Origin of the sequence: Glycomyces buryatensis (genome assembly GCF_004912275.1) — a bacterium.
Taxonomy (GTDB): Bacteria; Actinomycetota; Actinomycetes; order Mycobacteriales; family Micromonosporaceae; genus Glycomyces; species Glycomyces buryatensis.
Map to the genome: position 1 here is coordinate 1 of NZ_STGY01000082.1, position 46,682 is coordinate 46,682.

At 69.1% G+C, this 46,682-nt stretch carries 31 protein-coding genes and 2 pseudogenes; 12 read left to right on the plus strand and 21 right to left on the minus strand.

Going from position 1 to position 46,682, the window contains the following annotated elements:
- Nucleotides 1-1,122: 1,122 nt before the first annotated feature.
- The 15 genes from FAB82_RS24615 to FAB82_RS24685 form a co-directional block, all read right to left on the minus strand.
- The gene (locus FAB82_RS24615) at nt 1,123-2,349 is read right to left on the minus strand and encodes an ROK family protein (RefSeq protein WP_211116835.1); all 1,227 of its coding nucleotides are present in this window, start codon (nt 2,347-2,349) and stop codon (nt 1,123-1,125) included.
- A gap of 30 nt (nt 2,350-2,379) precedes the next feature.
- Complete coding sequence (locus FAB82_RS24620) at nt 2,380-4,962, minus strand: beta-galactosidase (RefSeq protein ID WP_168801759.1); 2,583 nt, start codon at nt 4,960-4,962, stop codon at nt 2,380-2,382.
- Nucleotides 4,959-5,900 carry a carbohydrate ABC transporter permease gene (locus tag FAB82_RS24625; protein WP_136537217.1) on the minus strand — a complete coding sequence of 314 codons (942 nt, stop codon included), beginning with the start codon at nt 5,898-5,900 and terminating at the stop codon, nt 4,959-4,961. The genes FAB82_RS24620 and FAB82_RS24625 overlap by 4 nt, the downstream gene beginning before the upstream one ends.
- Nucleotides 5,900-6,874, minus strand: coding sequence for a carbohydrate ABC transporter permease (locus tag FAB82_RS24630; protein ID WP_136537218.1), 975 nt, complete (start codon nt 6,872-6,874; stop codon nt 5,900-5,902). The genes FAB82_RS24625 and FAB82_RS24630 overlap by 1 nt, the downstream gene beginning before the upstream one ends.
- Nucleotides 6,875-6,883: 9 nt before the next feature.
- Entirely contained in the window at nt 6,884-8,164 is a 1,281-nt protein-coding gene (locus FAB82_RS24635) for an ABC transporter substrate-binding protein (RefSeq protein ID WP_136537219.1), read from the minus strand.
- Between the two features lie 275 nt (nt 8,165-8,439).
- Complete coding sequence (locus FAB82_RS24640; RefSeq protein ID WP_136537220.1) at nt 8,440-9,399, minus strand: carbohydrate kinase family protein; 960 nt, start codon at nt 9,397-9,399, stop codon at nt 8,440-8,442.
- Nucleotides 9,396-10,664 (minus strand): AGE family epimerase/isomerase, encoded by a 1,269-nt coding sequence (locus FAB82_RS24645; protein WP_211116836.1) that lies wholly within the window; start codon nt 10,662-10,664, stop codon nt 9,396-9,398. The genes FAB82_RS24640 and FAB82_RS24645 overlap by 4 nt, the downstream gene beginning before the upstream one ends.
- Entirely contained in the window at nt 10,661-12,814 is a 2,154-nt protein-coding gene (locus tag FAB82_RS27675) for a glycoside hydrolase family 36 protein (RefSeq protein ID WP_136537222.1), read from the minus strand. Before FAB82_RS27675 ends, FAB82_RS24645 begins: the two co-directional genes overlap by 4 nt.
- Nucleotides 12,815-12,861: 47 nt before the next feature.
- Complete coding sequence (locus tag FAB82_RS24655) at nt 12,862-15,390, minus strand: glycoside hydrolase family 2 protein (protein WP_136537223.1); 2,529 nt, start codon at nt 15,388-15,390, stop codon at nt 12,862-12,864.
- Between the two features lie 63 nt (nt 15,391-15,453).
- Nucleotides 15,454-17,523 (minus strand): beta-galactosidase, encoded by a 2,070-nt coding sequence (locus tag FAB82_RS24660; RefSeq protein WP_136537224.1) that lies wholly within the window; start codon nt 17,521-17,523, stop codon nt 15,454-15,456.
- Complete coding sequence (locus FAB82_RS24665; RefSeq protein ID WP_136537225.1) at nt 17,520-18,428, minus strand: ABC transporter ATP-binding protein; 909 nt, start codon at nt 18,426-18,428, stop codon at nt 17,520-17,522. The genes FAB82_RS24660 and FAB82_RS24665 overlap by 4 nt, the downstream gene beginning before the upstream one ends.
- Nucleotides 18,425-19,351 (minus strand): ABC transporter ATP-binding protein, encoded by a 927-nt coding sequence (locus FAB82_RS24670; protein WP_136537226.1) that lies wholly within the window; start codon nt 19,349-19,351, stop codon nt 18,425-18,427. The genes FAB82_RS24665 and FAB82_RS24670 overlap by 4 nt, the downstream gene beginning before the upstream one ends.
- The gene (locus tag FAB82_RS24675) at nt 19,348-20,394 is read right to left on the minus strand and encodes an ABC transporter permease (protein WP_136537227.1); all 1,047 of its coding nucleotides are present in this window, start codon (nt 20,392-20,394) and stop codon (nt 19,348-19,350) included. Before FAB82_RS24675 ends, FAB82_RS24670 begins: the two co-directional genes overlap by 4 nt.
- 14 nt (nt 20,395-20,408) lie before the next feature.
- Nucleotides 20,409-21,398: an ABC transporter permease gene (locus FAB82_RS24680; protein ID WP_136537228.1), complete on the minus strand. Its 990-nt coding sequence runs from the start codon at nt 21,396-21,398 to the stop codon at nt 20,409-20,411.
- A 196-nt stretch (nt 21,399-21,594) separates the two neighbouring features.
- On the minus strand, nt 21,595-23,280 hold the full coding sequence (locus FAB82_RS24685; protein WP_136537229.1) for an ABC transporter substrate-binding protein: 1,686 nt from the start codon (nt 23,278-23,280) through the stop codon (nt 21,595-21,597).
- A 116-nt stretch (nt 23,281-23,396) separates the two neighbouring features.
- On the opposite strand from FAB82_RS24685, the gene FAB82_RS24690 reads away from it, so the two are divergent.
- From FAB82_RS24690 to FAB82_RS24700, 3 genes are all read left to right on the plus strand, one after another.
- On the plus strand, nt 23,397-24,680 hold the full coding sequence (locus FAB82_RS24690) for an ROK family transcriptional regulator (RefSeq protein WP_136537230.1): 1,284 nt from the start codon (nt 23,397-23,399) through the stop codon (nt 24,678-24,680).
- Entirely contained in the window at nt 24,677-26,812 is a 2,136-nt protein-coding gene (locus FAB82_RS24695; protein ID WP_136537231.1) for an alpha-galactosidase, read from the plus strand. The genes FAB82_RS24690 and FAB82_RS24695 overlap by 4 nt, the downstream gene beginning before the upstream one ends.
- Before the next feature lie 141 nt (nt 26,813-26,953).
- Nucleotides 26,954-28,162 (plus strand): ROK family transcriptional regulator, encoded by a 1,209-nt coding sequence (locus tag FAB82_RS24700; protein ID WP_168801760.1) that lies wholly within the window; start codon nt 26,954-26,956, stop codon nt 28,160-28,162.
- 76 nt (nt 28,163-28,238) lie between these two features.
- Here the strand turns inward: FAB82_RS24700 and FAB82_RS24705 are convergent, their stop codons facing one another.
- On the minus strand, nt 28,239-29,207 hold the full coding sequence (locus FAB82_RS24705) for a glycoside hydrolase family 11 protein (protein ID WP_136537233.1): 969 nt from the start codon (nt 29,205-29,207) through the stop codon (nt 28,239-28,241).
- A 481-nt stretch (nt 29,208-29,688) separates the two neighbouring features.
- On the opposite strand from FAB82_RS24705, the pseudogene FAB82_RS24710 reads away from it, so the two are divergent.
- Nucleotides 29,689-30,774: pseudogene (locus tag FAB82_RS24710) on the plus strand (silent information regulator protein Sir2); the annotation flags it as partial.
- Nucleotides 30,775-30,943: 169 nt separating this feature from the next.
- A complete protein-coding gene (locus FAB82_RS24715; RefSeq protein WP_136537235.1) occupies nt 30,944-31,933 on the plus strand; it encodes an extracellular catalytic domain type 1 short-chain-length polyhydroxyalkanoate depolymerase in 990 nt (329 codons plus the stop codon).
- 43 nt (nt 31,934-31,976) lie between these two features.
- Here the strand turns inward: FAB82_RS24715 and FAB82_RS24720 are convergent, their stop codons facing one another.
- From FAB82_RS24720 to FAB82_RS24735, 4 genes are all read right to left on the minus strand, one after another.
- Entirely contained in the window at nt 31,977-33,131 is a 1,155-nt protein-coding gene (locus tag FAB82_RS24720) for a hypothetical protein (RefSeq protein WP_136537236.1), read from the minus strand.
- Between the two features lie 136 nt (nt 33,132-33,267).
- Nucleotides 33,268-34,584: a pectate lyase family protein gene (locus FAB82_RS24725; RefSeq protein WP_136537237.1), complete on the minus strand. Its 1,317-nt coding sequence runs from the start codon at nt 34,582-34,584 to the stop codon at nt 33,268-33,270.
- A 147-nt stretch (nt 34,585-34,731) separates the two neighbouring features.
- A complete protein-coding gene (locus FAB82_RS24730; RefSeq protein ID WP_136537238.1) occupies nt 34,732-35,190 on the minus strand; it encodes a peroxiredoxin in 459 nt (152 codons plus the stop codon).
- A gap of 174 nt (nt 35,191-35,364) precedes the next feature.
- Complete coding sequence (locus tag FAB82_RS24735; RefSeq protein ID WP_246039814.1) at nt 35,365-35,781, minus strand: DUF3052 family protein; 417 nt, start codon at nt 35,779-35,781, stop codon at nt 35,365-35,367.
- Nucleotides 35,782-36,196: 415 nt separating this feature from the next.
- Here FAB82_RS24735 and aceE point away from each other — a divergent pair, with 415 nt between their 5' ends.
- Nucleotides 36,197-38,929, plus strand: coding sequence for a pyruvate dehydrogenase (acetyl-transferring), homodimeric type (aceE, locus tag FAB82_RS24740; protein ID WP_136537240.1), 2,733 nt, complete (start codon nt 36,197-36,199; stop codon nt 38,927-38,929).
- Nucleotides 38,930-39,237: 308 nt separating this feature from the next.
- The gene (locus tag FAB82_RS24745) at nt 39,238-40,956 is read left to right on the plus strand and encodes an AAA family ATPase (RefSeq protein ID WP_136537241.1); all 1,719 of its coding nucleotides are present in this window, start codon (nt 39,238-39,240) and stop codon (nt 40,954-40,956) included.
- 135 nt (nt 40,957-41,091) lie between these two features.
- Here the strand turns inward: FAB82_RS24745 and trxA are convergent, their stop codons facing one another.
- Nucleotides 41,092-41,475, minus strand: a complete 384-nt coding sequence (gene trxA / locus FAB82_RS24750) for a thioredoxin (RefSeq protein WP_136537242.1) — start codon at nt 41,473-41,475, stop codon at nt 41,092-41,094.
- Between the two features lie 120 nt (nt 41,476-41,595).
- Here trxA and FAB82_RS24755 point away from each other — a divergent pair, with 120 nt between their 5' ends.
- The 5 genes and pseudogenes from FAB82_RS24755 (at nt 41,596) to fabF (ending at nt 46,237) form a co-directional block, all read left to right on the plus strand.
- Nucleotides 41,596-42,765, plus strand: a complete 1,170-nt coding sequence (locus FAB82_RS24755) for a PucR family transcriptional regulator (RefSeq protein WP_136537243.1) — start codon at nt 41,596-41,598, stop codon at nt 42,763-42,765.
- A 93-nt stretch (nt 42,766-42,858) separates the two neighbouring features.
- Nucleotides 42,859-43,782, plus strand: a pseudogene (locus FAB82_RS24760) (ACP S-malonyltransferase); the annotation flags it as partial.
- A gap of 14 nt (nt 43,783-43,796) precedes the next feature.
- Nucleotides 43,797-44,750, plus strand: a complete 954-nt coding sequence (locus FAB82_RS24765) for a beta-ketoacyl-ACP synthase III (RefSeq protein ID WP_136537245.1) — start codon at nt 43,797-43,799, stop codon at nt 44,748-44,750.
- Between the two features lie 31 nt (nt 44,751-44,781).
- A complete protein-coding gene (locus FAB82_RS24770; protein WP_030159099.1) occupies nt 44,782-45,018 on the plus strand; it encodes an acyl carrier protein in 237 nt (78 codons plus the stop codon).
- A gap of 1 nt (nt 45,019) precedes the next feature.
- Complete coding sequence (gene fabF, locus FAB82_RS24775; RefSeq protein ID WP_136537246.1) at nt 45,020-46,237, plus strand: beta-ketoacyl-ACP synthase II; 1,218 nt, start codon at nt 45,020-45,022, stop codon at nt 46,235-46,237.
- Nucleotides 46,238-46,682 lie beyond the last annotated feature (445 nt).

Here is a 46,682-nt window from a genome sequence, read left to right on the forward strand (position 1 = left end):
TCCCGGACCGAACCCGCCTGCACACCAGACGGGACACGGGAGGGAAGCGACCAGGACACGGCCGGACCGGCCGGTCAGCACGCCCCGATAGCGGGGCAGCCTTCGACCGAACCGACCGGTCAGCGGGACGCTCGTTGAACGGCAACGTTCCACCGGAACGGAGCCGGTCAGCGGAACGGACCGGTGAACGGGAGCCCCGTCAGCGGGATGCTCCTGGGCGGGCTTGACGCGCTCCCGGGCGAACCGGCGAGCGAGAGGCGCCTCGGTGGGCTTCACCGGGCCGGAACGGACCGGTCCGAGACGCGAAGCCCCCCGGGGGAAGCGCACGACCGACAGGCACGAAGACCGAGGCCCGAGAGCCGAAGGCCGATGTGTGATGCACGAAGCGGGACACGGGAAGGGAAGGAGGCAAGGCGACCATGACGACCATGACGACCATGACGACCATGACGACCAAGACGGACCCGAGCTCGAGCTCGACGGCGCCTCGCGCCTGCCCCCGCCGACAGCCCCGCACGGACGGTCAGGCCGCGGAAGCCACCGGCCCCGCCCGGGTCGCCGCTCTGCCGAGCCTGGCCCCGGCGCAACGCATTCCGGTCCGACCTCGGCAACGCACCCAGGACCGACCTTCCACCACTCCATCGTTGAAGGCCCGAACCCCAACCAACGACCGGCCGGCCCCGGCGGCACACCGGCAACCGCATTGCCACCGCTTCATCGCTGACGGCTTGAACACCGACCAAAGACCGGCCCGACCTCGACAGCGCACCCGGGACCGGTTCCTTCACCACTCCTTCGTTGACCGCCTGAACCGCAAGGGAATCACTGCCGGGCCCTGCGACGCACCGACGACCGCACTGCCACCACTCCATCGCCGAGCGCCCGAACCCCAACCCACGACCGGCCCCGGCCCCGGCCCCGGCCCCGGCCCCGGCAGACTACCCAGCCCAAGCCCCCCGCCACTCCGTCGCTGAGAGCCTGAACGTCAACGGAAGAACCACCCGAGCCCGGCGACGCACCGCCCACCGCCCACCGCCACTCCATCGCCGCTTTCGGGGCCTCCTCGTTCGTGGTGATGAGACCGGCTCGCTCGACCGGGTCCGAGCCGCCCGGGCCGAGTAGCTATAGCGCCGTCGGGACCCTGGTGGTCAGCAGGCCCACGTCGCCGAGGAACCGTTCGAGGGCGATGGTGGCGATGCCGGTGGCGACCGATCCGCCTCGGACGGAGGAGACCGCGATGTCGAGGTCGGCCGCCGAGTCCCCAGGCGCCTCCTGGAGCACCCGGAGCCTGACGGCCGGGACCAGGTGGTCCCCCAGGGCCCAGGCCGTCCAGCCGGTCAGGGTGACCATCTCGGGGTTGACGATGGCGACGAGGTCGGCGATCGCGGAGCCGAGGTAGCGGGCGGTGCGCTCGATCGTCTCCGCCACGGCGGGGTCCGGCGGGACTTGTTCGAGCGCGGCGGGCAGGGCCTTGATGAACTCGCGCTGCATGGGCTCGGCGGCCAACGGGTGGCCCGGGTCGATCTCGGAGAGCGTCCGCTGAATGCCGGCGACGCCCACGTACGCCTCGACACAACCGTCACGCCCACAACGGCACCGGCGCCCTTCGAAGGAGAGGAGACTGTGGCCCCACTCCCCCGCAGTGTTCTGGGAACCGCGCAGGATCGTGCCTTCCAGGACAATCCCCGCGCCCACTCCGGTGCCCAGGTTCACGGTGACCATGCTGGATCGCCGCCGCCCCTCGCCGAACCACAGCTCGGCGGTCGCGATCGCCTTGAGCGGGTTGTCCACCACCATCGGCAGGCCGATGCGCTCGCGAAGGCGGTCGATGTGGTGCCAGGTCGCGTTCGGCACGACCACGGACACCTCCGCCCAGTGCTGCATCCCGCCCGGGAGCGAGATGCCCACGCCGAGCACGTCATCGCGCGTCGCGTCCGCCGCTTTGAGCGCGGTGTCGAGGGCGTTCACGATCGCGTCGATGACGTAGTCGGGTTCGTCGTGGTGCTCGTCCGTGGCGACCTCGGTCTGGGCCAGCTCGTCCAGGGCGGCGTCGAAGACCACCGCGCGGACGTACGTCTCGGCGACGTCGACGCCGACGATGCGGCCGCGGTTCCCGTTGAGCCGCAACGTCGTCGTCGGCCTGCCGACTCGTCCGCTGGTCAGCCGGACCTCGGTGACGATGCCTCCCGCGAGCAGGTCGCTGACGACGGTCGCGACCGTCGCCGCGCTCAGGCCCGTCGACCGCGCGAGCGCGCCCCGGTTCGTCTCACCCGCCGCGAGCAGCGCATGCATGACGTCGAGCCGCGACTCGCTGCGGATGTCACGCGAGGTTCGCCTGTTGCCGGCCACACGCTTCTCCTTGAAATGGTGCTAACTGGATCATTCTGGGGTGGCGGCGGCGGTCACGCGCTCAAGACACGGCTGGACACCGCCCGCGGTCCCGCGGACCAACAAGCGGACCGCACCCGTGTTCCATGATGCCGGAATCCAGAGTCGACCCGGATCCCCACCCGTGAACCGCGGCCGCGCCGCGTCCTCCAGCCAGACCCGTCCCAGCAGCTCGCCGCGCGCGAACGCGCTGACGCGCACCTGCGCGCCCTCGAACCGCAGCGAGAGCCCGCCCGCGGGAACCTCGACGTCGAGCCAGGTTTCCTCGCCCGGCTCGATCTCGAGCGGGAGCCGTGCGTCCTCGCCGTCGGACTGCTGCTCGGCGAGCGCGAGGATCGCCGTGTCGGGCTGCGCCTCGACCTGCCAGTCACGCACCGCTTCCAGGCGCAGCAGCGCCGCGCCTCCCTCGGAGCCGGGCCAGTGCGGCAGCGTGATCGCGACGTCGGCGCCCTCGCCGGGGGCCAGGTGCACCCACGGGTCTTCCGGGCTCACCATCCAGTCTGTGCCGTCAACACTGACCTCGCACGGGCGCGAGAGTCCGTCCAGGTGCAGCGCGTAGTGGCTGGTGCCGTCCACGGGCAGCGCGCGACGATAGGTCGCCGGACGCCCGATCCGGGTGCTGCTCCAGCCGCCGAGGGTGCGCAGCGGCGCCGGGTCGCCGGCCCACTGCTCACCGCCGTCGACGGTCCACAGTGCGGTGACGTCTTCGCTCGCGGCCACCGACCAGACGCGGCCGAGTCCGCGCAGCGACCCGATCGCGAGGCCGGGCAGGCGCGAGTCGTCGAAATTCGAGTGGCCCCAGGTCTCCACGGTCGCTTCGAAGGCGCCGGCCCCGTCGACCGGCACGCGGAACGTCGCCCCGAACCGCGCCACGGTCGGCAGCGCGAGCCCGTCGAGCGCGAGGTCGACAATGTCGCTCGCGCCCTCGATCAGGAGCTCGCCGACGCCCCGGACCGAGGCCGCGTAGTGCGTGCGTCCACGGTAGACGCCGACGGACTCGGAGGACGGGGCCAGTTCATACGACTTCGTTGCCCCCGAACGGGTCTCGGTGTCAAGCCGGGCCACGCCGGTGACGGCTTCCGGTTCCCCGACGGCCGCGGCCGCGGGGATCTGGACGTCGCCGGGTGCCGGCACGTCGTCGGGGTGGCGGACGACGAGGTCCCACCGGTCGGCGCCGGAACTCACCGTCGTCAGCACGGACGCGCCGGGCTGGGGAGCGCGCAGCTCGACCAGCTTGACGCCGTCCGCGCCTTCGAGCGCGATCACGCTCGGTGCGAGCGAGGCCAGCTCGATGCCGTCCGGGCCCGCGCCGACGAGGTCGGCCGAGGCCAGCCGCAGGGTGCCGGGCAGGCCGAAGCGCGCCAGCGGCAGGTCGCGGACGAGCAGCAGGCACGAGAACGGCGGCAGCTTTACCTCCACATCGGAGAGACCTGCGGCGTCGATGACGGCCGTGCCCCATTCGTCGCCGAGGTTGGGGATGCCGGTGACCGTGCCGCCGCCGTCGAGCGCGAGCTGCGACGGGGAGGCGCTGGTCGGAACGCTCACGCGCAGGGTGTCTGAGGCCTGCGTCACGGCCCGGGCGAGGGCCGGCCCGAGGGTGCGGACGAACGCCGCGAGGACCCGGGCCTCCGAAGTGGCGGAACGCGCCTCGCCCACCGGCGACAGGTATCCGCCGAAGTCGTAGTCGTGGGTCATGAACCCGCCCGGGTCACCCCAGTTGCCGACCGACGGCGTGTAGCCGAAGTCGTAGCCCGAGGCCTGAAGATACGGCGCCAGCAGCGTCGCGCCGCTCACCAGCAGGCGCCGCAGCGTCGCGTGGTGGCGGTTGGTCTCGGTCACCAGCAGCGGTTCCCCGCGCCCGGCGACCAGCTCCGCGTACCGGCGCACCTCGGGCTCCACGAAGGCCGAGCGGTCGTCCGGGTAGAAGTTGAACGCCGGGACCACGCCTTCGACCCCGCCGGTCGCGCCGACCAGGTCTCCCTGGCCCGCGCATGCGACGAGCGGCACGTCGATGCCGTGCTCGATCGCCATGTCGCGCAACGAGGTGATGTAGGCGTGACGGTCGTGCGTGTCGAAGAAGTCGAGCTCGTTCTCGAGCTGGACCGCGACGACGGAGCCGCCGCGCCCCCACTGGCGTTCCGCGATCAGCGGCATCACCCGGTCGAACCAGCTCCGGACCTGCGCGAGGAAGCGCGGTTCCGCCTGTCGCAACCGGAGCCCGTCTTCGAGCGCCAGCCAGGACGGCAGGGCGCCGCCGTCCCACTCCGAGCAGATGTACGGGCCGGGACGCGCGATGACGGCCAGTCCGGCCTCGTGGGCGAGGTCGAGGAACGCGCCGACGTCGCGGCGCCCCTCGAAGTCCCACTCCCCGGGGGCCGTCTCGTGGAAGTTCCACGGCAGGTAGACGTCGATCGCGCGGTAGCCGGTGGCCCGGACCTGCGCGAGCCGGGCCTCCCACACCTCGCGCGGGAGCCGGAAGTAGAACAGCGAGGCGCACAGCAGCGCCTCCTCGCGGCCGTCGAGCACGAGCCCGGAGGCCCCGAGTTCGACGGCCTCAGTGGACAGATCGGTCACTTCACACCCGCGCTTCCGCCCTGGAGGTTCATTTCGTAGAGGTATTTCTGGCCGAGGTAGTAGATGACGATCATCGGCAGCGTCAGGATGATCGAGCCCACCATGACGAGGTTCCACGGCGGCAGCTGCATGGCGTTGCTCGTGGACGTCATGTACTGGAGGCCCAGCGCCAGCGGCATCGCTTCCTCGGAGTTGAGGTAGATGAGCGGGCCCATGAAGTCGCCCCACGCGTGCGTGAGCGTGAAGATCCCGATGGCCGTGAGGATCGGCCACATCATCGGCAGGATGATCTTGCGGTAGACGCCGAAGTAGCCCAACCCGTCGACCTGTGCCGCCTCGTCCAGTTCATTGGAGATGCGGGAGACGAACTGCCGCACCAGGAACACGTTGAACGCGTTGGTGAAGAAGTTCGGCACGATGAGCGGCAGGTATGTGTTCACCCAGCCGAGCTCCTTGAAGATCAGGAACTGCGGGATCATGGTGATCTGCATCGGGATCATCATCGTGGAGAGCACGAGGATGAACATGATGCCCTTGCCGGGCGCGCGCAGCCGCGCGAAGGCGTAGCCGACGAGCGAGGACGAGATCACCTGGCCCACCGCGGACAGGGTCGCGATGATGACCGAGTTGGTGACGAAGCGCCCGACGGGCAGGCCCGTCGCGGTGAAGACGTCCGTGAAGTTCGTCCACGTGAACTCGGTCGGGATGATCGTGAAGGCGTTCTGCGCGCTGGTGTGGTCGCTCGCGAGCGAGATCGACACCATGAGCACGAACGGCACGAACAGCACCGCCGAGATGACGATGAGGACCGCGTAGGTCGCGGGCGAGGCCTTGAACGCCGTCAGCCGCGAGTGCTGGGCGTCGTCCTTCTTTCCCCCCTGGCCCGACTGCTCGGGTTCGACCCGGCTTTCGACTGCGGGAGTTTCCAACGCCGTCATCAGCGCACCTCCGACTCGTAGAAGACCCACTTGCGGGCCGTGCGGAACGCGATCAGCGTGAACAGCATGATGATGACGAACAGCAGCCACGCGATCGCCGAGGCGTAACCGAAGTGGTAGAAGGAGAACGCCTGGTCGAACAGCAGCGTCACCATCATCTGGCTGGCATTGTCCGGGCCGCCGACATTGCCGCCGGGGGCGAGGATGTAGACCTGCGAGAAGATCTGGAACGCCCCGATGAGACCCATGATCAGGTTGAAGAAGATGATCGGGGTGATCTGCGGGAAGGTGACCGCCCAGAACTGGCGCCAGGAGCTGGCGCCGTCGATCTCGGCGGCCTCGTAGAGCTCGCGCGGGATGCCGTTCATGGCCGACAGCAGCAGCACCGTCGCCGCGCCCGCGCCCCACATGGACAGGACGATCAGCGCGGGCTTGATCCAGTTGGGGTCCAACAGCCACTGCGGGCCCTGGATGCCGAACCAGCCGAGGAGGTCGTTGAGCGGGCCGGACGGCGCGAGGATCATCTTGAAGACCATCGCCGTCGCCACCAGCGGGACGAGCGTGGGCAGGTAGATGAGGGTGCGGAAGATCTTGCGCCCGCGGACCCGCTTGTTGAGCAGGTTCGCCAGCCACACCCCGATGACCAGGCTGAGCGGCACGGAGATCAGCGCGTAGAAGAAGGTGTTGCCGAGGACCTTCCAGAAGATCGGGTCCTCGGTCAGTGCCTGGGTGTAGTTCGCCAGCCCCACGAACTGGGGCTCGGTGAACGAGTCCCATTCGGTCAGGGAGATGTAGACCGAGGCGATCATGGGGCCGAGCAGGAACCCGACGAATCCGATGAGCCACGGCGAGATGAAGAGCCAGAAGTAGAAGGCCTCCTTCTTGCCGCGCCGGGAGAGCTTGGTGCGACGCCGACCGGTGCGGCGCGCGCTGCGCGCCGCACCTAGTGCATCGCCGACGATATTCGACGACATGGCCTGGCCCTACTCGACGACCGTCTCAAGCTGCGACTGAATCTCGTCCAGCTCGGTTTGGGCGTCGCCGCCCTCGGACCAGAACGTCTCGAGGCCGTCGTTGATGGTCGACTGCATCTCGTTCCACTGGGGAATGAACGGCGCCTGGTAAATGAAGTCCGAGGACTCCGCGAAGGCGCCCATGTTCAGGCCCTCGGGGGCCCATTCGGGCTTCAGGAAGGCTTCGGACTGCTGCACCTGGATGTTGGCGGGGACGTCCATCGCCTTGTCGATGATGACCTCCTGGCCTTCGACGTCGGTGAGGAAGTCGATCGCCTCGAACGCCTTGTCCGGGTTGGCGCTGTCGCGCGAGATCGACAGGCCGGAGCCGAAGCCGGTGGCGGCCTGCTGGTCGCCGCCCCACAGCGGGGCGATGCCCCAGTTGAAGTCGGCCTCCTGCAGGGTGCCGATGCCCCAGAACCCGGTGGTGTTCAGCGCGACCGCGCCGGAGGCGAAGAGCGGGTCCCCGCCCATGTCCGGGCCCATGTCCGCGTACTCGGCCGCGGTCGGCGCGTAGTGGTTCTCGTGGACCAGGTCGTTGGCCCACTGGACCGCCTCGACGGCCTCAGGGGAGTTGACGGCGGGCTTGCCGTCGTCGCCGACGATCTGGCCGCCGTTCTGGTAGACGAAGCTCCACCACTGCGCCCACCAGCCCGCGCCGGTGTAGCCCCACTGCCCGTCCTCGGGCGAGGTCGTCTTCTCCATGGCGGACTGGGCGTCTTCCCAGGTCCACTCGGCGGTGGGGTATTCGACCCCGGCCGCGTCGAAGATGTCCTTGTTGTAGTACGTGATGATCGCGCCCGAGCGGTCGGGAATCGCGTAGACCTGGTCCTCATAGGAGTAGAGCTCGCCGACAGCGGGGCCGAAGCGCTCTTCGAGGTCGAGTCCGGCCTCGGAGACGTATTCGTCCAGCGGGAGGATCTGGCTCTTGGAGGAGTAGACGTTGACGCCCTCCGCCACCTGCATGATGTCCGGGCCGTCGCCGCCCGCGATCATGGTCTGGACCTTCTGCTCGTACTGCTCCGAGGGAATGAGCTGCAGGTCGACCTTGATGTCGGGGTGCTCGGCCTCCAGGAGGTCGATGCGCTCCTGGTAGGTCTCCTTCTCGAGGTCGCCACCCCAGACGACCATCTTGAGGGTTCCGTCGTCCTCTTCGCCGCCGCTCAGGCAGGCCGTCGTGAGGGCCGCCATCCCGATCACTGCGATGAGGGCGATCCCGGCACGGGCATGCCGACGAATCTTTTCCGCCATGTCTTCCGCCTCTCTGCGGTCTGGCACCGACTTCTTCGTCGGCACTGTGTTAAGACAGCGATAAATCTAACCCATAGATAAAGGGTTGGAAAGATGAGACGTGAGCACAGTTCGGTCACGGTTAACACCAGGTTGCGGGGGTTTTCGGGATCGCTTGGGGGCCTTGGTGAAAGCGATATCAGACGGGGCTCACCGCGCCGTCGGAAACGACGGCACGGTGCCCTCGGGCCCCGATTCGGCGGGCGATTTCGTCGCGAATGGGCGCCTACGTGCCGTCAGACCCCGATTCGGCTCGCGATCTCATCGCGGGTGGGTGGATCGGCGCCGGGTCGGGAGACGGTGATCGCGGCGGCGGTCGCCGACCACGACGCGGCCCGACGCAGCTCCTCCACGTCCAGGGTCGCGAGTACCTCCCGGGACTTCGGCCCCTGGGCGCCGAGGTCCATGAGGATGTCGATGAGGGCGCCCATGAAGGTGTCGCCGGCGCCGATCGTGTCGGCCACGGCCACGGCGATGCCGGGGATGGGCAGGACGCCGCCGCCGCGCACGAACACGCTGCCCCCCTCGCCGAGAGTCACCACGACCAGGACCGGCCCGGACGTCGCCCAGGTGCGGGCCACGTCCACCGGGTCGGCGCCCGGGTGATACCAGGCGAGGTCCTCCTCCGACACCTTGACGACGTCGCTCGCGGCGACGAGGCGTTCGACGCGTTCCAGCACCGGCGCGAGGTCCGGGGTGATGGCCGGGCGCGCATTGGGGTCGAAGGTCACCAGCGCCCTGCCGCGCGCGGCGCGCATCGTCTCCTCCACGGCCGAGGCGCCCGGATCGAGCACGGTCGCAATGGATCCGGCGTGCACGACGGCGGCGCCGTCGATCCCCGGGGTCCGCGCGAGGAAGGCGGAGTCCAGGTCCCAGGTGAGGTCGAAGTCGTAGCTCGCCGAGCCGTCCTCGGCCAGGTGCACCACGGCGGTGGAGGTGCGGCCGGTCGCCGGGGTCTCTGCCGCCATCTGCACCTTGGAGTCCTGGAGCCAGCGCAGGGCCGCGGCCCCGCGCTCGTCGTCGGCGAGGGTCGTCACCAGCACCGGGGCGCGGCCGAGGCGCCCCAGCGTGACGGCCACATTGGCGGGGCTGCCGCCGGGGAGCTCGCGCACGCCGCCGTCGGCGGTCGGGAGCACGTCGATCAGCGTCTCGCCGATCACGATCACCGCTCCCGGTGAGTCCGCTCGTTCGTTCATGCCTTCGCCTCCGCGTTCGTTCCGGCCTGCGCCGAGTCCATCATGCCGTCGCGCACCGCGCGGGCGAGCATCGGCGCCAGCGGCAGCCGGGGCAGCAGCGTCGCCTGGATCGCGTGGTAGAGGTCGGGCTTGCCGGGCCAGACCGTGGTCGCCGGGCGGTTGTGCTCATCGAGCTGGTGCCTCCACGAACCGCCGTCGCGGTCGATCAGGTGCTCCTCGGCGTAGTTCCACCAGGCGGCGTACCAGTCGGCGTAGCGGCGTTCACCGGTGCGGCGGTGCAGCGCGGCGGCGGCGGCGATGGCCTCGGCCAGCACCCAGTGCATGCGTTGGCGCACCATGGGAGCGCCGTCCCAGTCCACGGTGTACACGAAGCCCTCCGTCCCGTCGGGGGCCCAGCCGTCGGCCACCGCCCGATTGAACAGGAGCATCGCCGCCCCGGCCAGCTCGTCGTCCTCGCCCCCGGCGGCTTCGACGTGCAGCAGCAGTCGGGCCCATTCGAGGCCGTGGCCGGGGGTGGCGCCGAAGGGCTTGAACGGATCGTCGGGCCTGTCTCGGTTGAGTTCGAGGTCGGGGGTCCAGTCGGGGCCGAAGTGCTCGGGGAGGAGGCCGTCGTGGTCCTTGGCGAGTCGGGCGACGAAGCGGGCCGCGCGGGCCGCGCGTTCGCGCCACTGCGCGGCCTCGGGCGCTTCGACGGCGTCGGCCACCGTCAGCATCGCCTCGACCGAGTGCATGGTGGAGTTCAGACCGCGGTAGTCGTCGGGACGGGTGAAGGCGTTGTCCCACAGGTCGATCGGCAGCCCGGCCTCGTCATCCCAGAACCGTTTGAGGTAGACGGTCGACGCCTGGCGCAGCAGGGAACGGCCGCCGCCGCGTTCGGCGAGAGTGGCGGAGGCCGCGGCGAGGAGGACGAAGGCGTGGTCGTAGCAGGACTTGCCCGCGTCCCGGTCGGGAACGCCGCCTGAGTCGAGGGCGTGGAACCAGCCGCCGTGTTCGGGGTCGCGCAGTCGGGCGACCAGGCCGGCGATGGCGGCATGGGCGACCGGGGCGCTCCCGGGGACGCCGAGAAGGTGGCCGAGCGAGTAGACATGGACGGTTCGGGCGGTGATCCACGTCTGCACGCCTTGCGCGGCATCGGGTTTGCCGACGGCGTCGAGGTAGGCGCCGCCGCCCTCGGGGAGTCCGGCGCGGGAGCCGAAGGCGAGGAGCCGCAGGGTTTCGGCGCCGAGCCAGTCCCGGTGGGTCGCCTGATTGATCCAAGGGGTCACTGCTGGTCCTTCGGGGCGCGGTCCGCGGGACCGTGGAGGCGCAGGATGCGCGCGGTCGGGGCCGGGACGTCCGTTTCGACGCGCAGGACGCCGGATGCGGCGTCCCAGGCGACGTCCCATGCCCCGATGCCACCGGTTTCCGGTGCGGGAAAGAGCTGCCGGCAATCGAGTTCGCGTCCGCGCAGGGCGGGCAGGGGGAGTTCGAGGGCGTCGGGCGCGCCGGGCAGGCGCCACACGGTCAGGACGGTGGTCTCGTCCCGGTTCAGGCCGAATGTCTGCCAGGGGCCGCGGTGGTCGAGCCCGAGCGGCCAGGACGGGACGGCGGTGGCGGAGAACGGCAGCAGTTCGCGGTGTGCGGCGACGCCACTCGCCACGAGCGAGAGCTGCTCCTCGTCCATGGTGGCGAGGTGTCCGGAGAGGTAGAGCCGCCCGGTGATGCCCGCGGTGAGGGTGAATGCCGATTCCTCCCAGCTCATCTCGGGCTGCGCGTAGCCCCAGTGGCCGGCCTGCTCGGGGAGGATCGAGGCGGGGGTGGCCGCCGCGATCGGCGGGTACAGCAATGGATTCTGCTGGTCCGAAGTCGATTGGATGTGGAGTCGGGAGAGGGTGGCGTAGTCGGCCCGCATCCCGCCCGAGGCGCAGTTCTCAATCAGCAGGCCCGGGTGGCGGGCGAGCACGCCGTCCAACCAGGACAGGTAGGCCCGGCAGTGCTCCAGCAGTCCCGCTCCCGGCGCGAGGCCGCCCGCGTCGGTGCCGGGCCCGGGCATGATGTTGTAGTCGAGTTTGAAATAGCCGACGCCCATGCCGATCAGGCGGTCGACCACCGAGTCCAGGTGCGCGACGGCCGCGGGGTGGCGCATGTCGAGGTGGTAGCGGCCGTGCTCGACGACCCGCTGCCCGCCGCGCTGGAAGAACGCGTCCTCGGGCAGGCGCTCCGCGAGCGGGGACCGCACCCCGATGACCTCCGGTTCGAGCCAGATGCCCGGGACCATGTCCAGGCCCCTGATGTGGTCGAGGACCTCCGCGAGGCCGCCGGGGAAGCGCGACGCGCTCGGCTCCCACTCCCCCACGGCGTCCCACCAGCCGCCCGCGTCGTCGTACCAGCCGGCGTCGATGCAGTAGTAGTCCGATCCGGCCCGGGCGGCGGCCTCGGCCAGCGGCAGGATCTTTGCCGTGGTCGGGTCGCCCATCAGGGTGTTCATGTAGTCGTTGAAGATCACCGGCAGGGGGCGTTCGTGGCCCGCGGTTCCGGTGCGCGCCACCAGAGCGCGCCGGTACCAGGTGAGTTCCGCCAGCACCGCGTCGACCGGGTTCGGAGCGTCGGCGACCGTCACCGCCACCGGGACGGACTCGAAGGCCTCCCCCCTCGCGAGCGTGGTGCTCCACTGGTGCTCGGCGTCGGTGGGCCCCAGCAAGGCCAGCGACGCACCGGTCCGGTCCTCGCCGATCTCCCAGTGCCAGGCGCCGTTGTGCTCGATCTGGAAGCCCAGCCCGTACCCGCCGCCGCGTTCGACGATCAGCCCGGTCGGCAGCCGCTCCCCGGTCGACCAGGAGCTGCGGGTGGTGACGGCCATGCGGGCCCGGTTCATGTGGTGGTGGACGGCCGGGTCCATCGCGGGCAGGCCGACCTCGCGCAGCGGCGAGCGCCGCCAGCGGGATTCGGCGACCCAGTCGCTGTCGCCCCACAGCACGTCGAGTTCGTCGACGCCCACCGAGCTGTCGGTGACGAAGGTGCCGATCACCAGCGAGGTCACGGCCTGGACGGTGACCGGCGCGGACCCGGCCCGCAGCACCGTCCAGGCGCGCACCACCCGGCCCTGCGGGCTGATGACGCTGGTGACGCGCAGGTCGGTGACGTCGTCGGTCTGGTGGAGGTGGAGCGCGCCGTCGACCGTCTCGTGCGAGGTGTAGCGCAGCCGCGATCCGAGCACCGTCGAGCTGTAGCGGTGGCTGCCGGGGAAGCGCCCGTGGCCGAGCGCCTGCACCTCGACCAGCGGCGGGGTGTCGATGCGGCCCGGATCGGGGTCCGGGATCAGGTCCAGGCCGTACGGGGCGCAGGCTGCGGGGAGCAGCGAATCCAGCGTCACCGGGACGTCGGGTCCCACCGTGAATTCGAAAAGCAGGTCACCGGTGGACCAGCGGAGTATCACGTTCTCGTCACCTCGTCAGAGAAGGTCGTTTGCAGCGAAAGACGTTGTCAGAGCAGGTCGTTGGCGCAGCGCAGCGCCGCCGCGAAGGCCTCAGGGGCGCCGCCGTTCGGCGACGTCACGCGGATCCGGGCGATCTGCCCGGCCCGCAGGGTGATCATCCCGCCGTCGGTCTTCGCCTCGGGGTCGACGGTGTCAGTGTGGCAGAAGATCTCCCGTGCAAAGGATGTCGCCTTCATGTGCAGGATGCAACCCCCTGTGACGGACTCGGTGGTCACCTGGAGCGGGCTCGGGTCCAACCGCTGGTCGACGGTCTCGGCGCCGTGGCGGAAGGCGGTCCGGAAGCCCGTGCCCTCCTCGTCCGGGGCCGCCACGATCACCTCGGCGCCCGCGTCTCCGAAGGCGGCGATCTCGGCGGGCACGGTGATCGTGGTGGCGCCCCGGGCGCTCACGCTCGCGTCGGCGTGGGCCTTGGCGAGGACGGTCCCGTCGAAGGTCTCGCGGGTGATGGTGAACGAGCCGGAGAAGTCCGCGCCGGTGTCGTTGACCAGGATGAGCGCCAGGGTGTCGAACTCGGGTACGGTTCCCTCCCAGGCGTTCTCGAGAGCGGCCTGCGACGGGCGCGGCTGGAGGGTGGCCAGGCGCGGCTCGTACGCGGCCCGCATGGAGTGCCACAGCGGCTTGCGGTGCTCATTGAAGTCGACGGCGGCCCAGGAGACCACGGGCCAGTTGTCGTTGAGCTGCCATAGGATCGCCCCGGTGTTGTGGGGCGTGAGCGACCGGAAGTGCTCGACGCCGAATCGGATGGCGTTGGCCTGGTTCAGCTGCGTGGTCCAATGCCAGTCCCTGATGGACTTCGGGTCGGGCAGGTGGCCCTGCCAGCCGCGCTGGAGTTTGGCATTGCCGAGGTTCGCCTTCTGGTGGACGAGCATCTCGTGGCCGAACGGGTCGAGCGGTTCGTCGTGCACCACGGCGGCGAGGGTCGACCATGCGGGCGGCGCCTGGAAGCCGAACTCGGAGACGAAGCGCGGCCGGTAGTCGGCGTAGACCGAGTAGTCGACGCGGTTCCACACGTCCCAGATGTGCATCGTGCCGTAGCGCTCGTCGTTCGGGTAGCGGTAGTCGCCGAAGGAGTACGGGCTGGCCGGGGAGTACGGCCGGGTCGGGTCCAGTTCGGACAGCAGGCTCGGCAGCAGCTCCGAGTAGTACGCGTCGCCCCAGCCGCGGCCGTCGAGGCGGTGCGCCCAACCCCAGTCGACCGAGCCCCACGTGTTCTCGTTATTGCCGTTCCACAGCACCAGGGACGGGTGCGGACTGAGCCGGGTGGCATTGTCGCGCACCTCGGCCTCGATCTCGGCGCGCATCGGCTCATCCTCGCTGTATGCGGCGCAGGCGAAGAGGAAGTCTTGCCACATCAGCAGGCCGCGCTCGTCGGCGAGGTCGTAGAGGTCGTCGGACTCGAAAATGCCGCCGCCCCACACCCGCAGCAGGTTGATATTGGCCTCCAGCGCGTCGTCCACCCGCCGGGCGTACCGGTCACGGTCGATCGCGGTCAGGAAGGCGTGGTCGGGGATCCAGTTCACGCCGCGCACCAGCACCAGCTCGCCGTTGACCTTGAGGTTGAACGGGGCGCCCGACGGGTCGGGCGCGGTGTCCAGCTCGACGGTGCGGAATCCGACGCGGCCGCTCCAGGCGGCCTCGCCGTTGGCGTCGACGTCCACCCGGTACAGCGGCTGGTCGCCGTGGCCGACCGGCCACCAGCGCTCGACGTCAGGGACCGTCACGGTCACTACCGCGGACATCTCACCGGCGGGCACGGTGCCGCGGGCTTCCAGCGCCTCGCCCGCGGGGCCGGTCACCGTGACGGCGAGCGGGACCGGAGCCGAGTCGCCTTCGGCGCGTTCGATCTCCACGTGCGCGGACAGGACGCCGTCGGTCTCCACGACGTCGACCAGCGGTCGCACCGACGCGATGCGCACGCCCGACCAGGACTCGATCCCGATCGGCTTCCAGATCCCGGCGCCCGCGACGTCGATGCCCCAGTCCCAGCCGAACGAGCAGGCCATCTTGCGGAGCTGGTTGTACTCGTGGTGGTTGGTGCTGGGCAGGGCGCCGTCCCGCTCGGCCCGGACCTCGGTTTCGGGGATCGGCGCGGCGAAGGTGACGGTGAGGGTGTTCTCGCCCTCGCGCAGCGCCTCGCGCACGTCCCAGCGGTAGGTGCGGAACATGTTCTCGGTGCGCCCCACCACGGTGCCGTTGATCTCCACTGTGGCGACGGTGTCCAGGCCGTGGGCCACCAGGTCGTGGCGGTCCTCGCCCGCGTCCGTCCAGGTGAACGAGGTGGCGAAGCGCCAGGCGGTGTCGCCGATCCACTGCTGCGCGGCCTCATTGTCGCCGTCGAACGGGTCGGCGATCAGCTCCGCCCGGACCAGGTCCAGGTGCGCCTCCCCCGGCACGGCTGCCGGAATCCCGGCCGCGAGCGGTCCGGCGACGGCCTCGGGGGCGGTGGCGGCCAGGTCGGCGGCGGTGATCGTCCAACCCTCGTGGAGGGCGCGGAAGGTCGAGGGCAGGTAGGTCATGTCAGGTCCTCCGAGTCGGTGGGAAAGCGGTCATGCTTCGGGCGCGTCGGTCCCGTGGTCGTTTCAGGCGGCGCTCTCGCGCAGCACCCGCACGCCCCCGGCCGGGACGATGAGCACGGGCCCGAGATCGGTGCCGGTGAGCAGGTCGTGCCCGGTGGCGGCCACGGTCTGATCGGCGCCTGAGTGGTTGAGCAGGAACAGGTATGAGGCCCCGGGGCCCACCCGGCGCACCGCCTCGACGCCGGGGCCGGCCTCGATCACCGGCTCGAGTCCGGCCTCCGCGGCGAGCCGCCCGGCGAGGTCGTCGATGGTTTCGGGGGCCAGGTGCGCGGAGACGTACCAGGCGGCGCCCTCTCCCACTGCGTGGCGGGTGACGGCGGGCCCGCCGGCCAGCGGGCCCGTGGCGTAGGACAGCACCGGCTCGGCGCCCTCGAGGTAGACGCGTTCGGTCCATTCCTCCACGGCGGCACCGTTGTCCAGCGTCACCTGCTCGCCCTGCTGGAGCGGGTAGAACTCGTCGCTCCAGGCGCCGAGGACGTCCCGGAACGCGCCGGGGAAGCCGCCGGGGATCACCTGGTTGTCGGCGTCGCAGATGCCGGAGAGGTAGGTGACCACCAGGGTGCCGCCGTGAACGGGGACATCGCGCAGCCGCTGGGCGGCGTCGTCGGAATTCTCGTCCGAGACCACCAGCAGCGTGGGAACGATGACCAGGTCGTAGTCCTCGAAGTCGCTCCAGGGTGACACCACGTCGCACAGGATTCCCCGCTCCCACAGCACCCGATGCCATTGGCGCAGTTCGCGACCGTAGGAGAGCGCGCGGTGCGGCTTGAGGCCGTGCCGGAGCGCCCATCCGGCGACATCGTCCACCACGATCGCGGCCCGCGCGGGCTCCACCGTGGTCCCCTGGATCTCGGCGAGCGAGCGCAGGTGGCCGCCGAGCTCCACGACCTCGCGCCAAACGCGCGAGCGGGTGCCGCTGTGGGGCAGCATCGCGGAGTGGAACTGCTCGGCCCCGGCCGTCGACGCCCGCCATTGGAAGAACATCGCGCCGTCGGAGCCGCGCGCGACGTGCCCGAGGGAGTGCCGCACGATCTCACCGGGGTCCTTGGCGCGGTTGCGCTGCTGCCAGCTCGGGCCGCCCGTGGAGCTCTCCATGAGCAGCCAGGGGCGCCGGTCACAGAACATTCCGCGCATCCGGTCTCCGGCGAAGGCCAGGTCCTGCTCCCGCAGCGGATCGTCCACCAGGGTGTAGTGGTCGTTCGCGGCGACGGCGGTGTGCGGAGCCCACGACGCGTAGTCCACGACCTGGGCTCCCGCGCCGACCATCAGGTTCGTCGTGACGGGCGCGTCCGAGTGCCGTTGCAGGACTTCCTTCTCCGCCAGGTAGTGCGAGAGCAGCGCGTCCGAGTTGTAGCGCTCGTAGTCGAGGAACAGCCCGGGGTTGGGGGCGCCGTGGCGTCCGCGCGGCGGCAGGATCTCCTCCCACCGGCCGAAGCGGTGTCCCCATTGGTCGGTCCCCCACGCGGCATTGACCTCGTCCAGGCTCCCGCGGCGATCCTTCAGCCACTCGCGGAACGCCTCGGCGGAGCCGTCGCAGTAGCAGCGGGCATTGCCGCCGCCGAGCTCATTGCCGACGTGCCACAGGCGCACGGCCGGGTGGCGGCCGAAGCGCTCGGCCAGCGCCTCGACGTGCCGCAGCGCGTACCGGCGGTACACCGGCGAGGCCGGGCACCAGGCATTACGCCCGCCGGGCGGTTCGCGGTAGCCGTCGATCAGGACGGGCGCGATGTCGGGATGGGCGGCCAGGAGCCAGCTCGGCGGCGCGGCCGTCGGGGTGGCGAGGTCGACGCCGATCCCATTGCGGTGCAGCAGCTCCAGGGCGTCGTCCAGCCAGGACCAGTCCCATACGCCGTCGGCGACCTCCACGGTGCCCCAGGCGAAGACGCCCAAGGTCACCAGGTTGACGCCGGCCTCGCGCATGAGGCGCACGTCCTCGTCCCACACGGCTCTGTCGAACTGCTCCGGGTTGTAGTCGCCGCCGAAGGCCAGGCCGTCGGCGAGGTGCACCAGCGGCGGAGCCGGGGGCTTGGCGGGGATGCTCACGGGCACCGCACTTTCGCGGATCTCGTTCATCGGGTCGCCTCCGACTGCGCGGCGGCGGGGACCCCGGCCTCACGCCATTCACCGGCGAAGTGGTCGTAGCAGACGCTGTTGTCGATGGCGTCGCGATCGATCGGCTCGTCCGCCGTCATGCTGCCGGGCCGCTCGGGGTCGGGGGCGGCCAGCGCCAGCAGCTTGGTGTAGTCGTGGTGCGGGTCGAGGATGACCGCGTCTGCGGGCCCGCGTTCGACCACGCGGCCTCGGTAGAGCACCACGATCTCGTCGGAGAAGTGGCGGGCCGTGGCCAGGTCGTGGGTGATGTAGAGGACGGCGAGCCGGTCCTCTCTCTGCAAGCGCCCCAGCAGATTGAGCACGCCGAGGCGGATCGAGACGTCGAGCATCGAGACCGGCTCGTCGGCGATGAGCACCCTCGCGCCGGGGGCGAGCGCGCGGGCGATGGCGACGCGCTGGCGCTGCCCGCCCGAGAGCTCGTGGGGGCGGCGGGGCGCGAGATTCGGTGCCGGGGAGAGGTTGACCCGCTCGAGCATTTCGAGCACGCGCTCGTGCGTCTCCTGCTTGGTGGCGGTGCGGCCGTGGATGCGCAGTGGGCGGGCGATGTGGTGCTCGATGGAGTGGAACGGGTTGAGCGAGGCGAAGGGGTCCTGGAAGACCATCTGGACTTCGCGCCGGTATCCCGCCTTGGACACGGCGGTGCCGTCGTCGAGCTTGACCTCGACGGTTCCCGAAGTGGGCCTTTCCATTCGGGTGAGGATCTTGGCGATGGTGGACTTGCCCGAGCCCGACTCCCCCACCAGCGCGACGGTGCGGCCCGGGACGAGTTCGAGGTTGACGTGGTCGACCGCGCGCAGGCGGGTCCGCTTCAGCCCCGTTCGGAGCGTGTAGTCCTTCACCAGGTTGGTCACGTGGACGCTGGTCATGCCTGCTCCTCGATCGGGTCGGCGGCGGGGGTGTCGGTCTCGTCAGTGCCGGTTTCATCGATGCCGGTGCGGATGAAGGCGCCGCGCGCTCCCGACAGGCTCGGGAAGGAGCCCAGGAGCTTCTGCGTGTAGGGGTGGCTCGCTTCGCGGTAGAGGCGTTCGGCGGTGTCGAGTTCCACGATCTCGCCCCTGAGCATGACGGCGATGCGGTCGCTGATCTCCAGCAGCAGCGGGAGGTCGTGGGTGATGAAGACGACGGCGAAGTCGAGTTCGTCGCGGAGGCGGACGATCTCGCGGAGGATGTCGCGCTGGACGACGACGTCGAGCGCCGTGGTGGGCTCGTCCATGATCATGATCTGCGGTTCGAGCAGCATGGCCATGGCGATCATGACGCGCTGGCGCATGCCGCCGGAGAGTTCGTGCGGGTAGGAGCCGAGGCGCCGGGGGTCGACGCCGACGCGGTTCAGCACGTCCTCGGAGCGTTCGCGGATCTCCTTGCGGGACATGCCGGGCCGGTGCGCCAGGAGGGTGTCCTTGAGCTGGGCCCGCACGGTCGTGACGGGGTTGAGCGCGTTCATGGCGCCCTGGAAGACCATGGACAGCTTGTTCCAGCGGAAGGCGCGTAGCTCGTCGGCCTCGAGGGCCAGGATGTCGGTGTCGGTGCCGTCGGAGTCGTGGAAGGTGATGCGGCCGGAGGCGATCCGCGCCGGCGGGCGGTGCAGCCGGTTGACGGCGTAGGCGAGGGTGGTCTTGCCGCAGCCGGATTCGCCCGCGAGGCCCAGGATTTCGCCTCGGTGGAGGGTGAGGGCCGCGTCCTTGACGGCGGTGACCGGCTCGTCGGTCTCGTAGACGACGGTGAGGTCTGCGACGGTGAGGACGGGTTCGGTCCGGGCCGCGCGGCGGGTTTGCGTCGGTATCGTCATCGGGCGGACTCCTCTGCGGTGGGGCCGGCGGCCGGGTTCTCGGCCCGGGTGCCGCGGGCGAGTTCGCGTTCGAGGCGCAGGGCCCGGCGGGCGCGCTTGCGGTGCAGGCGCAGGTTCTTGAGCTTGGGGTTGATGATCTCGTCGATGGAGAAGTTGACCAGGGACAGTCCCATGCCGAACAGGGCGATGATCAGGCCCGGCGGGATGAACCACCACCAGGCGCCGAGCGGCAGGGCGAACCCGTTCTGCGCGTAGAAGAGCATGGTGCCGAGGGTGGAGGAGTTGGAGGCGCCCAGGCCGATGAAGGACAGGCCGGCCTCACTCAGGATCGCGGCGATGACGGCGAACACGAACTGGGAGGCGATGACCGGCAGCAGGTTGGGCAGGATCTCCACGACGATGACGCGCCAGGAGCGTTCGCCCGAGACCTGGGAGGCGGCCACGTAGTCGCGGCTGCGGACCGAGAGCGTCTGGGCGCGCAGCACTCTGGCGGCGGCGGCCCAGCTGGTGACTGCCAGGACCACGGCGATCGTCCACAGTCCGCGGCTCTCCTGCGGGACGAACCCGGAGATGACGATGACCAGCGGCAGGCCGGGGATCACCAGGAACACGTTGGTGAGCAGCGAGAAGGCCTCGTCGATGGCGCGGCCGCGGTAGGCGCCGTAGATGCCGAAGAAGGACGACAGGGCGGTCGCGAGCAGGCCGACGATGACGCCGATCTGGAGCGAGCCGCGGGTGGCGTAGGCCAGTTGGGCCAGCACGTCCTGGCCGGTCTGGGTGGTGCCGAGCCAGAATTCCGACGACGGCCCGGTCAGTCCCTGGTCGCGGATGGTGGTCGGGTCGCCGACCAGGAACGGCCCGAGGAGGCCGAACAGGGTGATGGAGCCGATGAGGATGAGGCCGACGGCCAGCCAGGGCGTCATGGTGGGCAGCAGCATCCGCCAGCCTGAGCGGACGGGGCCGCCGTCCTGTTCAGCCGTTTCGGCGAGCATTTCCGCGCTGTCGGCCGCCGAGGCCACGGCCTTGGAGTTCAGGTTCGTCATGAGTGGATCTCCCGTCAGTTCCGGGCGCGGGTGCGCGGGTCGATCAGGCCGTACAGCAGGTCGACCACGAGGTTGGCACCCAGCACTGCGAGGGTGATGAAGAGGAAGACGCCCTGCATGAGCGCGTAGTCGTTGTTCTGGACCGCGCCCAGCAGGCGGCTGCCGATGCCCGGGTAGGAGAACACCTGCTCAGTGATGACCGAGCCGGAGACGACGAACCCGAGCGAGATGGCGAAGCCGGCCACCGACGGCAGGACGGCATTGCGGGAGGCGTAGGAGCGCAGGATCTTGCGCGGCGTCAGCCCCTTCGCCTCGGCGGTCAGGATGTAGTCCTCCGACAGGGTCGACACCATCATGTTGCGCATCCCCAGCAGCCAGCCGCCGATGGACGCCAGCACGATCGTCAGCGCCGGCAGGAAGCCGTACTGGATCGCCGAGCCGATGAACTCGAGGTTCCAGCCGGGCGTGAGGACGACGTCGTAGCCGCCCTGGAACGGGAACCACCCCAGCACCCGGGCCAGCAGGTAGGTCAGCAGCAGCGCCAGCCAGAAGTACGGCACGGCCGCGAGCAGGGTGGTGGCGGGGATGAGCGAGTCGAGCCAGGTGCCCGGCTTCCACCCGACGAAGGCGCCGAGGCCCACGCCGAGGATCGCGGCGATGATGGTCGAGAGCCCCACCAGGACGATCGTCCATGGAATGGACTGCCCGATCACCTCGGTCACCGGGGCCGGGTAGTAGCTGACCGAGACGCCCAGGTCCCCGTGCATCAGGTTGTTCAGGTAGCGGACGTACTGGTTCCACAGTGGTTCGGAGTCGTCGCCCCCGAGGAGAAGCGCATAGGCCTTCCTGGCTTCGGGGCTCACCGTGCCGCCTCGCTGCTGGAGCTTGGCCAGCAGGATGTCGACCGGGTTGCCCGGGAGCAGACGTGGGATCGCGAAGTTCAGCGTCAGGGCCGCCCACAGGGCGACGGCGTAGAAGCCGATTTTGCGCAGGAAGTAGCTCAAGGCGTTCTCCTTCGGGGGCGACGGGGGTGCCAGATGGGTGGTCGTCGATTGGGGAGGCCCGCAGTGCCCGAGGATATTTTTCCGCTCCCTAGGCGTCCGAATGTCCGCCTACCGAAAGTTGTAAACGGATGTTCGATAACGACGGGAGCGGGAAAATAGACCGGGCAATGCTCCTGCACAATCGGCGACCACCCATCTAGCCCTGGGGTTCCAGGCGCTTGAAGATCTCGGCGGCGTCGAAGGCCGACCAGACCGCCGGGAAGGCGTACAGGTCGTCGTCCGAGGGCCAGCCGGAGAACTTCGAGGTGTTCCACACGCTCGTGGTGCCACCGGTCAGGACCGGGATGTAGGGCATGTCGCGCACGATCTCCTCCTGGATCGTGTCGAAGTGGGGCTGACGCGCCTCGGCGTCCTCGGGGTCGATCAGGGCGAGCTCGGCGACGGCCTCGTCCACCACGGGGTTGTTGTAGCGCGCGTAGTTGTTGCCCGCGCTCTCGCCGACCTTCGCGCCGGAGCTGGAGTCGAAGAAGTAGTTGTAGACGTAGTACGGGTCGGGCGCGGGGCCCTGCCACAGCGAGTCGATGACGAGTTCGTAGCTGCCCGAGCCCTTCTTCTCGGTCCACTCGTTCCACGACGACTGCGAGGACTTGACCTCGATACCGGCCTCGGCGGCCTGGGAGGCGATCGTGTCCAGCGCGGTGATGTAGTCGGTCCAGCCGGTGACGACCTCGACCGTGAGCGACAGGCGCTCGCTGTCCTTCTCGTAGATGCCGTCCTCGCCCTTGGCCCAGCCGGCCTCCTCCAGGATCTGCGAGGCCTGGCCCGGGTCGGGCTCCATCGGCACGGTCTTCTCCTCGACGGCGTCCGAGACGAAGCCGTCCTGGCTGGGGGTCAGCGTGAACGCCGGCGACTCCGCGGCGGCGGTGTCCATGAACGCGAGGTTGTTCAGCTGCGTGCGGTCCATCGCGTAGTACAGCGCGTGCCGCACCGCCGGATCGGTCTGCGGCCCTTCGCAACCCATTTCGGCGCTCGAACACGTCGACAGCGTCATCTGGTTCTGCCACTGCGTGTAGGCGTCGTAGTTCGGGAAGTTCTCGTGGGTGTTGAGGATGTCGGGGATCGGACCGGTCTGCCAGTCGATGGTCCCGGCCGCGATCGCGTCGGCGCCGGCCTGGTTGCCCGAGAGCGCGACGAAGCGGATGTTCTTGATCTCCGGCTCGCCGCCCCAGTAGTCCGCATTGGTCTGGTAGGTGAACGCCTGCGGCTTGAACTCGTCCAGCACGTACGCCCCGGTGCCGACCGGCTTCTCAACGACGTCCTCGACGGGGTTGACGTCCTTCCACAGGTGCTCGGGGACGATCGGGGTGTTGCCCATCAGGTCGGGGCCCTTGACGAACGCGGGGTCCGCGAAGGTGAAGGTGACGTGGGTGTCGTCGACGGCGGTGACCTCGCCGTCGAAGCCGCCGCTGTTGATCGACGGGTTCTCCTTCACCATCTCGAAGGTGAAGACGACGTCGTCGGCGGTGAACGCCTCGCCGTCGCTCCAGGTGACGTCCTCGCGCAGGGTGAGGGAGAGTTCGGTGCCGTCCTCGTTCCAGGCCTGCTCGGTGCCCAGCAGCGGCACGGGCTCGGCGACCTCGGCCTTGTTGTAGAAGAAGAGCTGCTCGTAGATCGTGCCGAGGCCACCGATCTTGGAGGGCGAGAAGGGGTTGAAGTTGATCTGGTAGTCGCCGGCCTGACCGGTGTAGGCGACCAGGGTGGAGGGGTCCCCAGTGCCGCCGTTTCCGCTGGAGCCCGAGCAGGCGGACAGCAGCAGGCCGATCGAGGCCGCAGCCGCGAGCGCACCTGCGCCGCGACGCCGCATTCCGGTATTGAGTGACATCTTCGTCCTTTCGAATCCGGGGCCTCGTCGCCCGCGGAACTGGAGGGGTGGCGCCCGTACCGAGCGTCGGAACTATTATTAACGCGTTAAATTAAAGGTGTCAAGAAGAAGTTTCGATGAACGCCGTGCAAGGAGCACCCGACATGCCCCACATCGAGGACGGCCGCGTCACCACCGCCGGCCGCATGCTCGACCTCCTGCGCACGCGGGGAACCCTCAGCCGCGTCGAGCTCGCCGAGCGCACCGGTTTGACGCCCGCGACCATCACCAATGTCGTGCGCCGCCTCATCGACGACGGCCTCGTCCACGAGACCGGACGCGACCAGCAGCAGGGCCGCGGCCAGCCCCGACGCCTCCTCGAACTCAACGCGGGCGCCTGGTACGCCGTCGGCATCCAGGTCGACCTGACCACCACCACGATCGTCGTGCTCGACTTCGCCGGCGACCGGATCGCCGGCGCCAGCCTGCGCGGATCGGGCGGCGACGGACCGGAGACGACGCTCGCCGCGCTGGCCGAACACGTCACCGCGCTCCTGCGCAGCGCAGGCGTCCCGACCGACCGGGTCTTGGGCGCCGGCCTGGTCACCCACGGTCCGCAGGACCGGGAGCGGGGCGTGTTGCTGACGGCCCAGCCCGAGCCCGAATGGCTGGAGTTCCCACTCACCGAGACGCTGTCGAAGCGGCTCGGACTCCCGGTCCTGCTGGAGAACGACGCCACGGCGGCGGCCTTCGGCGAGCAGTGGGCCGGCGCCGTTCCCACCGACACCTTCGGCCTGATCTACATGGCCTCGGGTATCGGCGGCGGCGTCATCGTGGACGGCGAGAGCTACCGGGGCCGCGCCTCGAACGCGGTCGAGATCGGCCACGTCGCCCTCAGCGAGGGACGGGAGCCGTGCGTGTGCGGCAATCGCGGTTGCGCGCAGGCGGAAGCGGGCCCGCGAGCGGTGGTGGATCAGGTGCTGGCGGACGGGGATCTGGCCGAACGACTCGGGGTCCGGGGTGCGCACGACACCACCCTGGTCGACTTCGAACGCGTGGCCCGGGCCTGGCGCGGCGGGGACGAGGCCGCCGGCGCGCTGCTGGAGCGGTCGGCGCGTTGGATCGGGCAGGCCGCGGTCACGCTCGTCAACCTCTTCGACCTGGACACGATCGTCCTGGCCGGTCCGGCGTTCGTGACCGCCGGACCCCTGTACCGGCGGCACATCGCCGCCGAGCTGGAACTGCGCGCGCTCAGCCGGACGCTGAGCCGCCCTGAGGTTCTCATATCCACCAACGTCGACACTGCCGCCGCGATCGGCGGCGCGCTCCACGTGTTGCGTACGATGCCGATCGATGCCCGGGTTCCCCGGCCATCGGCGGATGCCTTGGAAACCATCCCGACCTCTGAAGGAGACCGATGAACACCCGAAGTTGGACCCTGCTGCGCCGCGACGGCGTCGCCCTGATCCTCTCCAATCCGAGCACGGGCCTGCCCTCAGTGATCCACTGGGGACGCGACCTCGGTCCTCTCGAGGCGTCCGACCTGGCCGCGCTCGACCGCGCGGCCCTTCGCCAGACCGCACCGGGCACGCTCGACGCGGCCTGGCGGCTTCCCCTGGTGCCGCAGGACTCCGACGGCTGGTCGGGTCGACCGGGCCTGCTCGCCACCCGGGGCGGTCGGCCGCTCTATCCGCGCTGGAGCGCCCAGGTCGATGCGACCGGTGAGGCGGCGGCCGAGGTCGTGGCCGTCGATGAGACCGCCGGCCTGAAGCTGGTCGTGCGCTTGGAGATCGGCGCGGGCGGGCTGGTCCTGCTCGACCACGAGCTCCACAACACCGGCGGCGAAGCGGTGGAGGTCGCCTGGTTGGAGGCGACCCTGCCGGTGCCGAAGGCGGCCGACCACGTCACCACGTTCTCCGGCCGCTGGGCCCGCGAGAAGGCCCCCTTGACGACCCCGATGCCGCGCGGCACCACCATCCGCGAGTCCAGGCGTGGCCGCGGCGGACACGACGCCCCATGGGTCACCTTGGCCTCCAATGGAACTCCGCGCAATCGCGGCGGCGACGTGTGGGCGGTGCACCTGGGCTGGAGCGCGGACGTGCGCCACCGCACCGACCGCGCCACCGAGCACGTCACCGCGCTCGGCGCGGGCGAGCTGGTGCGCCCCGGCGAGATCCGGCTGGCATCCGGCGAGTCCCACCGCACCCCGACGGCGTACTTCTCCTGGTCTGGAGCCGGTCTCGACGGCATCGCCGACCGCTTCCACACCTGGATGCGGGCCCGCCCGCACCACCCGGCCTCGCCGCGCCCGCTGGTGCTCAACACCTGGGAGGCGGTCTACTTCGACCACGATCCCGCCCGAGTCTCCGAGCTCGCCCGCAAGGCGGCGGCCGTCGGCGTCGAGCGGTTCGTGCTGGACGACGGCTGGTTCCTCGGCCGCCGCGACGACCGGGTCGGCCTGGGCGACTGGGAGGTCGACGCCGCGGTGTGGCCGGACGGCCTCGAACCGCTGGCCGAGCTCGTCCACTCCCTCGGCATGCAGTTCGGGCTGTGGTTCGAACCCGAGATGGTCAACCTGGACTCCGACCTGGCACGCAGCCACCCGGACTGGCTCCTGGCCAACCCGGCCTCCGTGCCCTCCCCCGCGGAGCTGTCCTTCCGCACCCAGTACGTGCTGGACCTGGCCAATCCCGAAGCGTACGAGTACATCTGCAAGCAGATGTCCGCCCTGGTCGAGCGCCTTGGCATCGACTTCATCAAGTGGGACCACAATCGGGACCTGGTCGAGGCGGTCCACGACGGCGCCCCGGGCGTCCATGAGCAGACCCGCGCGGCCTACCGCCTGATCGAGCGGCTCAAGACCGACCACCCGGGCCTGGAGATCGAGTCCTGCTCCTCCGGCGGTGCCCGTACCGACCTGGGGATCCTCCAGTACACCGACCGGGTGTGGGCCTCCGACTCCAACGACCCGGTCGAACGCCAGGAGATCCAGCGCTGGACCGAGCTGGTGCTCCCGCCGGAGCTCATCGGCGCGCACGTCGGCCCCTCCCCCGCCCACTCGACTGGGCGGGCCACATCGCTGCCGTACCGCATCGCGACCTCGCTGCAGGGCTCGGCCGGATTCGAGTGGGACATCCTGTCCTGCGACGAGGAGGAGACCGAGCGGATCACGGGCTTCGGTTCCCTGTACAAGGAACTGCGGTCGCTGCTGCACACCGGCAGCGTCGTCCACCTCGACTCGTGCGACCCGGCGCTGCGCGTGCGGGGCGTCGTGGCGCCCGACCGTTCGGAGGCGGTGTTCACCGTCGCCACGGTGGCCTCGCTGGAGGAGGCGCAGGCCGAGCGGCTGTGCCTCGACGGCCTGGACCCCGACCGCCGCTACCACGTCACGGTGCGAAGCGAGATCGGCGACGCCAAGTGGGGCTGGACGACCCCGGCCTGGCTCGGTGGCGAACCGGTCGAGCTCCCCGGCCGCGTCCTCGCCGAGGTCGGCCTGCAACTGCCGGGGCTGTGGCCGGTGCAGGCGCTGGTGCTGCACCTGACCGCCGCCTGACGAATCCGAATGCGGGCCGGGCCCGGGGCGAGCATGCGTCCCCGGGTCCGTCCCTTTCGCTGTCCTGCGCCAGGGACGCCTCAAGTATTGTGGCCTGTATCGCCTGGTACACGAGGTGACCACCCAGCTACGGAGGCCCCATTGAGAGCGTTCGGTTCGGACACTCGCCTGCCCACTTTGGCCATCGTGCTCGACCTGATCCGCGAGAAGGGGACCATCAGCCGGGTGGAACTGGCCGAGGCGACCGGCCTGACGCAGGCCACCATGACGCACGCCGTCCGCAAGCTCGTCGCGCTCGGCTTCGTCCACGAGGTCGGCACCGCCCCCACCAGCCGCGGCACCCCGCGCAGGCTCCTCGGCCTGCGGCCCGACGCCTGCTACATGGCCGGCATCCAGTACGACCGGTACTCGGCCTTCGGCGTCATCGTGAACCTCGCCGGTCACATTGTGGCGCAACGGGAGATGCCCGGACCCGGGGAGCGCGAACCGGGCCTGCTCATCGCCGAGTTCGCCGAGCACCTGGAGGCCCTGCTGAAGTCCGCGGGCATCGACCGCTCGGACGTGCTCGGCCTCGGCCTGGCCACGTACGGCCCGCAGGACCGCGAGGCGGGAGTCCTGCTCACGCCGCAGCCGACCCCGGCCTGGCAGCGGTTCCCGCTCGCCGAGACGCTCTCGAAGGCGACGGGGCTGCCGGTCGCGATCGAGAACGACGCCACCGCCGCCGGGATCGGCGTGCGGACCTTCGGCGGCGCGCCCTCGAGCTTCGCCGTCGTCTTCATGGCCGGCGGCATCGGATCCGGCGTCATCCTCGACGGGCACCCGTACCGGGGCGCGACCTCGAACGGCGTCGAACTCGGCCACATCTCCGTCGACGCCCTCGGGGAGCGGTGCGGCTGCGGCAACCGCGGCTGTCTCGACACCCTCGCCGGCCCGATCTCGGTCACCGAACGGGCCCTGCGCGATCCGGCGCTGACCGAACGGCTCGGTCTCGGCAAGGACCCGCTCGCCGACTTCTCCACCATCGGCCGCGCCGCCGCCTCCGGCGACCCGGACGCGGCCGAGCTCATCGAGATGTCGACGCAGATGCTCGCGGTCGCGACCGTGACGCTGGTGAACCTCTTCGACGTCCGCGGCGTCGTGCTCGCCGGGAACGCCTTCACCGAGGTCGGCCCCCTCTACCGGGACGTCATCCAGGACGTGCTGGACCGGTCGGTGTTCATGCGCCACGTCCACAGCGTCAAGGCCGAACTGGCCGACAATGTCTCCCAGGCCGCCGCGGTCGGCGCCGCGGTCGTGGTGCTGCGCAACGTCCTCGAATCGCCCGACCTCGGCGGCCTGGCTGCCGCCTGAGACGGCGCCGGCGCGGCGACCGAGGTCGCCGCGCCGGCCTTCTTCATCCGTTTCCCAGAGGGACCTTGAACACCGCCTAGCTGCAGGAGACCGACGGCCAGTTCCAGTTGCCGTTGGCCTGGATCGTGAGTCCGAAGTTATTGCCGTTGCCGTTGGGCGTAGCGACCATCTGCTGCGCAGAGGGCCAGGTGGCGTTGCAGTTCCAGGTGGCGATGACCTTCGCCGGCGAAGGCACGTTCAGCACCGTCCGCCAGTCGCTCTTGCCCGAGACCGAGACGTTGAGGTTGTACCGGTCGCTCCACTGCTGGCCGGCCGACAGCGTCGCGGCGCAGGAACCGCCGCCTCCACCGCCGCCGCCGGTGCTGCCGACCGTGATATTCGAGTTGCCGCTCGACTGGTAGCCCTCCGTCGCCATGATCATGTAGTAGTTGAAGGACCCCAGGTTCATGCCCGCGCGGGCCCAGGCGTCGAAGTGGGTGCCGGTGTTGATGGTGCCGCTGGAGCGCTTGGACTGCCGGACGCTCCAGAACTGCGGGAACGTCTTGGTGCCCTCGACGGACGGCTGGTTGTACCGCATCGTCTGGTACATGTCGTACGTGCCGCCGTCGTTGACCGTTCCCTTGTAGTCGCCGGTGGGCTTGTAGGAGCCGTAGCTCTCCACGATGTAGTACTCCACCAACGGGTTCGACGTCCACCCGTACAGGCACAGGTACCCGTTGCCGGAGGGGTTGAAGCTGCCGGAGTAGGCCACGGCCCGGCGGCTGCCGTTGGCCCAGCCCTTGCCGCAGACGAAGTTGCCGGTGTTGCTCCACTGGGTGCTGTACTGGCCGCCGTCGCCCATGCTCATGGACACCGACCCGGGGGCGTCGGTCCAGAACGAGAAGTAGTAGCCGTTGTTCGTGCCGGTCTGGTTCGAGTTGACGACGGTGGCGGCGCCCGCGGTACCGGGCATCAGGATGCCGGAGGCACCGAGCGCCAGGGCGCCGGCCCCGCCGAGCAGGAGGCTCCTGCGGCCAAAGGGGTTGCGAGAAGGGTTATCGACCATGTCGCTTGCTTCCTCTTGATGAGGTGAGGGGTTACAGGTGGTATGGATCGCGCAGGGCGGTCCAGGCCGACATTCATAGATGAGTGTCGATTTATCGAGTATGGACCGTCGCCCCGCAATACGTCAATAACTTCCGGAAATTATCGGAGATGTATTGAAGTTCATCGCTCCGTGATCGGCCGATCGCCCTCTGAACGGGAACGGAGCCCGGGCATCGAAATCGCATACAAGCGGTTGCACCAGAACCCTTGACACGATGAAAACCCTTGCCATATGGTCGATTTGTCTATTCACATTTGTGAATATTCCGACAAACCAGGGAAGGGACGACATGTCTCGGAAAAGAAGCGTTAGGGCGGCCATCGCGGTCAGCTCAGCGGGCCTGCTCGCCGCCTCGGCGACCATGTTCGCCATGACATCGGCCAACGCCGAGACCGATGAGGCGGCCGCCCCGGACACGGCCGCACAACAGGTCGAGGGCGCGATCTACGTGGCCCCGAACGGCGCCGACGGCGCGGCCGGGACCGAAGAGGACCCGACCACACTCGCCACGGCGCTCACCGGCGTCGAACCCGGCGGGACGATCTACATGCGCGACGGCCAGTACGACTACTCGGAGACGGTCTACATCGAACCAGGCAACGACGGCAGCGAGGGCGCCCTCAAGACCCTGTCCGCCTACCCCGGCGAGACACCGGTGCTGAACTTCTCGGCGCAGACCGAGGACTCCGCCAACCGCGGGATCGCCATGGGCGGCGACTGGTGGCACTTCTACGGCCTCATCGTCGAGCACGCGGGCGACAATGGCATCCTCTTGGGCGGCAACGACAACATCATCGAGCGGGTGGTGACGCGCCTCAACCGCGACACCGGCCTGCAGCTGTCGCGCTACACCGCCGACGCCCCCGAGGAGACGTGGCCGAAGAACAACCTCGTCCTGTCCTCGGAGTCGCACGACAATGTCGACTCCTCGCCGTCGGAGTCGCACGACAATGTCGACTCCGACGGCGAGGACGCCGACGGCTTCGCCGCGAAGCTGACCTCCGGCGAGGGCAACGTCTTCCGCAATACCGTGGCCCACAACAATATCGATGACGGCTGGGACCTGTACACCAAGGACGACACCGGCCCCATCGGCACCGTCACCATCGAGAACTCGCTGGCGTACGAGAACGGCACGCTCTCGGACGGCTCGCAGGCCGGCAACGGCGACCGCAACGGCTACAAGCTCGGCGGCGAGGACATCGCCGTCGACCACACCATCACCGACAGCTATGCGGTCAACAACGGCAAGCACGGCATCACCTACAACTCCAATCCCGGCTCGATGACGGTCGACGGCAACGTCTCGATCGGGAACGCCGAGCGCAACTTCAACTTCGACGCGGGCTCCTCGACGTTCACGAACAACACCTCCTGCGACAGCGGAGACGACGACCGGATCATCGGCAACGCCGACGACTCCAACCAGTTCTACGAGGGCTCCAACGGCTCTCGCTGCGCCGACTACGCCGGCGAAATGGCCTGGTCCTTCACCGAGGACGGCACCCTCGAAGTCACCTTCTAGGGCGGCCGCCGCTCCACTCGCACCCGCCGCCCCCGGCCTTCTGGCCGGGGGCGGCCTCGTTCTCGTTCCGGGCAATCCGGGCGTCCATACCTTGTGTATCGATTTAGTTCGATATATTCTGATCCGACCCTCACTATGGAACGCTCCCATCGATCGGATCGGAACTCCTATGCTGACACTCTCCAGACCAGACCTACGCCGGGTGCTCGCCGCGGCGGCCGCGGCCGTGTTCGTCATCGCCGGTGCGTTCATCGCCTTCGCGATGCCGGACCGGGCCGACGCCGAGGCGAATGCCGCCACCGTGGCGCAGCAGGTGCCGACCGGCGAACTCACCGAGGTCACCGACTTCGGCGAGAATCCCTCGAACATCCAGATGTACATATACGTGCCCGAGAATGTCGCGCCGAACCCGGCAATCGTCGTCGGCGTCCACTGGTGCACCGGTTCCGGTCCGGACTTCTTCAACGGCACCGAGTACCGGTACCTGGCCGACGAGCTCGGCTTCATCGTCGTCTACCCCTCGGTCACCCGCGAGAGCAAGTGCTGGGACGTCGCCTCCCCCGAGGCGCTGACCCGCGACGGCGGCTCCGACCCGGTCGGCATCAAGTCGATGGTGGACTGGACGGTCGAGAACTACGACGCCGACACCGAGCGCATCTTCGCCACCGGCGCCTCCTCCGGCGGCATGATGACCAACGTCCTGCTCGCCAACTACCCCGACGTCTTCGAAGCCGGGGCGGCCTTCGCCGGCGTCCCGTACACCTGCTTCGCGACCGACAACGGCTCGGAGTGGAACAACGACTGCTCATCGGGGAACATCGACCGCACGCCCGAGGAGTGGGGCGACGCGGTGCGCGCCAACAATCCCGACTACACCGGTCCGTGGCCGCGCATGCAGACCTGGCACGGCACCCAGGACACGGTCCTGGCCTACCCGAACTTCAACGAGCAGATCGAGCAGTGGACGAACGTGCACGGCTTCACCCAGACTCCCGAGAACACCGATTACCCGCAGGAGGGCTGGACCCGGACCTTCTACGGCGACGCCGAGGAATACGGGGTGGTCGAGGCGATCAGCGTCGAGACCGACCACAATGTACTCACGGCCGGCATGGCCGACTACGTGATGGAGTTCTTCGGGCTCACCGGCGCCGAATAGCACCAGATCATGCGGTGGCCCGGCCGGATTCGGCCGGGCCGCTTCAGCTCTCGATTATCTCCTGGGCCTTCTCCAGGAACCCGCGCATCGATTCCTGCCACCCGTAGGTTTCCTCCTCGATGTCGAGGTAGTAGCGCAGCTGGGCCTGCTCCCAGGCGTGCACGGCAGCCTCGCGATAGCCGCTCTCCTCGCCGCATTCGGCGAACTGCACGGCCGCATCGCGTTCGAAGGCCAGCCAGCCCGCAGTGTCGCCTGAGTCGGGGACGTCCTGGGCCGGGTCGGGCCAGGCGCCGTCGGCGTCCTCGAATTCCATGCGGGGGAACTCGCCCTCGCCGGACTCGGCGAGATAGTCGTGGATCCGCACATGCCCTTCGTAGAACTCCCAGCCGCCGAAGCCGCGATCCTCAAGGCAGTCGAGGAAATCGTCCTCGAAGTCGGCGGTCCTCTCGACGTAGCGTTCGTTCATCGCCGACCAGTCGCCGTTCGGCATCGGGGGACGCGTAACCCAGTTGCTGAACTCCTCCTCGGGGTTGTCGACCTCCTCCACCTCCCCGTATAGGGCGGTGATCATCTCCAGCTCGCAGCCGCCCGGGGGCGGATTCTCATCGACCGGCTCGCCGTACTCGTCGGTCTCCAGTTCGATGCCGACGAGGTAGCCCTGCTGGGAGGCGGCCAGCTCCTCCCCCTGGTAGGCGACCCACCAGGCGTACTGGTCCTCGGGGCTGAGGTTGTAGAACTCCGGGGCTTCCTCGCCCTCCTCGTGGAGCGTCACATCGAAGCCCTGGGCGTCCTCGTACTCCTGGTACGCCTCCCACGGAACCCCGTCCTCGATGCTCTCCGCGCCTTCGAGGTTGGTCCACTGCCACACGCCGCGCAGCTCGGCCTCCTCCACGGTGGGCACGAACCACTCGTAGGGGCCCTGGTCCATGAAGGTCTCGCTCTCGGCGGAGTCCCAGCTGTGAAACGGGTCCGGGTTGTGGACGGTGAAGCCGGCCTCCTCCAGACAGTCCTGGACGATCCGGGCCTCGGCGACGTCGAGTTCACCGTTGAGTCGGGCACTCTCGTTGAACATGTCGGTCAACTGACCCGCGTACTGGTCGAAGTCGAGATCTTCCTCTTCCTCCTCGAACCACGCGCACCCTGAGGTGAAAAGGGCCAGGCCCGCGATCGCGGCCCCACCGGTCAGCGCTCGCTTCACGTTGCATCCCATCGTCGAAGGCTTCTTCGCCTAGACGCGATCGGGCCCTCGATCGGTTGCCTCACTTCTCGGATATTTCGGTCGAAGCGGGGCCCGGGGCGGTGATCGTCCCGGGCCCCGCGTTCGCGTGGAAGTCCTACCGGCAATTGCCCGCGCCGGAGCGCCGCATCACCAGCTCGGCGACCTCGTCGGTGTCGTGGATCTTGCCGTGGACGGCGGGCAGCTCGGCGACCTCGCCGGACAGCGACTTGGTCGGATTGGCCTCGTTGTACGCCGCGAGGAGATCGATCTCCTCGCCGTTGAACTCACTTCCTTCGACGTGGATGCCGGTGCCGCCGTAATTGCCGATCGCCAGCGCGGGGTCGACGCCGGGCATGTCCCAGGCGTTGTTCTCGGCGTAGATCGCCGATTCCTTGCCCGCCCCGAGCGAGTAGAAGTACGGGTAGCCGCTCTCGGCGTCGTAGGTGAAGTAGTTGTTGTAGACGTGGGCCTGGCCCCAGCGCAGCCGCGGGGACCGCTGGCTGGTGGTCTCGAACCAGTTGTGGTGCACGGTGACCCGGAGCTTGTCGGCCTCGTCGTAGTTGGTGGAGTCGGTATTGCCGATGAGCATCGTCTTGTCGTGGGTGTCGATGTGGTTCCACGAGAGGGTCACCAGGTCCGAGGCGCGGACGACGTCGATGCCGCCGTCGAAGCGCTCGACCTTGTGCTCCCAGATCACCGGCGAGGCGTAGTCGTTGGTGGCGGCGTCCCCGTCGGTGACGGTGAGGTGGTCGAGCCACACGTGGGTGGAGGCGCTGATCTCGAAGTTGTCGAACTGGGCGTCCCACGAGTCGCCTTCCCAGGAGGGGAAGCAGTCATAGGCGTCGTGGACGCCGAGGTTGCGCACGATGATGTTCTCGACCCCGGTGATGAAGAACGATCCGTGGGTGAGCGAGGAGTCGCCGAGTCCGACGATCGTGGTGTTCGAGCCGGGGCTGAGCAGGATGTGCTGGCGGAAGGCGTTGTAGGAGCGCTTACGGGCATCCTCGACCGGTCCGGAGGCCTCGTTCGGGCCCCAGACCTCGGGGTCGTAGGTCTCCAGATAGGTCTCCCAGGAGTACCCGGGGTCGTTGAAGTCGGTGCAGGAGAGGGCGTTTCCCTGGTCGTCGGTCATGGCGTCGAGGTCGCCGTCGACGTAGACGATCTTGGACTCGTCGCCCTTGATCGCGGTCTGGAGCTCGTCCCAGGTGTCGACCTTGAAGACGTGGGCGTCGTCGGCGGCCGAGCCGCCGGTGGTGCCGCCGTCGGTGGCGGCCCAGCCGTCATTGGCGGCGATGGTCTCGCGGCCGAGGTCGCGATCGTGTCCGTGGCCGTGGCCATGTCCGGGTCGGGCCTGGGCGGCGCCGGTCAGGGCGGTGGAGGCGAGCGCGGCCAGGGCGACCGCGGCGAGGAGTCGTCTTGCAGGACCGTTCATCGGCGAATGCGTCCCTTCGGGGGTTGAGTGCAAACGGTTGCAGAGCAACCGCTGTCAAGCTTGTCCTAAGCATTCGCCGATGTCAATATGGGGGCGCGAAAAAGCCGCCGGTCTCCCGGCGGCCCGTGTAGTTCTGCTCGACTCGATCTAGAGCGCGCCGAGCGCCTTCTGCCAGGCGCCCTGGTCGCGGGCCTCGCCGGGCATGTTCATCTCGCTGAAGCGGACGACGCCGGTCTTGTCGATGACGAAGGTGCCGCGGTTGGCCATGCCATTGTCCTCATTGAAGACGTCGTAGGCCTGGGCGACCTCGCCGTGCGGCCAGAAGTCGCTCAGCAGCGGGAACTCGAAGCCCTCGCGCTGCGCCCAGACCTTGTGGGCGAAGGGCGAGTCGATCGAGACGCTGAGGACCTGGACGTCGTCGGACTGGTAGGTGTCGAGGTTGTCGCGGATGCCGCACAGCTCGCCCTCGCACACGCCGGTGAAGGCGAACGGGTAGAAGACCAGCAGGACGTTCTTCTCGCCGCGGAAGTCCGACAGCGAGACCTCCTGGTTGTTCTGGTCCTTGAGCGTGAACTCGGGGGCCACGGTTCCGGGTTCGATCGGCATGGGCGCTCCTATCGGTGCGGGCCCTCGGTCGAGGGCCGTCGGCGGTCTGACGGCACCGACGTTAGCCCCGGGCCCGGCCGCCGCTGAGGCGACCCGGCCCGGATGAGGCCTGAGTCCGTTTCGCGTGGCGCCTTGAGCGCCTAGGCGGTCCGGTGGGACCGACCGGTTCGCCCGCTACCGCTTGGCGACGACCATTCTCGATGCCAGCCAGTCGGGGGACACGTTGAGCGTCTTGGTCGATTTGAGTCCCGCCAGATCGGCGGACTCCTGGACGGTGGCGGGGTTGATGTGTCCCGCCCGTCCGGCCTTTGGCGACAGGAGCCACACGGTGCCGCCGTCCGCGAGCGGATCGCGGGCGTCGAGGAGGAGGTCGACCAGGTCGCCGTCCTCGTCTCTGCACCACAGCAGGACCGCGTCGACGATTTCGTCGGAGTCCTCGTCGAGCAGTTCGCCGACCGCTTCGACCACCGCTGAGCGCAGTGTCGCGTCGACGTCGGTATCGAAGCCGAGCTCCATGACGGCCTCCACGCCGTCGAGTCCGAGTCGCTGTACGATGCCCGCCACGTCCGCCGGGCTGCCCGGACCGTTCACTTCGACCCCTCCATCTTTTTTCGGCCTCCTGTCTGCGCCTGTGCACAACATATGAAGTGAAGCATATGAGGTGCAGCATATGGGGCGCTTGCGCGTCGCCGGGACGGACGGGGGTCCGCCGCCGACACCGCGAAGGCGCCCCAGCTGAGGCATCATCCCCTTCGGAAAACAACGGGAACGCAACGGCTGCTGAATAGAAGGTGCGCGCGTGTTCACGGATTTGTGATCTTGGATGCGTTAGGCCGCGCGGCAATGGCGCAGGTGAACGTGTCTCCTGGTCTTCCGGAGTGTGGGCACGGTCGCATCAAGGCGGGTGGGTCGCCGGTGCACGCGGTAGATTCGGGGGAGGATGTTAGAAATCGATAACACTCTGCCTGCCACTAGCAACGTGCAGTCTATGAACGAGGGATCGCCCGTGACCACGGAACAGAACCGGCCGCCCATCAGTGACGGATTGCCGACCCAAGTACCGGACACTGACCCCGAGGAGACCAGCGAATGGCTGGACTCACTTGACGGCCTTCTCGACGCCGGCGGGCGCACCCGTGCCCGCTACGTCGTGCAGCGGCTGCTCGAGCACGCGCGCAAACGCCAGATCGGCGTGCCGTCGGCCACGAGCACCGACTACATCAACACCATTCCGGTGGAGTCGGAGCCGTATTACCCCGGCGACGAGGAGATCGAGCACCGCATTCGCGCGTTCGTGCGCTGGAATGCGGCGATGACCGTCCACCGGGCGCAGCGCCCGGGGATCGGCGTCGGCGGCCACATCTCCACCTACGCCTCGGCCGCGAACCTCTACGAGGTCGGCTACAACCACTTCTTCCGGGGTCGTTCGCATCCCGGCGGCGGCGACCAGGTGTTCTTCCAGGGACACGCCTCCCCCGGCATGTATGCGCGATCCTTTGTGGAAGGGCGACTGTCGGCGGACGACCTGGACGGCTTCCGCCAGGAGGTCTCGCGTCCGCAGGGCGGCCTGCCGTCGTACCCGCACCCGCGCCTGATGCCCGACTACTGGCAGTTCCCGACCGTTTCGATGGGTCTGGGCCCGATCAACGCGATCTACCAGGCGCTGTTCAACCGCTACGCGCACGACCGGGGCCTGAAGGACACCGCTGACCAGCAGGTGTGGGCGTTCCTGGGCGACGGCGAGATGGACGAGGTCGAATCGCGGGGCGCGCTGCAGTTCGCGGCGGGCGCCGAACTCGACAACCTGACCTTCGTCGTCAACTGCAACCTGCAGCGCCTCGACGGGCCGGTACGCGGCAACGGCAAGATCGTGCAGGAGCTGGAGGCGTACTTCCGCGGCGCCGGCTGGAACGTCATCAAGGTCATCTGGGGCTCGGAGTGGGACCCGCTCCTGGCCTCCGACAATGACGGCGCGCTGGTGAACCTCATGAACACCACGCCCGACGGCGACTTCCAGACCTTCAAGGCCGAGTCCGGCGCGTTCATCCGCGAGCACTTCTTCGGCCGCGACGTGCGCACCAAGGAGATGGCGCAGCCGCTGTCCGACGACGACATCTGGAACCTGCGCCGCGGCGGCCACGACGACCGCAAGATCTACGCCGCCTACAAGGCCGCGATGGAGCACGAGGGCCAGCCGACGGTCATCCTGGCGCACACCGTCAAGGGTTACCGCCTCGGTTCGACCTTCGAGGGCCGCAACGCCACGCATCAGATGAAGAAGCTGTCGCTGGACGACCTCAAGGGCTTCCGTGACGCGCTCGACATCCCGGTGACGGACGCGCAGCTGGAGGCGGACCCGTACCAGCCGCCGTACCTGCGTCCGGAGCAAGGCACTCGCGAGCACGAGTATCTGCACCAGCGCCGCTCCGAGCTCGGCGGGTCGATCCCGTCGCGGCAGAACACCGTCGTCCCGATGAACCTTCCCGGCGAGGAGGCCTACAAGTCGGCCAAGCGCGGCTCGGGCAAGCAGAAGGCCGCCACCACCATGGCGGTCGTGCGCCTGCTCAAGGACCTCATGCGGGACAAGGAGACCGGCAAGCTCTGGGTGCCGATCATCCCCGACGAGGCGCGCACGTTCGGCATGGACGCGATGTTCCCGACGGCGAAGATCTACTCGCCGCACGGCCAGCAGTACCTGTCGGTCGACCGGGACCTGTTCCTGTCCTACAAGGAGTCCGAGCAGGGACAGCTGATGCACCTCGGCATCAACGAGGCCGGTTCCATGGCCGCGTTCACCGCCGCCGGCTCCGCCAGCGACACGCTCGGCGTGCCGACGATCCCGTTCTACATCTTCTATTCGATGTTCGGGTTCCAGCGCACCGCCGACGCGATCTGGGCGGCCTCCGACCAGCTGGCCAACGGCTTCCTCATCGGCGCGACGGCCGGTCGCACCACGCTCAACGGCGAGGGCCTCCAGCACGAGGACGGCCACTCGATCCTGCTGGCGCACACCAACCCGGCGGTGCTGTCCTACGACCCGGCGTTCGGGTACGAGATCGGCCACATCGTGCAGGACGGCCTGCGCCGCATGTACGGCGAAGGCGAGCACGTCTTCTACTACCTGACGGTGTACAACGAGCCGATCGTGCAGCCGGCCGAACCGGAGAACGTGGACGTCGAGGGCATCCTCAAGGGCCTCCACAAGGTCCACTCCGGCGAGGGCTCCGGCCCGCGCGTGCAGCTGCTGACCTCCGGGTCCGGCATGCAGTGGGCGCAGAAGGCCGCCGACCTGCTCGCCGCCGACTGGGGCGTGGCCGCCGACATCTGGTCGGTGACCTCCTGGTCGGAGCTCAACCGCGACGCGGTCGAGACCGAGAAGCACAACCTGCGCCACCCCGAGGCCGAGCCTCAGGTGCCGTACGTGACGAGCAAGCTCTCCGGTTCCGAGGGCCCGTTCGTCGCCGTCAGCGACTACATGCGGTCGGTCCCCGACCTCATCAGCCGCTGGGTACCGGGTGACTACACCTCGCTGGGCACGGACGGCTTCGGCCACTCCGACACCCGCGGGGCCCTGCGCCGATACTTCAACGTCGACGGCGAGTCCGTGACCGTCGCGGCCCTCCAGCAGCTCGCCGCCCGCGGCGAGCTCAAGCCGGAGTTGGCCGCGCAAGCGGCGGCGAAGTACCAGATCACCGACCCGACCGCCGCTGAAGCCGGCGAAGCGGGCGGCGATTCGTAAGAGCGGCTAGGGCCTGTCCTGTGAATCCGGGTGAGGCTGGATCCGAGTCCATTTGTTCGCTCGCAAGGCGGAAGGGCCTCTGAATACCGGTGTTGTATTCAGAGGCCCTGACAACGCAGCGAGCGGGCAAATGGGCCGGAGCCAGACCTTCCGGATTCACAGGACAGGCCCTGGGCGACAGGGACCGGGGAGCGTGCTCCTCGGTCCCTTCTTCGCGTCAAGCCCTCTGGGACCGCTCTACTACACTGTGGTGGCCAACGGCTACCCATCCTTAGGCCACCCCCATTCGACTCGGACTCGGAGCGGACATGCCCTTTCCCACTGCCTCAGAATCGATCAAGGACGTCTGGGCGCGCGGTGCAAAGCTCCTCGACGACGGCGATCTCCCGCGGGCGTCCGACTGCTTCGAACACGTCCTCGAATACAACCCCCGGGCCGCCGATGCCTGGCTCGGTCTGCACGCATGCGGGGAGCAGCAGGAGACGGCCCTTTTGAGGATGGTGGAGTGCGCCGATGAGGTCGGCAAGCTGCGGCGGGCCACCGGGCTCGGGCTCAAATCGACGTTCAGTATCGGGAACTTCGTCGAATTCCCGCTCTCCGAGGCCATCGACGCGTGGTTCGGCTACGTGGCCGCCCTGATCGTCGGCGATCGGGTCGACCACGCCAAGGAAGTGCTGGCAACGGCCACACGCGAGGACGACATGGTGCGGTTCCTGCGCGCCCGGTGCTCGTTCCAGCTGAGCGACTGGGAACAGGTGCTCGCGGACTCCCACGACATCGAGCATCCCCTGCTCAACGACGAGGCACAGCTGTACGCGGCCACTGCGCTGATGCACCTGGGCACCCACTACGAGGCCCTGGACATCCTCACCGCACTGCCCGCCGAGAACGGCATCGACGATCCCGGTTACGACGCCCAGGTCTCGTACGTGGGGGGCAGGTCCCTGGAGGCGCTCGGCCAGGCGAAGGAAGCGGCCCGGATGTACCAGCGCGCCTTCCGGCTCTCCCCCGAGGTGGAGCTGTTCGCGAAGGCGGCCGGGGCCGCGCGCCCCGCCGGGTCGTCGCGCGCCTCCGTCGAGGAGGGCTTCTCGCAGCTGAGCGCCGACGGCGAGGACGGCGACCGCGCCGCCATGCTCCAGGACGCCGCCCGCCGGCTCGACGCCATGATCGGACTCGACCCGGTCAAGGACCAGATCAAGACCCTCCAGGCCCAGTTCAAGATGGCGCTGCTGCGGAAGGAGCGCGGCCTGCCGGACTCGTCCCGGCCGCACCACTTCGTGTTCACCGGGCCGCCCGGCACCGGCAAGACCACCGTCGCCCGCATCATGGGAGAGATCCTGGCGGGTCTCGGCCTGCTCGAGCACGGGCGGGTCGTGGAGACCCAGCGCGGCGACCTGGTCGGCCAGTACCTGGGCGCCACCGCGCTGAAGACGCGCAAGCGGATCGAGGAGGCCACGGGCGGCGTCCTGTTCATCGACGAGGCCTACGCCCTGGAGACCCAGGGGTACTCGGGCAAGGGCGACGCCTTCGGCAAGGAGGCCATGCAGGAGATCCTGACGGCAGCCGAGAACCGGCGCGACACCCTGGTGATCGTGCTCGCCGGCTACACCAAGGAGATGGAGGACCTGCTCGCGACCAACCCGGGCCTGCGATCGCGCTTCTCGACCGTGGTCGACTTCCCCACGTACTCGGCCCAGGAGCTCTTCGACATCGCCGTCTCGATCCTGGCCGCCGGCGGCGAGCGCCTCTCGGTCGAGGCCGAGGTCGCACTGTCCGAACGGTTCGACGCCGTGGTCGGCGACGGGTCCATCAACACGCTCGGCAACGCCCGGCTCGCCCGTGAGTTGTGCCGCAAGGCCATGGCCCGGCGCGACCTGCGGCTGGTCGCGGCGATCGACGTCACGGGCACGCCCAGCGTCGAGGAGATGACCACGGTCGAGGCCGACGACGTCGCGCGGGCCTTCCAGGAGCTCACCGACGGCGTCCGGGAACCGCGACCCGACCAGGTCGGCCCGGACGAGCAGTAGGAGGGCGCGGTAAGAACCGAGGGATAGACGAGGCCCGATACGGCGGCCAATGCGCGACCGCGGCAACGAAAAACGGGGCGGGCGCGCTCTCCGCGCTCCCGCCCCGTCACGTTTTAGTGGCTGTTCCGCCTGAGCCTATTCGGCTTCGGCCGCGGCCTTGGCCTCTTCGGCCTCGACCTGCTTGCGGACCTCGTCCATGTCGAGCTCCTTGACCTTGGAGATGACCTCCTCCAGCGCCGCGGCCGGCAGGGCACCGGGCTGGCTGTAGAGGAGGATGCCATCGCGGAAGGCCATCAGGGTCGGGATGGACTGGATGCCGGCCTCGGCCGACAGCTCCGGCTGGTCCTCGGTGTCGATCTTGCCGTAGACGACGTCCGTGTGGGTCTCGCTGGACTTCTCGTAGGTCGGGCCGAACTGCTTGCAGGGGCCGCACCAGTCGGCCCACCAGTCGACCAGCACGATGTCGTTGCCGGTGACCGTCTCCTCGAAGTTGTCCTTGGTCAATGCAACCGTGGCCATAAGTCCGGCCGCCTCTCTGTCGTGGCTCGAATCGTCTTCTCCGCGCAACAGTAGTGGCACGGCTGGTATTCCAACCGACGTCAGTGCGCGGCACCACTCGCGTCTGGCAGGCTATAGGGCATGGATCTGGCCACCACCATTCAAAACATCGAACGCTCCTCGTCGGCGCTGACGACCCAGTCGCTCACCCGGATGGATGAACGCCTGCCCTGGTTCCGCGACCTGCCCGCCGAGCAGCGCTCCATGGTGACGTTGGTGGCCCAGGCAGGGGTGCGCCAGTTCCTCACCTGGCTGCGCTCGGACGGCGATGACTTCAGCACCTCCGACATGGTCTTCGAGGCCGCCCCGGTCGAATTGGCACGGGCGATCAGCCTCCAGCACACCGTGGCCCTCATCCAGGTCGTCATCGACGTGGTCGAAGACCAGGTCCCGGCCCTGGCCGCAGAGGGCGAGGAAGCCCCACTGCTCAATTCGGTGCTGCGGTTCTCCCGCGAGATCGCCTTCGCCGCCGCGCGCGTGTACGCCCGCGCCGCCGAGACCCGCGGCGCCTGGGACGCCCGACTCCAGGCCATGCTGGTCGACGCGATGCTCCGCGGGGAGTCCTCCGACGAGCTCATCAGCCGCGCCGCCGCCCTCGGCTGGTCCGAGACCCAGTCCATCACCGTCGTCTGCGGCAACACGCCCGGCGGCGAGGCGACTTTGGTCCTCCACTCGGTCCAGCGCGCCGCCCGCCGTCTCGGGCTGGACGTGCTCGCCGGCGTCCACGGCGCCCGCCTGGTCATTCTCCTCGGAGGCGTCACCGAGCCGGTCGAGATCGTGGAGAAGCTCACCGGCCAGTTCGGCGAGGGCTCGATCGTGGTGGGCCCCACCGTGACCGGCCTGGCCGAGGCCTCCTCCTCGGCGCTGGCCGCGGTCGCCGGGCACCGGGCCGCCCCGGCCTGGCCCGACGCGCCCCGACCCGTCACGGCCCTCCAGTTGCTGCCCGAGCGGGCCATCGCCGGGGACGAGGCCGCCCGCGCCGGACTGCGCGAGGGCGTCTACAAGACGCTGCGCCGCGCCGGTGGCGAACTGCTGGAGACGATGGACGCGTTCATCTCGACCGGCGGGGTCCTCGAGGGGACCGCCCGCGAGCTCTACGTCCACCCCAACACGGTCCGCTACCGCCTCCGCCGTATCCAAGAGGTGACCGGTTTCTCCCCCACCGACCCGCATGAGGCATTCATCCTGCGTGTGGGGTTGACCATAGGCCGCCTTGAAAGCACACCCATGCCCCGTCGAAACCGCAGTTAACAACGAGTGTTGTAGATTCTCCACAAGAACCGAACTGGGTTTCAGTCTCCGCTGTGCTCCCGATTCGGACGTTCCCTGAGCGAAAGTCTTAATGTGCTTGCCATTCTCGCTCCCGGGCAAGGCTCGCAGAAGCCCGGGTTCCTCACGCCGTGGATCGAATCGGATCCCGCCGCAGCTGCGAAGCTCCGCGAATGGTCGGAGCTGATCGGCCTCGACCTCGTCCATCTCGGGACCGAGGCCGACCAGGCCGAGATCACCGACACCGCCAACACCCAGCCGCTGCTGGTCGCCGCGGGCCTCCTGGCCGCCGGGAAGCTGCTCGGCGGCGAAGCCGGGCAGCGGTTCAATGACGCCGTGGGCGTCGTCGCCGGCCACTCGGTCGGTGAGCTCACCGCCGCCGCGATCGCCGGGGTCCTGACCCCCGAGGCCGCCGTCCAGCTCGCCGCCGTGCGCGGCCGCGAAATGGCCGCCGCCTGCAATGCCGAGCCCACCACGATGGCCGCCGTCCTCGGCGGCGTCGAGGACGACGTCCTGGCCGCCATCGAGTCCGCCGGAGCCTGGCCCGCCAACCGCAACGGCGCCGGCCAGATCGTCGCCGCCGGACCGGTCGGCGCGATCGAGAAGCTCACCGAGAACGCCCCCGAACGCGCCCGGGTCATCCCGCTCAAGGTCGCCGGGGCCTTCCACACCCCGCACATGGCCCCCGCCAAGGCGGCCCTCGAAGCCGTCGCCGGCGACATCGCCACCGCCGACCCGCAGCGCATCCTGCTGTCCAACCGCGACGGCCACAGCGTCGAAACCGGTGCTCAGGCCCTTTCGCAGCTCGTGGCTCAGGTCACCTCACCAGTCCGTTGGGACGCCTGCATGGGTACCCTTGGAGACCTGGGCGTCACGGCGGTCATCGAACTGCCGCCGGCAGGGACGCTCACCGGATTGGCCAAGCGGGCCCTCAAGGGTGTCGAACGACTCAACGTGAACACGCCCGATGACCTCGCGGCGGCCGCCGATCTTGCCGCGAATGAAGGAGTCCAGTGAGCGCCAACGGATCACGCGTAGTCAGCGTCGGCCACTACCAGCCGGAAAAGATCCTCACCAACGAGGACTTGGCGCAGATGGTGGACACCAATGACGAGTGGATCGTGTCGCGAGTCGGCATCAAGGAACGCCGCATCGCCGCCGACGACGAAAAAGTGGCCGACATGGCTGTTCACGCCGCCCGGCAGGCCCTCGAGAACTCCGGGTACGCACCCGGCGACATCGACATGGTCATCGTCGCCACCGTCTCGGCCAAGGACACCTGCCCCAACACCGCCTGCCGCGTCGCCGAAGCGCTCGGCATCGCGACCCCGGCGGCGATCGACGTCAACACCGCCTGCTCGGGCTTCGAGTACGCGCTGGCCCAGGCCGACATGGCCATCCGGACCGGCAGCGCCAAGCGCGCCATCGTCATCGGCGCCGAGAAGCTCACCGCCGTCACGGACTGGGAGGACCGCTCCTCGTGCGTCCTCTTCGGCGACGGCGCGGGCGCGGTCGTGGTCGAGGGCACCGACGACCCGGAGCTGGCGATCAGCCCGGTCGTGTGGGGCTCCGAGCCCTCCATGAGCGACGTCATCCGCATCGAGGAGGACGTCCCCTACATCAAGCAGGCCGGCCAGACCGTCTTCCGCTGGGCCACCACCCAGCTGGCGCCGCTCATCGAGCAGGTCGCCGCGAAGGCCGACCTCAAGGTCTCCGACCTCGCGGCCTTCGTTCCGCACCAGGCGAACCTGCGCATCATCCAGGGCATCGTCAAGCGCCTCGACTTCAGCGACGACTGCGTCATCGCCGAGGACATCGTCTACTCCGGCAACACTTCGGCGGCATCGGTGCCGCTGGCGTTGTCGAAGCTGGTACAAACTGGCAAGGTTGCCTCCGGCTCCCCGATCCTCCTGTTCGGGTTCGGCGGTGGGCTCACCTATGCCGGGCAGGTCATCCGCTGCCCGTAACTTATCGAGAGGAAAATTTCTCATGGCTGATGTGTCTCGTGACGAGATCCGCGAAGGTCTGTCCGACATTCTCGAAGAGGTCGCCGGTGTAAACCCCGACGACGTCGCTGACGGCAAGTCGTTCACCGACGACCTGGACGTCGACTCGCTGGCTATGGTCGAGGTCGTTGTCGCCGCGGAAGAGAAGTTCGGTGTCAAGATTCCGGACGACGAGGTTGCCAATCTGAAGACCGTCGGAGACGCCGTCTCCTACATCGAGAAGGGCTAATGTGACTGAGGTTGTCGTCACCGGGCTCGGCGCGACTACCCCGCTCGGCGGGGACGTAGCGTCGACCTGGGAATCACTCACCGCAGGCAAGTCGGGTGTCGGTCCACTCACCCAGGAGTGGGCGGCCGAATTGCCGGTGCGCATCGCTGCACAGCTTGCCGTTGAGCCGTCCGAGGTGCTGCCTCGGGTCCGGCTGCGTCGTCTCGACCGCTCGGAGCAAATCGCTCTCATCGCCGCGAAAGAGGCGTGGGACGATGCCGGCATCGGCGACGAGCTCGACCGAGAGCGACTCGGTGTGGTGTTCGGTTCGGGGATCGGCGGGGCCACCACCCTGCTGGACCAGGACGACATCCTCGAGGAGAAAGGCGCACGGCGGGTCTCCCCGTTCACCGTGCCCATGCTCATGCCCAATGGCCCGGCGGCCGTCGTCGGCCTGGAGTTCCACGCGAAGGCCGGGGTTCACGCCCCGACCAGTGCGTGCGCGACTTCGGCCGAGGCAATCTCCTGGGCGGCCGACATGATCCGAGTCGGCCGCGCCGACGTGGTGATCGCGGGCGGTGCGGAAGCGGTCATCGCGCCGCTGCCGATCGCCGGCTTCGCCTCCATGAAGGCCATGTCGACCCGCAACGACGACCCCCAGCGCGCTTCGCGGCCCTGGGATCAGGATCGCGACGGCTTCGTCATGGGCGAAGGCGGCGGTTCACTGATCCTGGAGCGCCGTGACCGCGCCGAGGCCCGAGGGGCGAGGATCTACGCGGTCGTGGCCGGTTCGGGGCTCACCTCGGACGGCTACGACATAGTCCAACCGGACCCGGACTGCGCCGGCGGCGCCCGCGCAATGCAGGCGGCGATCAAGCAGGCCGGAATCGACCCCAAGGAGATCGGCCACGTCAATGCCCACGCGACCTCCACGCCGGTCGGTGACATGGCCGAGGTCAAGGGGATCAAGCGAGTCATCGGCGACCACGTGGTGCTTGCCGGAACCAAGTCGATGACCGGCCACCTCCTGGGCGGTGCCGGCGCGGTCGAGTCGATCGCGACGATCATGGCGATCGTGGACGGGATCATCCCGCCGACGATCAACCTGGACAACCCGGACCCGCTCCTCGACCTCGACGTGGCAGCGAACGAGGCCCGCAAGGTCGACCTCACCGCCGCGATGAACACGGCCTTCGGCTTCGGAGGCCACAACGCCGCGATCTTGTTCACGAAGGCGTAGCCGGAGTGAACTTGGGGTTCAGTACGAAGGCGTAAGTAAGTGAGTTAGCTAGGGCCCCGCCGCTTTGCGGTGGGGCCCTTTGCTTCGCCCGAAACCGTCGTACCCCCGTGGCCTGATTGAAGTGGGGGTCCCCAGGCGCCTGATTTGTTAGCAAGCGCCCGTATTTCTGGTCATACCGCCATCGCGGTGACACCCCGAGTACTACTACTCGAGTACGCCTGCCCCGCCCCGGAATCGGCCGCTGGCAGGATCCGGAACTCCCTCCCCTTCCATACACTGAGGAATGGAAACCCCGAGATCCCAGTTGCTTGGAGCCATTGATGGCCACCGCATCACAGCAAACAGTCAGCCCAGCCGAGGCCGCCCCTATTGCCCCCATCGCCAAATCGGAGCGATCGCTCGCCCCCGACATCGCCCGCGGCGCAATGCTCCTGTTCATCGCACT

Excerpts from the sequence above, each read along its gene's own strand:
- FAB82_RS24725 (WP_136537237.1), bottom strand. The coding sequence starts at position 34,584 with ATGAACGGTCCTGCAAGACGACTCCTCGCCGCGGTCGCCCTGGCCGCG.
- trxA (WP_136537242.1), bottom strand. The coding sequence starts at position 41,475 with ATGGCCACGGTTGCATTGACCAAGGACAACTTCGAGGAGACGGTCACC.
- FAB82_RS24630 (WP_136537218.1), bottom strand. The coding sequence starts at position 6,874 with ATGTCGTCGAATATCGTCGGCGATGCACTAGGTGCGGCGCGCAGCGCG.
- FAB82_RS24745 (WP_136537241.1), top strand. The coding sequence starts at position 39,238 with ATGCCCTTTCCCACTGCCTCAGAATCGATCAAGGACGTCTGGGCGCGC.
- FAB82_RS24660 (WP_136537224.1), bottom strand. The coding sequence starts at position 17,523 with ATGAACGAGATCCGCGAAAGTGCGGTGCCCGTGAGCATCCCCGCCAAG.
- FAB82_RS24690 (WP_136537230.1), top strand. The coding sequence starts at position 23,397 with ATGAACGCCGTGCAAGGAGCACCCGACATGCCCCACATCGAGGACGGC.
- FAB82_RS24715 (WP_136537235.1), top strand. The coding sequence starts at position 30,944 with ATGCTGACACTCTCCAGACCAGACCTACGCCGGGTGCTCGCCGCGGCG.
- FAB82_RS24635 (WP_136537219.1), bottom strand. The coding sequence starts at position 8,164 with ATGGCGGAAAAGATTCGTCGGCATGCCCGTGCCGGGATCGCCCTCATC.
- FAB82_RS24755 (WP_136537243.1), top strand. The coding sequence starts at position 41,596 with ATGGATCTGGCCACCACCATTCAAAACATCGAACGCTCCTCGTCGGCG.
- FAB82_RS24640 (WP_136537220.1), bottom strand. The coding sequence starts at position 9,399 with ATGAACGAACGAGCGGACTCACCGGGAGCGGTGATCGTGATCGGCGAG.
- FAB82_RS24625 (WP_136537217.1), bottom strand. The coding sequence starts at position 5,900 with ATGACGGCGTTGGAAACTCCCGCAGTCGAAAGCCGGGTCGAACCCGAG.
- FAB82_RS24675 (WP_136537227.1), bottom strand. The coding sequence starts at position 20,394 with ATGACGAACCTGAACTCCAAGGCCGTGGCCTCGGCGGCCGACAGCGCG.
- FAB82_RS24705 (WP_136537233.1), bottom strand. The coding sequence starts at position 29,207 with ATGGTCGATAACCCTTCTCGCAACCCCTTTGGCCGCAGGAGCCTCCTG.
- FAB82_RS24685 (WP_136537229.1), bottom strand. The coding sequence starts at position 23,280 with ATGTCACTCAATACCGGAATGCGGCGTCGCGGCGCAGGTGCGCTCGCG.
- FAB82_RS24695 (WP_136537231.1), top strand. The coding sequence starts at position 24,677 with ATGAACACCCGAAGTTGGACCCTGCTGCGCCGCGACGGCGTCGCCCTG.
- FAB82_RS24730 (WP_136537238.1), bottom strand. The coding sequence starts at position 35,190 with ATGCCGATCGAACCCGGAACCGTGGCCCCCGAGTTCACGCTCAAGGAC.
- FAB82_RS24655 (WP_136537223.1), bottom strand. The coding sequence starts at position 15,390 with ATGACCTACCTGCCCTCGACCTTCCGCGCCCTCCACGAGGGTTGGACG.
- FAB82_RS24665 (WP_136537225.1), bottom strand. The coding sequence starts at position 18,428 with ATGACCAGCGTCCACGTGACCAACCTGGTGAAGGACTACACGCTCCGA.
- FAB82_RS24670 (WP_136537226.1), bottom strand. The coding sequence starts at position 19,351 with ATGACGATACCGACGCAAACCCGCCGCGCGGCCCGGACCGAACCCGTC.